At 71.4% G+C, this 56,921-nt stretch carries 49 protein-coding genes and 2 pseudogenes (1 of these 51 running past the window's edge); 30 read left to right on the forward strand and 21 right to left on the reverse strand.

All coding sequences use genetic code 11. The annotated features are described in order from the left end of the window. Positions 1-2,764 (reverse strand): HAMP domain-containing sensor histidine kinase (locus ACWBNA_RS22390; protein ID WP_482706229.1); only part of this gene is annotated, 2,764 nt, incomplete at its 3' end. A 384-nt stretch (positions 2,765-3,148) separates the two neighbouring features. Here ACWBNA_RS22390 and ACWBNA_RS22395 point away from each other — a divergent pair. The 3 genes and pseudogenes from ACWBNA_RS22395 to ACWBNA_RS22405 all read left to right on the forward strand — a co-directional run bounded on the left by ACWBNA_RS22395 (position 3,149) and on the right by ACWBNA_RS22405 (position 6,212). Beyond that, a complete protein-coding gene (locus ACWBNA_RS22395) occupies positions 3,149-4,105 on the forward strand; it encodes an ABC transporter substrate-binding protein (protein ID WP_482706230.1) in 957 nt (318 codons plus the stop codon). A gap of 279 nt (positions 4,106-4,384) precedes the next feature. Beyond that, a pseudogene (locus ACWBNA_RS22400) lies at positions 4,385-4,657 on the forward strand (ROK family transcriptional regulator); the annotation flags it as partial. A 46-nt stretch (positions 4,658-4,703) separates the two neighbouring features. Further along, positions 4,704-6,212 carry a M81 family metallopeptidase gene (locus ACWBNA_RS22405; RefSeq protein ID WP_482706231.1) on the forward strand — a complete coding sequence of 503 codons (1,509 nt, stop codon included), beginning with the start codon at positions 4,704-4,706 and terminating at the stop codon, positions 6,210-6,212. Here the strand turns inward: ACWBNA_RS22405 and ACWBNA_RS22410 are convergent. From ACWBNA_RS22410 to ACWBNA_RS22445, 8 genes are all read right to left on the reverse strand, one after another. Next, a complete protein-coding gene (locus ACWBNA_RS22410) occupies positions 6,193-6,813 on the reverse strand; it encodes a GTP-binding protein (RefSeq protein ID WP_482706232.1) in 621 nt (206 codons plus the stop codon). The genes ACWBNA_RS22405 and ACWBNA_RS22410 overlap by 20 nt on opposite strands. Beyond that, positions 6,800-7,162: a DUF742 domain-containing protein gene (locus ACWBNA_RS22415; RefSeq protein ID WP_482706233.1), complete on the reverse strand. Its 363-nt coding sequence runs from the start codon at positions 7,160-7,162 to the stop codon at positions 6,800-6,802. Before ACWBNA_RS22415 ends, ACWBNA_RS22410 begins: the two co-directional genes overlap by 14 nt. A gap of 1 nt (position 7,163) precedes the next feature. Beyond that, on the reverse strand, positions 7,164-7,595 hold the full coding sequence (locus tag ACWBNA_RS22420; RefSeq protein WP_482706234.1) for a roadblock/LC7 domain-containing protein: 432 nt from the start codon (positions 7,593-7,595) through the stop codon (positions 7,164-7,166). Positions 7,596-7,606: 11 nt separating this feature from the next. Then, positions 7,607-9,979: a sensor histidine kinase gene (locus ACWBNA_RS22425; RefSeq protein ID WP_482706235.1), complete on the reverse strand. Its 2,373-nt coding sequence runs from the start codon at positions 9,977-9,979 to the stop codon at positions 7,607-7,609. A gap of 68 nt (positions 9,980-10,047) precedes the next feature. Continuing rightward, complete coding sequence (locus tag ACWBNA_RS22430; protein ID WP_482706236.1) at positions 10,048-11,061, reverse strand: substrate-binding domain-containing protein; 1,014 nt, start codon at positions 11,059-11,061, stop codon at positions 10,048-10,050. A gap of 245 nt (positions 11,062-11,306) precedes the next feature. Beyond that, positions 11,307-12,134 (reverse strand): SAM-dependent methyltransferase, encoded by an 828-nt coding sequence (locus ACWBNA_RS22435; RefSeq protein ID WP_482706237.1) that lies wholly within the window; start codon positions 12,132-12,134, stop codon positions 11,307-11,309. A 147-nt stretch (positions 12,135-12,281) separates the two neighbouring features. After that, positions 12,282-12,716, reverse strand: a complete 435-nt coding sequence (locus ACWBNA_RS22440) for a DUF6114 domain-containing protein (protein ID WP_482706238.1) — start codon at positions 12,714-12,716, stop codon at positions 12,282-12,284. Continuing rightward, positions 12,716-13,375 carry a DUF6230 family protein gene (locus tag ACWBNA_RS22445; protein ID WP_482706239.1) on the reverse strand — a complete coding sequence of 220 codons (660 nt, stop codon included), beginning with the start codon at positions 13,373-13,375 and terminating at the stop codon, positions 12,716-12,718. The genes ACWBNA_RS22440 and ACWBNA_RS22445 overlap by 1 nt, the downstream gene beginning before the upstream one ends. Positions 13,376-13,891: 516 nt before the next feature. Between ACWBNA_RS22445 and ACWBNA_RS22450 the strand changes: the two genes are divergently transcribed. After that, positions 13,892-14,545, forward strand: a complete 654-nt coding sequence (locus ACWBNA_RS22450; protein WP_482706240.1) for a Tat pathway signal sequence domain protein — start codon at positions 13,892-13,894, stop codon at positions 14,543-14,545. 45 nt (positions 14,546-14,590) lie between these two features. On the opposite strand, the gene ACWBNA_RS22455 is transcribed toward ACWBNA_RS22450, so the two are convergent. Then, a complete protein-coding gene (locus ACWBNA_RS22455; RefSeq protein WP_482706241.1) occupies positions 14,591-15,553 on the reverse strand; it encodes a lytic polysaccharide monooxygenase in 963 nt (320 codons plus the stop codon). Positions 15,554-16,018: 465 nt separating this feature from the next. On the opposite strand from ACWBNA_RS22455, the gene ACWBNA_RS22460 reads away from it, so the two are divergent. After that, positions 16,019-17,818, forward strand: coding sequence for a S8 family peptidase (locus tag ACWBNA_RS22460; RefSeq protein ID WP_482706242.1), 1,800 nt, complete (start codon positions 16,019-16,021; stop codon positions 17,816-17,818). Positions 17,819-17,868: 50 nt separating this feature from the next. Further along, positions 17,869-17,988: pseudogene (locus ACWBNA_RS22465) on the forward strand (proprotein convertase P-domain-containing protein); the annotation flags it as partial. A gap of 89 nt (positions 17,989-18,077) precedes the next feature. Here ACWBNA_RS22465 and fdxA read toward each other — a convergent pair. Genes fdxA through ACWBNA_RS22485 form a run of 4 tightly spaced genes read right to left on the reverse strand, consistent with a single transcriptional unit; the run spans position 18,078 to position 20,788 of the window. Then, on the reverse strand, positions 18,078-18,398 hold the full coding sequence (fdxA, locus tag ACWBNA_RS22470; protein WP_482706243.1) for a ferredoxin: 321 nt from the start codon (positions 18,396-18,398) through the stop codon (positions 18,078-18,080). 22 nt (positions 18,399-18,420) lie between these two features. Further along, positions 18,421-18,810 carry a cupin domain-containing protein gene (locus ACWBNA_RS22475; RefSeq protein WP_482706244.1) on the reverse strand — a complete coding sequence of 130 codons (390 nt, stop codon included), beginning with the start codon at positions 18,808-18,810 and terminating at the stop codon, positions 18,421-18,423. Beyond that, positions 18,807-19,559 (reverse strand): cupin domain-containing protein, encoded by a 753-nt coding sequence (locus ACWBNA_RS22480; RefSeq protein WP_482706245.1) that lies wholly within the window; start codon positions 19,557-19,559, stop codon positions 18,807-18,809. The genes ACWBNA_RS22475 and ACWBNA_RS22480 overlap by 4 nt, the downstream gene beginning before the upstream one ends. Continuing rightward, positions 19,556-20,788 (reverse strand): sedoheptulose 7-phosphate cyclase, encoded by a 1,233-nt coding sequence (locus tag ACWBNA_RS22485; protein ID WP_482706246.1) that lies wholly within the window; start codon positions 20,786-20,788, stop codon positions 19,556-19,558. The genes ACWBNA_RS22480 and ACWBNA_RS22485 overlap by 4 nt, the downstream gene beginning before the upstream one ends. A 220-nt stretch (positions 20,789-21,008) precedes the next feature. On the opposite strand from ACWBNA_RS22485, the gene ACWBNA_RS22490 reads away from it, so the two are divergent. The 5 genes from ACWBNA_RS22490 to ACWBNA_RS22510 all read left to right on the forward strand — a co-directional run bounded on the left by ACWBNA_RS22490 (position 21,009) and on the right by ACWBNA_RS22510 (position 25,759). Beyond that, entirely contained in the window at positions 21,009-22,028 is a 1,020-nt protein-coding gene (locus ACWBNA_RS22490) for a VOC family protein (RefSeq protein WP_482706247.1), read from the forward strand. Between the two features lie 95 nt (positions 22,029-22,123). Then, positions 22,124-23,167, forward strand: coding sequence for a ketoacyl-ACP synthase III family protein (locus tag ACWBNA_RS22495; protein ID WP_482706248.1), 1,044 nt, complete (start codon positions 22,124-22,126; stop codon positions 23,165-23,167). Between the two features lie 67 nt (positions 23,168-23,234). After that, positions 23,235-24,218, forward strand: coding sequence for a 3-oxoacyl-ACP synthase III family protein (locus ACWBNA_RS22500; RefSeq protein WP_482706249.1), 984 nt, complete (start codon positions 23,235-23,237; stop codon positions 24,216-24,218). 15 nt (positions 24,219-24,233) lie between these two features. Further along, positions 24,234-24,974 carry an SDR family NAD(P)-dependent oxidoreductase gene (locus tag ACWBNA_RS22505; RefSeq protein WP_482706250.1) on the forward strand — a complete coding sequence of 247 codons (741 nt, stop codon included), beginning with the start codon at positions 24,234-24,236 and terminating at the stop codon, positions 24,972-24,974. Further along, entirely contained in the window at positions 24,971-25,759 is a 789-nt protein-coding gene (locus ACWBNA_RS22510; protein WP_482706251.1) for an enoyl-CoA hydratase/isomerase family protein, read from the forward strand. Before ACWBNA_RS22505 ends, ACWBNA_RS22510 begins: the two co-directional genes overlap by 4 nt. A gap of 234 nt (positions 25,760-25,993) precedes the next feature. Here the strand turns inward: ACWBNA_RS22510 and ACWBNA_RS22515 are convergent, their stop codons facing one another. Then, positions 25,994-26,902, reverse strand: a complete 909-nt coding sequence (locus ACWBNA_RS22515; RefSeq protein ID WP_482706252.1) for an NADP-dependent oxidoreductase — start codon at positions 26,900-26,902, stop codon at positions 25,994-25,996. A 239-nt stretch (positions 26,903-27,141) separates the two neighbouring features. Here ACWBNA_RS22515 and ACWBNA_RS22520 point away from each other — a divergent pair, with 239 nt between their 5' ends. The 7 genes from ACWBNA_RS22520 (at position 27,142) to ACWBNA_RS22550 (ending at position 36,039) form a co-directional block, all read left to right on the forward strand. Beyond that, on the forward strand, positions 27,142-28,308 hold the full coding sequence (locus ACWBNA_RS22520; protein ID WP_482706253.1) for an acyltransferase family protein: 1,167 nt from the start codon (positions 27,142-27,144) through the stop codon (positions 28,306-28,308). Between the two features lie 190 nt (positions 28,309-28,498). Continuing rightward, positions 28,499-29,731 (forward strand): cytochrome P450 family protein, encoded by a 1,233-nt coding sequence (locus ACWBNA_RS22525; RefSeq protein WP_482706254.1) that lies wholly within the window; start codon positions 28,499-28,501, stop codon positions 29,729-29,731. A 39-nt stretch (positions 29,732-29,770) separates the two neighbouring features. Continuing rightward, the gene (locus tag ACWBNA_RS22530) at positions 29,771-30,988 is read left to right on the forward strand and encodes an MFS transporter (protein WP_482706256.1); all 1,218 of its coding nucleotides are present in this window, start codon (positions 29,771-29,773) and stop codon (positions 30,986-30,988) included. A 131-nt stretch (positions 30,989-31,119) separates the two neighbouring features. Next, entirely contained in the window at positions 31,120-32,763 is a 1,644-nt protein-coding gene (locus ACWBNA_RS22535; RefSeq protein WP_482706258.1) for an FAD-binding oxidoreductase, read from the forward strand. A 118-nt stretch (positions 32,764-32,881) separates the two neighbouring features. Beyond that, a complete protein-coding gene (locus ACWBNA_RS22540; protein ID WP_482706259.1) occupies positions 32,882-33,634 on the forward strand; it encodes an SDR family NAD(P)-dependent oxidoreductase in 753 nt (250 codons plus the stop codon). A 105-nt stretch (positions 33,635-33,739) separates the two neighbouring features. Then, positions 33,740-35,101, forward strand: a complete 1,362-nt coding sequence (gene ccrA / locus ACWBNA_RS22545) for a crotonyl-CoA carboxylase/reductase (RefSeq protein WP_482706260.1) — start codon at positions 33,740-33,742, stop codon at positions 35,099-35,101. Between the two features lie 38 nt (positions 35,102-35,139). Further along, positions 35,140-36,039, forward strand: coding sequence for a 3-hydroxybutyryl-CoA dehydrogenase (locus tag ACWBNA_RS22550; RefSeq protein ID WP_482706489.1), 900 nt, complete (start codon positions 35,140-35,142; stop codon positions 36,037-36,039). Between the two features lie 91 nt (positions 36,040-36,130). Here ACWBNA_RS22550 and ACWBNA_RS22555 read toward each other — a convergent pair whose 3' ends face one another. Together ACWBNA_RS22555 and ACWBNA_RS22560 are read right to left on the reverse strand one after the other, a co-directional pair. After that, positions 36,131-36,589 (reverse strand): MarR family winged helix-turn-helix transcriptional regulator, encoded by a 459-nt coding sequence (locus tag ACWBNA_RS22555; protein ID WP_482706261.1) that lies wholly within the window; start codon positions 36,587-36,589, stop codon positions 36,131-36,133. Positions 36,590-36,711: 122 nt separating this feature from the next. After that, on the reverse strand, positions 36,712-37,953 hold the full coding sequence (locus ACWBNA_RS22560) for a sulfotransferase family protein (protein ID WP_482706262.1): 1,242 nt from the start codon (positions 37,951-37,953) through the stop codon (positions 36,712-36,714). Positions 37,954-38,323: 370 nt separating this feature from the next. On the opposite strand from ACWBNA_RS22560, the gene ACWBNA_RS22565 reads away from it, so the two are divergent. Beyond that, positions 38,324-38,932: a ScbR family autoregulator-binding transcription factor gene (locus ACWBNA_RS22565; protein ID WP_482706263.1), complete on the forward strand. Its 609-nt coding sequence runs from the start codon at positions 38,324-38,326 to the stop codon at positions 38,930-38,932. A 279-nt stretch (positions 38,933-39,211) separates the two neighbouring features. Then, positions 39,212-40,501 (forward strand): cytochrome P450 family protein, encoded by a 1,290-nt coding sequence (locus tag ACWBNA_RS22570; RefSeq protein WP_482706264.1) that lies wholly within the window; start codon positions 39,212-39,214, stop codon positions 40,499-40,501. 73 nt (positions 40,502-40,574) lie between these two features. Here ACWBNA_RS22570 and ACWBNA_RS22575 read toward each other — a convergent pair whose 3' ends face one another. After that, positions 40,575-41,501 (reverse strand): ScbA/BarX family gamma-butyrolactone biosynthesis protein, encoded by a 927-nt coding sequence (locus ACWBNA_RS22575; protein WP_482706265.1) that lies wholly within the window; start codon positions 41,499-41,501, stop codon positions 40,575-40,577. A gap of 206 nt (positions 41,502-41,707) precedes the next feature. Here ACWBNA_RS22575 and ACWBNA_RS22580 point away from each other — a divergent pair, with 206 nt between their 5' ends. The 6 genes from ACWBNA_RS22580 to ACWBNA_RS22605 all read left to right on the forward strand — a co-directional run bounded on the left by ACWBNA_RS22580 (position 41,708) and on the right by ACWBNA_RS22605 (position 47,451). Next, positions 41,708-42,385 carry a ScbR family autoregulator-binding transcription factor gene (locus ACWBNA_RS22580; protein WP_482706266.1) on the forward strand — a complete coding sequence of 226 codons (678 nt, stop codon included), beginning with the start codon at positions 41,708-41,710 and terminating at the stop codon, positions 42,383-42,385. 245 nt (positions 42,386-42,630) lie between these two features. Continuing rightward, on the forward strand, positions 42,631-43,395 hold the full coding sequence (locus tag ACWBNA_RS22585) for an SDR family NAD(P)-dependent oxidoreductase (protein WP_482706267.1): 765 nt from the start codon (positions 42,631-42,633) through the stop codon (positions 43,393-43,395). Between the two features lie 13 nt (positions 43,396-43,408). Then, positions 43,409-44,317 carry a quinone oxidoreductase family protein gene (locus tag ACWBNA_RS22590; RefSeq protein ID WP_482706268.1) on the forward strand — a complete coding sequence of 303 codons (909 nt, stop codon included), beginning with the start codon at positions 43,409-43,411 and terminating at the stop codon, positions 44,315-44,317. Between the two features lie 314 nt (positions 44,318-44,631). After that, on the forward strand, positions 44,632-45,279 hold the full coding sequence (locus ACWBNA_RS22595) for a ScbR family autoregulator-binding transcription factor (protein ID WP_482706269.1): 648 nt from the start codon (positions 44,632-44,634) through the stop codon (positions 45,277-45,279). 173 nt (positions 45,280-45,452) lie between these two features. Further along, positions 45,453-46,625 carry a damage-control phosphatase ARMT1 family protein gene (locus ACWBNA_RS22600; protein WP_482706270.1) on the forward strand — a complete coding sequence of 391 codons (1,173 nt, stop codon included), beginning with the start codon at positions 45,453-45,455 and terminating at the stop codon, positions 46,623-46,625. A 118-nt stretch (positions 46,626-46,743) separates the two neighbouring features. Continuing rightward, positions 46,744-47,451, forward strand: coding sequence for a class I SAM-dependent methyltransferase (locus tag ACWBNA_RS22605; protein WP_482706271.1), 708 nt, complete (start codon positions 46,744-46,746; stop codon positions 47,449-47,451). Here the strand turns inward: ACWBNA_RS22605 and ACWBNA_RS22610 are convergent. Beyond that, entirely contained in the window at positions 47,409-50,738 is a 3,330-nt protein-coding gene (locus tag ACWBNA_RS22610) for a tetratricopeptide repeat protein (protein ID WP_482706272.1), read from the reverse strand. The genes ACWBNA_RS22605 and ACWBNA_RS22610 overlap by 43 nt on opposite strands. Positions 50,739-51,099: 361 nt before the next feature. Here ACWBNA_RS22610 and cyc2 point away from each other — a divergent pair, with 361 nt between their 5' ends. Beyond that, positions 51,100-53,256: a germacradienol/geosmin synthase Cyc2 gene (gene cyc2, locus ACWBNA_RS22615; RefSeq protein ID WP_482706273.1), complete on the forward strand. Its 2,157-nt coding sequence runs from the start codon at positions 51,100-51,102 to the stop codon at positions 53,254-53,256. 10 nt (positions 53,257-53,266) lie between these two features. Here the strand turns inward: cyc2 and ACWBNA_RS22620 are convergent, their stop codons facing one another. Then, positions 53,267-53,989, reverse strand: coding sequence for a CTP synthase C-terminal region-related (seleno)protein (locus tag ACWBNA_RS22620; RefSeq protein ID WP_482706274.1), 723 nt, complete (start codon positions 53,987-53,989; stop codon positions 53,267-53,269). 95 nt (positions 53,990-54,084) lie between these two features. On the opposite strand from ACWBNA_RS22620, the gene ACWBNA_RS22625 reads away from it, so the two are divergent. Next, positions 54,085-54,951 carry a LysR family transcriptional regulator gene (locus ACWBNA_RS22625; protein WP_482706275.1) on the forward strand — a complete coding sequence of 289 codons (867 nt, stop codon included), beginning with the start codon at positions 54,085-54,087 and terminating at the stop codon, positions 54,949-54,951. Between the two features lie 93 nt (positions 54,952-55,044). Further along, positions 55,045-55,689: a PDZ domain-containing protein gene (locus ACWBNA_RS22630; protein ID WP_482706276.1), complete on the forward strand. Its 645-nt coding sequence runs from the start codon at positions 55,045-55,047 to the stop codon at positions 55,687-55,689. Here ACWBNA_RS22630 and ACWBNA_RS22635 read toward each other — a convergent pair. Beyond that, positions 55,682-56,437, reverse strand: a complete 756-nt coding sequence (locus ACWBNA_RS22635; RefSeq protein ID WP_482706277.1) for a phosphodiesterase — start codon at positions 56,435-56,437, stop codon at positions 55,682-55,684. The two genes, ACWBNA_RS22630 and ACWBNA_RS22635, sit on opposite strands and share 8 nt — an antisense overlap. A gap of 192 nt (positions 56,438-56,629) precedes the next feature. On the opposite strand from ACWBNA_RS22635, the gene ACWBNA_RS22640 reads away from it, so the two are divergent. Beyond that, positions 56,630-56,921 carry the beginning of a M24 family metallopeptidase gene (locus ACWBNA_RS22640; RefSeq protein WP_482706278.1) on the forward strand. 836 nt of this gene lie beyond the right edge of the window, so 292 of the gene's 1,128 nt are visible here — the first part of the coding sequence; its start codon is at positions 56,630-56,632; its stop codon lies off the right edge, out of view.

Raw genomic sequence — 56,921 nt, forward strand, 5'->3', positions numbered from 1 at the left:
GGCGGGCGCCGGGGCCGTCGTCGGAGGCGGGGCCGGTGGCGGGCGTCGGTGTCCCGGCCGGGGCGGGGGCGACCGGCGCCGCCCCGCCGGTGCGGGCCCTCGGGATGAAGGGGGCGTCGGCGGGCCGGGAGCCGTCGGGGTCCTCGCCCTTCGGGTCGGGGACGGTCGGCTCGCGGTCCGGAACGGGGAGGACCGGCGCGGCGTCAGGGCCGGGGGCGGCTGACGTGCCGTTCGGCTGTGAGGTCACAGAGGTCACAGAGGTCACAGAGGTCACCGAGGTGTCCGCCGGTGCGGGGTCGCGCCGGGGCACCCTGCGGGGGAGCGGGGCGGGTACGTCGTCGACCGGGTCGGTGCCGCCCGGTGAAGCGGTGCGGGCGGCGCGTACGGGCTGGTCCGCCTCCGTGGAACCGGCGCCCACCCCCGCTTCGGCGGAGCCCACGCGACCGGCCGCGCCGGCAGACGCCGCCCCTGCCGCCGGAATCCGACCGGAACCCGAGCCCGAACCCGACGGCGAGCTGGAGCCGGAGCTCGCGGCAGCACCGGAGCCCGCGGCGCCACTCGTACCCGGGCCTGAGCCCGCGGCCAGACCCGCACCCGACGCCGCACCCGAGCCCGAAGGCACACCCGAACCGGAGCCGGCGGTCACACCCGCACCCGACGCCGCACCCGAGCCCGAAGGCACACCCGAGCCGGAGCCGGCGGTCACACCCGCACCCGACGCCGCCGACTCCGCAGCGGATCCCGAAGCCAACGCCCGCCTCGCGCCCTGCGCCGCACCGCCGGAGGCCCCCGCACCGCCGGACGCCCCCGTGGTCATCGCCAGGGGGCTCATCGTCAGCAGCAGGGACGACGGAATGACCACCTCGGCGGTCACGCCACCGCCCGGAGTGCGGGACAGGGTCACGTTCACGTCCCAGCGGCGCGCCAGCGCGCCCACCACGAACAGGCCGAGCACCTTCGTCGGGACGAGGTCGAGGCGTTCGCGGCGGATCAGGCGGGCGTTCTCCTCGTCGAGCCGCTCGGCGCTCATGCCGAGGCCGTGGTCGCAGACGACGACCAGCGCGCCCTCGGCGCCGTCGCGGACGGTCACCTCGACGGGGCTGCCGACGGGCGAGAACGACACGGCGTTCTCCACGAGTTCGGCCACCATCAGGGTGAGGTCACCGATGATGTCGGGCTCCACCATGACCTCGGTCGCGGCGTGCAGATGCACCCGCCGGAAGCCCTCGATCTGACCGAGCGCGGCCCGTACGACGTTGGTCAGCGCGAGCGGCCCGGAGTCGAGGACGGTCTCGCGGATGCCGGCGAGGAGCATCAGGCTGTCGGCGTTGCGGCGCAGGCGGACGGCGATGTGGTCGATGCTGTAGAGCCGCTCGAGGAGGGCGGGGTCGGTCTCCCCGCGCTCCACCGCGTCGATCAACGCCAGCTGCCGGGTCGTCAGGTTGCTGACGCGGCGGCCGACGTTGCCGAACATCTCGGCGACGTTGCGCCGGCTGAGCACCTGGCGTTCCAGCAGCGCGGACGCGGTGGTCTGCACGTGGTTGAAGGCGTCGGCGAGGTCGCCGATCTCGTCCTTCGCGGTGACCGGGATCTCGCGCAGCCGGATCGGCCCGACGTCCCCGGTGTCCTCGTCGGCGACGCGGGCGAGTTCGCGACCGGCCACGTCGGCGACCTCGCGGGCGGCACCGGTGAGCGCCTGCACCGGCCGTACCACCGAGCGGCGCACCAGCACCGCGAAGGCGATCCACACGGCGAAGAGGAACAGCGCGAGACCCAGCAGCAAGACCGCGCGCCAGGCGGCCTCGCTGGAGGCGGCGTCGGCACGGTCGGCGATCTGGTCGATGAGGGACGCGGTGATCTTCAGCCGGGTCTCGGACTGCAACCGGTAGTCGCGATAGGAGCCGAGCGCCTCGGTGAAGGCCTCGCGGATCTGCGTGGGCGTACCGGCCTGGAGGTTGCCGGGGTCGATCTGCAGCTCGGCGTAGTGCCGGCCGATCGTCGCCTGCGAGGAGTTGTGCTCGATCCCGCCCAGCTCGTTCGCCTGGTCCTCGGTCGCGAACCGGGCGAAGCGGTCGGCCTGGTGGTCGTACTCGTTCTCGAAGCCGACCGCGCCGATGAACTCGATCTGGGCGTTGCTGTCGCCGGTGCGCGCGGAGAAGACGGCCGTCTCGAAGGCGCTGTGGGCGGCGTCGGCGCGCAGCAGGGAGTCCAGCAGGTTGCCGGTGAAGGTTCCGGCGAGGCCTGCGTTGTGGTCCAGGCCGAGGCCGTCGATCAGGCCCGTGGAGGCGTTGGTGTAGGCCGGGTCGATGTTGTCGGCGGGCAGATAACCCTGCTCGATCGTGTCGCGCAGGCTGGTCAGGCCGTTGATCTCGCGCAGCGCCTGGGCCTCGGTGGCCGGGAGTCGGCCGCCGAAGGTGTCGCGCACCTTCTCCACCTGGGAGTCGACCGCGGCCTGCGCCTTGCGGTAGTCGGCGTCGGAGGGGCGGCCCCCCTCGGGCGCTGCCTCGTGCCGCACGGACAGCAGGATGGCCTGCTGGTGCTCCATCTCCACCCGGTCCACCAACTCGGCGACCTGCGTGCTGTTCCGGACCAGTTCGGCCGCGGTGTTCGCGTTCCGTGCCTGGTCCACCTGGTCGGCGATGAGGTAGGCGAGCAGTGCGGCGACCACGGCCAGCGGCACGCCGACGAGGAGGTTGAGCTTGAGGCGGAACGGCCAGCGGTCGGCGAATCCCCGAACGCCACCCCGGGGCTCGTTCGTGGACACCAGGCCTCCTTCGTGACCGATTGTGATCGCTTGCGGACCGGTGCGCCAGAGGTACCGAACGTCGGTGGAAAACGCCCCGGTCAAGGTGCGGAACGACACCGGTGCGGCCCCCGCACGCCACTGTGACCGGCGCCAACTTCCGCGAGACTACAGCCTCTTCGGACACCGGTTCGTGCCACCCTGAGTCAAGAATCCATTACGACCCGCTCCGCTTCGGCGGGTTCGGTGTCGGCCCGTTCATACGCCGTTCACAATGGGCAACGCATCGAAGCCAATTGGTGACCATGCCGCACTTGACTGACCAAGAACCGGCTGGATTGGATCAGCGCAAGGGCTTGCGAGCAACCATCTCCGAGCATCCATCCAGAGTCCGGAACGGGAATCGTGACTTCTTCCACCGCACACAGCAGGTCCCTCAGGACACATCGCGGCGTGGCCGCGGTCGCCCTCGCCGCCGCCACGGTCCTGCTCGCCGGATGCTCCTCCTCCGACGACACGTCGGACCCGCTCGCCGGGGACAAGGCGGACGGCGGCACCGTCGTCGTCGGCTCCAACAACTTCGCCGAGAGCATCCTGCTCGCCGACATCTACGGCGAGGCCCTGAAGGCCAAGGGCGTCAAGGTCACCTACAAGCCCAACATAGGCAGCCGCGAGACCACCTACGGTCTGCTGAAGAACGGCTCCATCACGGTCCTGCCGGAGTACAACGGCTCGCTGTTGGCCTACCTGGACCCGAAGGCGGAGCAGAAGACCGCCGAGGCGGTGAACGCGGCCGCGAAGGCCAAGCTCGACTCGAAGCTGACGCTGCTGGACTCGGCGCCCGCCGAGGACAAGGACTCCGTCAGCATCAACGCGGCGACGGCGAAGAAGTACAGCCTGACCGCCCAGTCCACGCTCGCGGACCTCAAGGACATCGCTCCGGACCTGGTCATCGGCGGCTCGCCCGAGTTCCAGACCCGGCAGCAGGGCCTGCTCGGCCTGAAGTCCGCGTACGGCCTGGAGTTCAAGTCGTTCAAGGCGCTCGACGCGGGCGGCCCGCTGACCCAGGCGGCGCTGACGAAGAACACGGTGCAGGCCGCGGACATCTTCACCACGGACCCGACCATCACCAAGGAGAAGTTCGTCGTCCTGCAGGACCCGAAGAACCTCTTCGGCTTCGCGAACGTGACCCCGCTGGTCTACAAGTCCGGCCTCTCCCAGGAGGGCGTGGCCGCCCTCAACGAGGTCTCGGCCAAGCTGGACACCAAGGCGCTCCTCGACATGGACTCCCAGGTGCAGCTGGAGAACAAGGACCCGCTCGACGTCGCCCAGGCCTGGCTGAAGTCGGTCGGCCTCAGCTGACGCCGCCACCCGGCGTCGCCGGGACGTTCCGTCGAGGACGGCGCGGTGCCCTCCGTGTGGGAGGGCACCGCGCCGGTCTGTCCGACCGGTGACCCGGCGGCGGGGCTGGGCGGGGGTGGGTCGCGCGACCCGGCGCTGACGGGGTGCCGCTGCGCCCACCCGTGCCGCCCCGGCGGCACGACTGCCCGCAGTTACGCGTGGCGGTCGCACGCCGGCCGCCGCAGCGACCAGAGCCCCGCCGAAGAGCGCGGGTTCTCCAGGGTCGCGGCCCGCATGTACGTCAACTTCTTCAACGCCGACGCCGTGTACCTCGGCGGCGTCCTCTCCACGCTGGAACCGTTCGTCGCCGCCGTCCGCAGCCGGCTCTACGAGGACTGCCACCCCCTCGTCACCGAGCACCTGGTCATCGAGCGGGCCGGCCTCGGCGCCGGCCTGGTGGGCGCGGGGCAGTTCGCGCTGCAGCGGGCCCTGGCGTACGCGCTGGAGGCGGTCACCGGCCCGCACCTTTCACCTGCCGGCAATCACTCCTCACCTGTCGGCAACCACACCTGAGCCACGGGCCGTCACGCTGGACCTTTCGCCGACGTATGGAGCCCTCATGCCGCAAGCCCGTCCCGTCATCGCCGTCGCCGGACTCGGCATCGAGTCCTCGACGTTCTCCCCGGCCCGCACCGGCGCCCCCGCCTTCCACCCGCGGCGCGGCGCGGACGTCCTGGCCGCCTACCCCTTCCTCGCCCCCGGGCAGCCCCTGCGCACCGCCGCCCACTGGCGCGGCGCCCTGGTCGGCAAGGCCCTGCCCGGCGGCACGGTGACGTCCACCGCGTACGCGGAACTGGCCGCCGAACTCCTCAACGGCCTGAGCGAGCTGGGGCCGGTCGACGGCCTCTGGTACGACATCCACGGCGCGATGACGGTGGAGGGACTGGACGACGCCGAGGCCCAACTCCTGCACCGCATCCGGGAAGTGGTCGGCCCGCACGTCCTGGTGTCCACCTCCATGGACCTGCACGGCAACGTCTCCCGCGACCTCGTCCACCAGAGCGACCTGATTACCTGCTACCGCATGGCCCCGCACGAGGACGCCATGGACACGAAGGAACGCGCTGCCCAGAACCTCGTGGACCTGCTGGTGAGCGGCGCGCCCCGCCCGGCCAAGGCCTGGATCCCGGTGCCGGTGCTGCTGGCCGGTGAGCAGACCTCTACCCGGACGGAACCCGCGAAGAGCGTGTACGCGGCCGTGGACGAGGTGGAGGCGGCCGACGGCGTGACGGACGCGGCGATCTGGGTCGGCTACGCCTGGGCGGACGAACCGCGCAACCGTGCCGCGGTGGTCGTCACGGGGCCCTCGCCGGGCGCCGTCACCGCCGGCGCGGAGCAGTTGGCCGCCGGTTTCTGGAAGGCCCGCCACTCCTTCGACTTCGTCGCGCCGACGGCCCCACTGGACGAGTGCCTGGACGCCGCCCTCGCCTCCACCGCCCGCCCCTACTTCGTCAGCGACACCGGCGACAACCCGACGGCGGGCGGCGCCGGGGACGTCACGTGGGGACTCCGGCAGGTCCTGGAACGCCCGGAGTTCAAGGACCCGTCGGGCCCCACGGTCATCTACGCCTCGCTGCCGGGCCCCCGCGCCGTCGACACGGCGGTGACGGCCGGCGTCGGCGCGAGGGTCACGGTCACCGCGGGCGCCGAGGTCGACGACCGCCACGCCGGCCCGCTCACCCTCACCGGCGTGGTCCACTCGGTCCGCCACGGCGACCGGGACGCGGACACCGAGGTCGTGCTGCGGGTCGGCGGCGTGCACGTGATCCTGACCCGGCTGCGCAAGCCGTACCACCACGAACACGACTTCACGGACCTGGACCTGGACCCCAGGACGGCCGACGTCGTGATCGTGAAGATCGGCTATCTGGAGCCCGAACTGTTCGCCATGGCCGCCGACTGGAAGATGGCGCTCACGCCGGGCGGCGTCGACCAGGAGTTGACCCGACTCGGCCACCGCCGTCTCCGCCGGCCCCTGTTCCCCTTCGACCCCGAGATGCCCGACCCCGACCTCACGGCCCGGCTGATCGCACCCTCGAACAAGCCTCTCACCGGCCCGGACGAGTGAGCTGAGCGCCGCCGCCCGCCTCGGCGATCAGCCGGTCCAGCAGGGCGATCAGCAGGTCCCGGCTCGACTCGCGCTCACGCGCGTCGCACAGCAGCACCGGGACATGATCCGGCAGCGCCAGGGACTCCCGGATCTCCTCGGGCGGGTACGGATGCTTACCGTGGAAGCCGTTGACACCGACGACGAACGGGATGCCCCGCCGCTCGAAGAAGTCCACGGCGGCGAAGCTCGACTCCGGTCTGCGCACGTCGATCAGGACCACGGCACCCAGCGCGCCGACGGCCAGGTCGTTCCACATGAACCAGAACCGCTGCTGCCCGGGGGTGCCGAAGAGATACAGCACCAGCCGGTCGTTGATGGTGATCCGGCCGAAGTCCAGGGCCACGGTCGTGGCCGCCTTCTCCTCGATGCCGGCGAGGTCGTCGACGCCGAGGCCCGCCACGGTCAGCGGTTCCTCGGTGCGCAGCGGAACGATCTCACTGACCGAACCGACCATCGTGGTCTTGCCGACGCCGAACCCTCCGGCGATCAGTATCTTGACGGTGTCGGGTGCGACGGGCGCCTCGGGTGCCGCCCGGGCGGCGGGATCAGAGCCGGCCAAGGCCGTCCCTCACTTTCTGCAGCAGGTCCAGGTCCAGTTCCGGGGTGCGGGAGACGGGGTGCGGCGGATGGACGGTGATCAGGCCGGCCTCCAGCAGATCGCAGAGCATGATGACGATCACGCTCACCGGAAGGTCCAGGCGAGCGGCGAGCTCCGCCACGGCGAGCGGCCGCTCGCACCGGCGCAGGATCCGCGCCTGCTCGGGCTGCGGCCGGGGGGCCCGCTCCGGTGGCGGGTCCACCGCGGTCACCGTCGTGATGAGGGTGAAGTCGGCGCGGCTGGGCCGGGTCCGGCCGCCGGTCAGGGCGAAGGGCCGTACCAGCCGGCCCGCCGCGTCACTTCCGCTCACCTCACTCGCCGGTGGCGGTCGCTGGGCCCACATGCGCCCGCGGCGCCGCGCTGAGGTGCTCGCCGATCTTCTTCACCAGCATGTTCATCTGGTACGCCACCACACCGACGTCCGCCTTCGGCCCGGTCAGTACGACGAGGTGGGCGCCCGGGCCGGCCGAGGTCAGTATCAGGTAGCTGTTGGCCATCTCGATGAGCGCCTGACGCACCGGGCCGCCCCGGAAGTCCATGCTGACGCCCTTGCTGAGGCTCATCAGACCGGACGCGGTCGCCGCCAGCCGCTCGGCGTCGTCGCGCACGAACCCGGTGGACCTGCTGACGACCAGTCCGTCCTCGGAGAGCACCACGGCGTGGTTCACGTCGGCGACCCGGTCCACGAGTCCGGTGAGCAGCTGGTCCAGCGCGTTGTCGGTCGCGGGGGTGGGGCGTGTCATGGCGGTGTCCTTCATGAGCGGTCGGTGTGCGGAGTCGGGGTGACGGCCGGCGCGTCCGCGCCGTCCGGCGCCTGCTCGTCGTGCGGCGCCTGCTCGTCGCGCGGCTTGGGCTCGTCGTCGTCTCTCGCCTGGAGCGTTCCGCGCTGGAAACAGGCGAGCGAGGAGGCGGCTCGCTCCGCGGTGAAGTCGTCGAGATCGTCCTCGACGGCGGGTGCGGAGTCCTCGCGAAGCTCGTCGGCCAGGTTGGTCTGCGGCACCCGGCGGGGCAGCGGGGTGAGCCCGTCGGGCCTGGAGGCACGAGCGGCCGGCGCCGGGGCGGGGACGGAGGCGGAGGCGGGCGCGGTCCGTGCGGCCAGGAGAGGCCGGGCCGTCCGGGCGGGGGACCCCACCCGCACCAGCTCGGCGTCCGGTGCGGCCACCGCGTCCGCCACGCCGTCCGGGCCCGCGTCGGCGTCCTCGCGCACCACGATGTCGTGCGGGACCAGCACGATCGCCGTGGTCCCGCCGTACGGCGAGGGGCGCAGCGTGACCGTGATGCCGTGCCGGTTGGCGAGCCGGGAGATCACGAACATGCCGAGCCTCAGGTCGTCGGCCAGGGCCACCACGTCGAACTTCGACGGTCCCGCCAACTGGGCGTTGAGCGAGGCGTAGTCGTCCTCGGGCATGCCCAGGCCCCGGTCCTCGACCTCGACGACCAGTCCCTTGGCCACCATCGCGGCCCGCACCCCGACGGGGCTGGGCGCGGGGGAGTACACGGTGGCGTTGTCGATGAGTTCGGCCAGCAGATGGATCACGTCCGCCACCGCGGGCGGAGCCAGGCTCACCTCCTCGTCGGTGTGCACCTCCACCCGCCGGTACTCGGCGACCTCGCCGACCGCGCTGCGCAGGATGTCGACCAGCGCGACCGGTTCCGTCCAGCTGCGACGCGGCTGCTCACCGCTGATGATGACGAGGTTCTCCTCGTAGCGGCGCAACTGGCTCGCCATGGAGTCCAGTTCGTACAGCCCCTTGAGGACGTCCGGGTCCTGGTGCTCGCGTTCCAGCGCGTCCAGCTGGCTGAGCTGGAGGTTGACCAGGTTCTGGCTCTGCCGGGCGATGCCCAGGATCACCTTCTGGAAGCCGCGCCGGGTGTCGGCGAGTTCGACGGCGGTCGTCACCGCGGTGCGCTGCGCGGTGTTGAAGGCCTGGGCCACCTGGCCGAGCTCGTCCGAGCCGTAGTCCAGCGGGGGCGCCGCCAGGTCCACGTCGACCGTCTCGCCCTTCTCCAGCCGGCGGACCACGTCGGGCAGCCGGTCCTCGGCCAGGCCGAGCGTGGCACGCCTGAGGCCGCCCAGCCGCCGGGACAGGGAGCGGGTGATCCGCCACGACATGCCGGCGCACAGCAGCAGCGCGACAAGACCGCCCGCGCTGAGGGAGGCGGCCGTCAGGAGCAGGCCGTCGGCCTTGTCGGAGCTGCGGGCGAGCAGCCCGGACGTCTGCTGCCGGATCAGGACGCCGTACTCGTCGGAGACCTTCTTCAACGCGGTGGTCCACTGCCCCCGCACATCACGGGGCAGGGCGACCCTGCGGGCGTCGCCGGCCGCGCGGGCCGCGAGCACCTTGTCCTCGACGGTCTGCAGGGTCCGCCACTCCGGGCTCCGCAGGATCCGCTCGGTCTGCGTCTTCGCGCTGCCGCGCAACGAGGGGATGATCTGGTCCTGGACGATCCAGCGGCGCGTGCTCACCGCCTCGGCGAACGCCGTCCAGTTCTTCTCCTCGAGGTGGCCGGCCGGCCAGGCCAGGGTGAGCAGCGCGTCCTCCTGGGAGACCAGTTCCGCCGCGTGCTCCAGCGAGACCAGCGGACCGGCCTGCGAGGTGAGGTCGCCGTCGTCGACCTGGGAGAGCTCCTGGAAGGCGTGTATCTGGTCGTCGATGATCGAGGTGTACTGGTCCAGGGCCTGCTCGGCGGTGATGTCACTCGGGTCGTCGATCTGGCTGCGGTAGTACTCCAGGCTGCCCACCGACCCGACGACCGAGTACAGCCGGTCCGCGATACGGCCCGGGGCCCGCTGGATCTGGTCCGAGCGGCCGACGAGCTTCGCGACCGCCTCGTCCGTCTCCTTGCGCGCCCGGTCCAGCTCGGCCCGCGCGCCGGGCTGCGAGGCCAGCCAGGCGGCCGACATGCCGCGTTCCTGTTGCAGCGCGAGCGTGGCGTCGGTGCCCATGGCGCCGGTCGACCTGCTCAGGTCGGTCTGCGCGCGCAGCCGCAGGCCCTCCGAGAACATCTGCGTCGTCGTCAGCGCCCACATGGCGCCGAGGGTGACGCTCGGGACCAGGGCGAGAAGGATGAGGGAGAGACGTATGGAACCGAGGCGGCGGCGTCGGGCACCTGTCCGTCTAGACATGGCCGTCCTTGGGCGATCGGCGGGAGGGGAGAGAGGCTGCGGCCGGCGTCCGCGGTTGCCGGGGCCGGTCAGCGGGTTCCGGCCGCGGCGAACCGCGCGACCGAGGCGACGTTCGACTTGGTGACGAAGGCGGGACCGGTCAGTACGGGAGCCACACCACCGCCACTCAGGTTGCCGTTGGTCTTGTACAGCCACAGGGAGTCCACGGCCAGGTAGCCTTGCAGATACGGCTGCTGGTCCACCGCGAACTGTACGTTCCCGTCCCGCACGGCGTTGACCAGGTCCTTGTCGAGGTCGAAGGTGGCGACCTCGGCCCTGCTGCCCGCCTCCTTCACCGACTTGACCGCGGCCAGCGCGAACTGCGCGCCCATCGTGACGACTTCGTCGATGCTGGGATCCTGGCGCAGCCTGGCCGTGATGACGGCGTCCACCGCGGCCATGTCGGTGCCCTCGACGTAGACCATCTCGGTCTCGCCGTCGAACGCCATCTTCATGCCGGCGCAGCGCGCCTCCAGGGCGACGTTGCCCCGCTCGTGGATGACGCACAGGGCGTGCTGGGCCTTGAGGCCGTCCAGCTTGTTCCCGACGGCCCGGCCCGCGACGCCCTCGTCCTGGCCGAAGTACTCCAGGAGACCGGCCGACCGCCAGGCGTCGATACCGGAGTTGAGACCGACCACGGGAATGCCCGCCGCCTTCGCCTCGGCGACCGGTTTCCTCATCGCCTGCGGCTTGGCCAGGGTCACCGCGATGCCGTCGACCTTGTCGCGGACCGCGTCCCGCACCAGCTGCGCCTGCCCGGCCGGGTCGGAGTCGTTCGCGTACGTCAGCTCGATGCCGTCCTTGGCGGCGGCGGCCCGGGCGCCCTTTCGCACCAGCTCCCAGAAGTCGTCCCCCTTGCCGCCGTGGGTGATCAGGGTGACCTTGAGCCCGCCGGAGCCCGCTTTGCCCGCCGTGTCCGCGCCCGAGTCGAGCGAGGCATCGCCGGAACCGGAACAGCCGGCGAGGAGCAGACAGGCCGCGGCGACCACGGCGGCCCCGCGAACGAATGCGGAGGACGCCTGAGGTGGGGGAGGATTGTTCATGAGGGAGCACCTCGCTGTGCGGCCGAGCAAGTGGAACGCGAAAGTGAGACCGAAACGCAGGTGCGCCGGCCGGTTGAACCTTCACTGGCTCGGAGCCAACCGTGTGTGACCGCCGGTAGTCAAGTGATCGACCGCTCGCAGTGAGTTGTCGGTGCCGCATCGTGATGGTCCCGTCGCTGGCGGGAAGGCCTACGGGGGCGTCGCCGCCCCTGGGCCTCGCACCTGACGGCACCGCCACGCCGGAGTCACGGCTTGCGCGCCACCACCCCGTACATCGCGATGTCCTCGTCCCTGATCACCTCGGTGCCCGTGCCCGTGCCCGTGCCCGTGTCGGCGCCCGTGCCGTCCGGGCGCCACTTGTGGACCTGGACGATCCCCGGTTCGACGAGTTCCAGTCCCGCGAAGAACTCCTCGGCCTCGGCGAAGGTGCGCAGCCGCATCGGCATGCCCCGCGCCGCGTACTCCCGGGCGACCCGGCCCACCTCGTCCGGCGCGAACTCGGCGGTGCCGATGGACATCGCCAGATAACTCCCGGAGGGCAGCGGGTCGAGGAGACGGCGGACGATCCCCACGGCGTCGTCCTCGTCCATCAGGAAGTGGACGATCGCGATGACCGTCAGGGCCACCGGCCGGGTCAGGTCGAGGGTCGCGCGCAGTGCGGGGGCGTCCAGGATGCTCGCCGGTTCCCTCAGGTCCGCCTCGACGTACGCCGTCCTCCCCTCGGGGGTGCCGTTCAACAGGTCCTGGGAGAGCGCGAGGACGAGGGGGTCGTTGTCGACGTAGACGACCCGGGCGGCCGGGGAGACCGACTGGGCGATCTCGTGGATGTTGGGGGAGGTCGGGATGCCGGTGCCGACGTCGAGGAACTGGCGTATCCCCGCCTCCTCGGCCAGCTGCCGCACCGCCCGGTTCATGAAGTCGCGGTTGGCCCGCATGTGGACCGGCAGCGCGGGCCACTCCCGGCACATGGCGTCGCCGGCCTCGCGGTCCGCCGGGTAGTGGTCCTTGCCGCCGATGATGTAGTCGTAGATTCGCGCGGAGTGCGCGCTGTCGGTGTCGATGTCTGGCTCCATGCACCTCCCTTCCCATACTCAACTCGCTTCTAATCGCGTGGAGTTGAGCGGGTGATGAGGTGCCCGGGCAGGGCGCCCGTGATGCGGGCGGTCGCGGGATGCCGGTGGCCGGGCGCGATGCCCCGGCCACCTGGTCCCGTCCGGTGCCTACGCGGCCTGCTGGACCGCCCTCGCCTCGCCCTTCTCGCGGCGCCGCTGCCGCCGGCTGCGGCGCGGCTCCTGGTCGGGAAGCCAGCCGAAGGCCAGGCAGCTGCCCACGACGCCCAGCAGGAGGCCGATGAAGAAGCCGCCCAGGTTCGAGGTGGCCCAGGTGCCCAGGGACAGCAGGACGCCGGTGATCGAGTAGAAGAGCCGCTGCGCGGGGTTGAAGAGGAGCAGCAGTCCGACCACCAGCATCAGGGTCGGCAGGAGATAGCCCGCCAGAGCCTGCGCGCCGGCGTGCAGCATGACCTCCATCGACGCCTTCTCGGTGAGCAGGATCTCCGCGCCGCCCAGGGTGAGCAGCAGCCCGCCCCAGAACGGACGGGCGGCCCGCCAGCGCCGGAAGGCGGGCCGCATGCCCTGACGTGGCCGCTCCGGCATCAGCAGCCCTTGCTGCTGAAGCCGAGCTTCAGGCCCGGCAGCTTGAACACCGCCGCCGTGGTGGCGTAGTTGGTCTGCCGCAGGTTGGCGATCCGCACGGTGTCGGCCTGCTGGCTGAACACACCGATCGGGCCCTTCACCCCGGCCTTGGTGAGAGTGCTGGCGTCGTTGCCGATCTCGATGTTGGTGAAGGCGGCGTCGCCGGACAGCTCGGTCGAGTCGGTGGTCAGGTCGCTCGCCTCGACCTTGTCCTTGCCGCCGCCCGCGGTGATCAGAAGGTTGGTGCCACCGAGGTCGACGCTCTGGCACAGCTTCGTGAGCGTCGCGTTCTTGATCGCGGAGGTGATGACCAGCACCTGACCGCCGGTGTCGCCCTCGTTGGGGCTGCCCGGCGCCATCTGGTCGAGGCCGCCGAACTGCTCGAATCCGGTGCCGTTGAGCTCGGTGGCGGTGACCGTGAAGGGCATGCCGGAGATGGCGAACTGCACACCCAGCGCCCCTTCGGCCGTCAGGATCGCGAGTCCCGCGGCGACCGCGGCGGCCGGCACGGCCATGATCGCGGCCCGCCGTGCCCGAACCCGCCCGCGTCTCGCGGGGACTTCGGAGGCTTCGGGGACCGCTGGTGAGGCGTCGGGGACTGCTGGTGAGGACGAGGCCATGGTTCTGCTCCCGAGGGCATAGTCAATGCGGTTGGGGTTCAGTGGCACACGTTGTCCTGGCGCGGACAGCGGAACTGGGCGCACGTCTCCTCGCAACTCCCGGCGGATGCAAGGGCTTTCTCTCGTTACGCGTCAGTAGCCGTCGAGGAAGTTACCGGGGGTTACATTCGGGGGTCAAGCAAGTTGCGGGAAAAGTGTGGTGATTGTGTGCCGCCTGTGGGCCGCAGTGCCAACTCCCGTACAACACCTTGACGTTGGCAGACCCCCGGGTCTACAACTCTCCCTGGCTTCCCCCAGATCCGTGGCGCCGGATCCAGCCGCTTCCCGGACGTTCTGTCCACCACGGGCATTTCACTGCCCGGGCAACCCGAGTGCACGCCGAGTCCGACCGAGTCCGACTCACGTACGAGCACACCCCCTCAAAGGCACGTCCCCCTCCAAGGCACCCGCACGGCCGCTTCCCCCCGGGCCGTGCCGGTCGCCCTTGCGCCCCACCCCCCAGAAAGAGGCACCCGCATGCGTACGCGATCCCTCCTCACCCTCACCGCCGCCGTCGCCGCCTTCACCCTCCCCGCTCTCTCGCCCGCCTCGGCGGCCGACGGCGCGGTCCTCACCACCGGCGGCCCCGGCGGCACCGCCGTCGCGGTCGGCGACGTCCTCACCGCACCGCTGGCCACCGGCACCACCGCCACGCTCTACTCCAGCGCGACCGGCACCAGCGGTATCTCCTGCACGTCCTCGCAGTTCACCGCCACCGTCACCGACAACCCGGCCGCGCCCGGCACGGCCACCGAGTCGCTCGACGCGCACACCTTCGCCAGCAGCTCCTGCACCGCCAACGTCGTCGGCGTGCTCGGCGTCACCAGCATCACGGTCAACAACCTGCCCTACACCACCTCCGTGACCTCGGACGGAACCGTCACGGTCACCGCCGCGAGCGGCTCCGCCGTCCAGACCACGGTCGTGCTGCGCACCCTGCTGGGCAGCATCAACTGCGTCTACCAGACGCCCGCCCTGGTCGGCACGGCCGACAACGCCGACAACAGCATCGCCTTCGCCAACCAGCAGTTCACGAAGGTGTCCGGCTCCTCGCTCTGCTTCGCCAACGGCTACTTCACCGCGAAGTACGCCCCGGTGACCGACGGGGACGCGCTGGTCTACGTCAACTGACCCTCACCCGCGAGGAGTTCAGTACTGCATGAGTTCACAGGGCACTCAGCGCCGACGCAGGCGCAGTGCCAGGGCGGCGCCTCCGACGAGCACCAGCATCGCGGCGGCGCCGCCCGCCAGTGTGGGCGCGGACGGGCCGGAGCCGGCGCCCCCGGTGGCTGCCACCGGTGTGCTGTCGGGGACGGCGCCGGCCTTCGCGTCGGTGTCGGCGGACCGGCCCGCGGCAGCGGACGGAACGGCCTGCGTGGTGCGCTTCTCGGCGGGCGTCGGGGTGGCCGGGGGACTCGCGCTCGCGGGCTTCTTCTTCTCGCCGCCGTCCGCCGTGGCCGATCCGGCGGATCCGGCTTCGGCCCCTGTGCTCTTCGCCGCCGGGAACACCACGTCCGAGCACGAGTAGTACGTGTCCGGCGTGCTGCTGTTCTGCCAGATCGTGAACAGCACCTGTCGTCCCGTCCGGTCGGCCGGCAACGTCGCCCTGATCCGGTACGCGCCGTCCGTCAGGGCCGGGTCCGTCACTTCCGCGAACGGCCGCTCCGGCAGGTCGGACCAGGTCAGCGGCTTGGCCGGGTCGTAGCCCGGCTTCGTCAGATAGAGCCGGAAGGTGCCGGTGTGCGGGATGGTCGAGACGTACCGCATGGTCAGCGTGGCGCCGGGGGTCATCCGGGTCGAGGGCCAGTCGGAGCGGGCGAGGTCCAGGCCCCGGTAGGCGGGCAGACCGCCGCTGCACAGCTTCCCGTCGGGGATGGTCTGCCGGTCCCGGCCGTTCACGTTCGCGACGCGCAGGTTGTCCCAGGCCGTGAAGGACGTCCCGTTGGCGGCGACGGCCGCCCGGCAGGCCGCCGAACCGGACGGGCTGCCGCCGTCGGGGGAGCAGGCGAAGACCCGGCTGACCGGATCGGTCGGAGCGCCGTGTGCCTGCGCGGGCGCCGCCGCCCACACGCCCAGCAGCAGCGAGCTCGTGAGGGAGGCCGCCAGGGCGGCGGTGTGGTGTGCGGTGGTCCGGGGCATCCGGAACGTCTCCTCGGCCGGAACGGGAACGAACTGCTTCCGTTGCGGTGAACGGTGTGCTCCCGAGGAGTACGGGAAACCGGCCCGGCGCGTTCACGGAGCCGCCAACCGGCGCAAAGCAGACCGTTCCCGGTCAACTGCCCGGCGTCGAGGGTGGGTTTCCGGCCGGATCAAGGGTTTCCCCTGTATCCGCGTGACCGTTCCTTTGCCTATCGTTCGGGCACAGCCGCCCCACAGGTGACCCCGAACGGGCCGGCCCCGCGCCTGGTCGGCCACCGCGCGCCCCTTTTCGCCTCACCCCCACCGTGTCGCCTCCCCCCACAGCGGCGCCCCCACAGCGTCGCCTCCCACAGCGTCACGCCCTTCAGCGTCACCCCACTCGGCTTCACCCCCCGCCGCTTCAGCGACGAAGCGATTCGACCGCCACTCCGCGCTGCCCCGAGTACGGCCACGAAAGGCAAGCCCTTGCGTACCTCTGTCTCCTCCAGACGGAAGCTGATATCCGTCGCCGCGGTCTCCGCCGCCCTCCTGACGGCCGCCACCACCACGGTCGCCGCCGCCCAGGAACCCGCCTCCCAGGAGTCGGCCGTCCCGGCCGCGCTGACCGAGGCCGCGCCCGGCACCCCGGCCGAGCGCCTCATCGTCGGCTACACGTCCGGCGCCGCCGAGGCCACGTCGAACAAGGCCGCCGAGGCCGACGCCGCGGCCAAGGGCAAGGAGGCCGGCGAGGACCTCGACTTCCAGCGCCGCCTCGGCACCGGCGCCGCCCTGGTCGACCTGGGCGCCGACCTCACCGGGGCCGATGTCGCCGACGTCGTCGCCGAGTTCAAGGCGGACCCGCAGGTCGCCTACGTCGTGCCGGACCGCCTGAACACCGCGAAGGCCGACCCGAACGACACCGAGTACGCCAAGCAGTGGGACCTGTTCGAGGCCACGGCCGGCATGAACGTGCCCGGTGCCTGGACCACCTCGACCGGCACCGGAGTCACCGTCGCCGTCATCGACACCGGCTACGTCGCCCACACCGACCTCGCCGCGAACATCGTCGGCGGCTACGACTTCATCGCCGACACCGCCGTCTCCGTGGACGGCGACGGCCGCGACAGCAACCCGGCCGACCCGGGCGACTACTACGCGGCCAACGAGTGCGGCTCCGGCATCCCGGCCAGCAACTCCTCCTGGCACGGCACGCACGTCGCCGGCACCATCGCCGCGGTCACGAACAACAGCAAGGGCGTCGCCGGCATCGCGTACGGCGCGAAGATCTCCCCGGTGCGCGTGCTCGGCAAGTGCGGCGGCTACGACTCGGACATCATCGACGCCATCACCTGGGCGTCCGGCGGCACCGTCTCCGGTGTCCCCGCCAACACCAACGTCGCCAAGGTCATCAACATGAGCCTGGGCGGCGACGGGGCGTGCACCTCCGCGACCCAGACCGCGATCAACGCCGCCGTGGGCCGCGGCACGACCATCGCCGTCGCCGCGGGTAACGACAACGAGAACGTGTCGGCCCACTCGCCGGGCAACTGCAACAACGTGATCTCGGTCGCCGCGACCAACCGCACCGGCGCCAAGGCCTCGTACTCCAACTACGGCACCCTCGTGGACATCTCCGCGCCCGGCGGCCAGACCAGCACCGGCACCGCCAACGGCATCCTGTCCACGCTCAACTCCGGCACCAAGACGGCGTCCACGGAGTCGTACGCCTACTACCAGGGCACCAGCATGGCCACCCCGCACATCGCGGGCCTGATCGCGCTGGTGAAGTCGGCCAACTCGGCGCTGACCCCGGCGCAGATCGAGACGGCCATCAAGAACAACGCCCGTGCCCTGCCGGGCGCCTGCTCGGGTGGCTGCGGCGCCGGTCTGGCGGACGCGGCCAAGACCGTGGCGGCCGTCAGCGGCGGTACGACCACGGGGACGACCTTCTCCAGCACCACCGCGGTCGCCATCCCGGACAACGGCTCGGCGGTCGAGTCCTCCATCGCGGTCAGCGGCCGCAGCGGCAGCGCCCCCTCCAGCCTCCAGGTCGGTGTCGACATCACCCACACCTACCGTGGTGACCTGGTCCTCGACCTGGTCGCCCCGGACGGCACGGCGTACCGCCTGAAGGCCGCGAGCTCCTCGGACTCCGCGGACAACGTGAACACCACCTACACCGTGAACGCCTCCTCGGAGACGGCCAACGGCACCTGGAAGCTGCGCGTCCAGGACACCGCGGCGCAGGACACGGGCACGCTCAACGGCTGGAAGCTCACCTTCTGAGCCGCCGGGTGTGACTGAGGGGCGGGGGGGGGGGGGGGGGGGGGGGGCCNAACACCACCTACACCGTGAACGCCTCCTCGGAGACGGCCAACGGCACCTGGAAGCTGCGCGTCCAGGACACCGCGGCGCAGGACACGGGCACGCTCAACGGCTGGAAGCTCACCTTCTGAGCCGCCGGGTGTGACTGAGGGGCGGGCCGTCCGGTGCGAAGGGGCACCGGACGGCCCGCCGTCGCGTTCGGTCCGTGGCGGTGACGGAGTCAGCCGGTACGGACGGGGAGTTCCGCCACGAACGGATGGTCCCGCACGGGACCGTCCAGACCTGCGGCCCCGCCGAGGGCGCCGAGCGGGACGAAGACCTCGCGGTCGGCCGTCCGGAACGCCGACCACCGGTCCGGCACGTCGTCCTCGTGAAAGATCGCCTCGACCGGGCAGACGGGCTCACAGGCCCCGCAGTCGACGCACTCGTCGGGGTGGATGTAGAGCTTGCGTTCTCCTTCGTAGATGCAGTCGACGGGGCACTCGTCGAGGCACGCCTTGTCGAGTACGTCGACACAGGGATCGGCGATGACGTAGGCCATGGATTCCTCCTTGCGTGACTTCTCAGCCGGTCGTGGGGAGTTCGGGCACGCGGGCGGGCAGTCGTGCCGCCACGTCGGACGGCAGCCCGCGGACCGTGAGCACGGCGGTCGGTCGTTCCCCGGCGACGAGCTCGCCGTCCGTGCCGTGCGGGACGAGGAGGACCTGCCCGGCTCCCGCCACCATCGGCTCCGACCCCTCGCAGTGCAGGGCCAGTTCACCGCGCAGGACGAGAACCGCCTCCTCGACCCCGTGGTCGGAACGCACGGGCAGCCGCGCCGAGGCCGGCAGGTCCCAGAACTCCACGCCCTCGCACTCGCTGTGCAGCATTCCCCGCCTGATCAGGCTCTGCCACTTGGCCTGCTGCGGATCCACGGTGACCTTCACGTCACCCACGGCTTTGGAGACGATCACGGCCGGCCGCCCTCGTTCCCGACGGTGAGGGTCACCACGGTCAGCCGCATCGGTGCCTCGGCCCGGAACGTGGACTTGGAGCCGGCCTCGAGCAGCAGGCAGGTGTCCGCGGCCAGTGTCACCGTCTCGGTCACGCCCGCGGCCTCCACCCGTCCGGCACCCGTGTGCACGAACACGGCGAGTTCGGCGTCGGGGTCGCCCAGTACCTGGTCGTCGCCCTCGGGGATGTCGACGACCTCGATGCGCTTGAGCGGGCCGCTGAAGACGCCCGCGGTGTCGACGGACTTGAGTTCGAACAGGTCGTACAGCACGGCCTTCGTCATGTCTGCCTTTTCGGGGGGCTGGGATCCGGAGAGCACCGCGCGGGTGGCCGGTGCGAGGGTTTCGATGACCCACCAGTCGAGGGGTCCGTCACCGGTGTTGCGCAGGCCGTGGACGTTGCCCACGCTGGTGAGGGCGAGCGCCCCGGCTGTCACCGGGTGCGCCTCGCCGTTCAGCAGGAGTTCGCCCCGGCCGCAGAGGACGAGGTAGATCTCCTCGGTGCGGGTGTGCCGGTGTTCCCCGCTGACCCCGCCCACCGGAAGCGAGGCCCATTCGACCGCCTCACTCGGTGAGCGGAGCTGCCGGCGCGTCGCGAACGCCTTCCAGTACGTCTTTCCCTCGGCGCCGTGCACCCCGTGCACGGACGCCCGCACCGCGGTGGTGGCCACCGCGGCCCAGGGCACCCTGCCCTCGCCGTGCGCACTCACCTGGCGTCTCCCCAGTGGAGGTCGGCCAGCTTCCCGGCTGCGGCGGACAGCTCGTCCTCGGTGAGGTCGTTGACGAACACGGCCGAGCCGATGCCGGCCGGGAGCGGAAGCCGCTGCAGGCCGTCGCGGTGGCGAACGGTGTCCCGCAGGGCCGGTACCAGCATCTTGGGGGTGCACAGCTGGTGCCAGGTCGGCAGACCGAGCGCCGCCATCACCCGCAGGACGCGCTCGCGCTGCCCGGCGTCGACCAGGCCGCGCTGTTCGGCGATGACGGTGGTGAGGGCCATGTCCACGGCCACGGCCTCGCCGTGCAGGAGCTCGGGCAGGGCGTGCATCTCGATGACCGGGCTGAACGAGTGCCCGTAGTCCACGACCCGTTCCAGGACCTTCTCCCAGAGGTTGGGCTGGAGTTCCTCGAGCATGCCGTGGATGGCCCGCTCGATGACCTCGGTCGCCGGGTCGAGACCCCCGATCGGGGCGTGCGTGGAGTGGGCGCCGCCGGGACGCTGGAGGCGGTGGTGGACCAGGGTTGCGGCGTTGGCCTCCAGAAGGTCGAACAGCCGCTCGTCCTTGATCAGGGCGATCTTGAGGATCTCGGCGAGTCCGTTGCTGATGTGGCGGTCGTCCAGGGTGGTGAGGAAGGTCCGGTCCAGCAGGGTCCGTTCAGCGGGGAAGTACGTACCGAGACGGTTCTTGTGACCGGCGTTGTTCACGCCGGTCTTGGCACCCACTCCCGCGTCCACCAGGCCGATGAGCGTGGTGGGGATCCGGATCCACGGGGTCGCCCGCCGGTACATGCTCGCCGCGAAGCCCACGATGTCCATCAGGACGCCACCGCCGATGGCGATGACGGGTTCGCGGCGCCGGTCGATTCCGAACGCGTCGAGACCGTCGACGACCTTGAGGACGAGTTCCATGTTCTTGGCCGGTTCCCCGGTCGGCAGCACCAGCAGCCGGTGATCCACGCCGTGGTGGGCGAAGTAGTTCCTGATACGGGCGCCGTAGAGCTCGTCCACGACCGAGTCGACCACGACGAAGCGGCGGACCCGGCCCCCTTCCACGACGTCCTCCAGGATCGCCCGGTTGTCCAGGCCGAGGACGTTCTCCTCGACACGCACCTCGTAGGCGACCTGCTTGGTGGCTCGGACGGACCAGTGGGTGACCGGGTTACCGACCGTGAACAGCCCGTCGGACGAGGTGTGTTCGGCCGGCCGAAGCTCTGATTGCATACCTGTCTCCTTGATCGGGACGTGGCGGTCATCCGGAGACTATGGCATCAATCAATGCAGCTGCAAGCAAATATCTGAAGTGTGGCGCAGGCCTCTTTCGCTTCATCTTGCCTTCACAAGCTTGGCGTTCTGTGCATTTAATTGCTTTCAGATGCATGTAATGGCTAGAGTTCCTGGCCACAGGTTGCTGCCATGCGGACCCACAGGAGGGAGCGCCAGCGTGCCCCGCTCAGAGGTACAAGCTGACCGGCGAACCGGTATACCGGCCGTCCGCCGAGTCGACCACTTCGCGTTCACGGTGTCCGATCTGCACACGGCCACGGAGTTCTTCGCCGAGCTCTTCGGCGGTGAGCTGTGTTACGTCGAGGGCCCGGTCCGGGACTCGGCGGGGGACTGGATGACCCGCAAACTGGGTGTCCCCGCCTCGGCTTCGGCGCACGTGGCCATGGTGCGCGTCGGGCCCAGCACGAACCTGGAGCTGTTCCAGTACGAGGTGCCGGGGCAGCGCACGGTGCCCCCGCGGCTCGACGACCGGGGAGGCCGTCGGCTGTCGCTGCGTGTCGAGAACATCCACGCCGTGGCCGCCCTGCTCCGCGCCCGGCCGGACACGCGGATCGACCACGACATGCTGGAGCCGGACGCACAAGGCGGCGCGTCCGTACGCCGCATCGGCTGTTCCACGTCCTGGGGCATGGTGCTCCAACTGTGCGGCGCGGCCGGTCCGCCGGACCCGCGGCCCGCGGGTCCGACGGGGCCGGTCCGGGTCCTCGGAGCCGACCACCTGGCGCTGACCGTCGCCGACCTGGGCGCGTCCGTACGGTTCTTCACCGACGTGATCGGCGCCTCGCGGCTGCCCGGGCACCCGGCACGGGAACGGGCCGGCGCCCCGACCCGCGCCTGGCTGCGGCTCGGACCGACGGACCGGCTCGAGTTGCGCCAGTACGAGGGCGACGACCCGGCCCCGGCACCCCGCAACTGCGATGTGGGGGGCTCGCACATCGCCTTCCACACCGACGACGTCGACGCCGCGGCCGCCTATCTGGCCGACCGGCCCGGCGTCCACGTGATGGGCACGCCGGAGACCATCACCGACGGTCCCATCGCCGGCAACCGATGGGTGTACTTCACCACCCCCATCGGCGTGCAGCTGGAAGTCCTGTGCATGCCCGACGGCCGGCTGCCCTACGAGCGCCGGACCCGCTCCCGGCGGGTGTCCTCACGTTTCTTCGACTGGCACTGATCCCTGCCCCCGTCGCGGCGGCGGCCGGTGCCGGCCGCCCGACGCGCTCAGTGCCTCTTCCCCCTCCCAGCCACTTCTTCCCAAGGAGCACCATCATGCGGTGGGACCACCTGTACGTCGCCGGGACCGGCGCCAGTCTGCCCAAGACGATGAGCGTCGAGGAGGCCATCGACGCCGGCGTCTACGACGAGGAGTCCGCCCGGCACAGCGGCCATCTGTCGGTCACCGTCGCCGCTCCCGAGGACAGCATCCCGGAGATGGCGGTCAAGGCCGGGCGCCAGGCCCTGGAACGCTCCGGCTACGGCCCGCAGGACGTGGCCGCCGTCACCTACTCGGTCGTCTTCCACAACGGGATCGACATCTGGAACTCCGGGTCGTACATCCAGAAGGGCATCGCCGCGGCGGGCTGCCTCGCTGCCGAGGTCCGCTCCGGTTCCAACGGCGGACTCATAGCCGCCGAACTCGCCGCCGCCTATCTGCACGCCCACCCCGAGGCGAAGGTCGCCGTCTCCACGGCGGGAGACCTGTGGACCGATCCGTACTTCGACCGGTGGCGCACCGACCGGATCCTGTACGGCGACGGCGCCGCGGCCCTGGCGCTGTCGCGTGAGGGCGGCTTCGCACGGATCGTGTCGATGGCCACCTACACCGACCCGGATCTGGAGGCCATGCACCGGGGGCACGAACCGTTCGGGCCCTTCCAGCACGACGCCGAGCACCCGATCGACCTGAACCGCCGTCACCAGCAGTTCCTGGAGACCTTCGACAAGGACGAGGTCTGGCGCCGGGTCGAGGACGGGTTGCGCAAGGCCACCGGCCAGGCACTCGACGAGGCGGGACGCACCGTCGACGAGATGGACTTCCTGGTCGCCCCGCACTTCGGTGCCGCGCTGACGCTCAGGCAGTGCCTGCGACCCATCGGCGTGGACGACCTGACCCGGACGGCCTGGGACTTCTCCCGACGTACCGGGCACCTCGGCCCCGCCGACCAGTTCGCCGGGCTCAACCACCTCGCGGAGACCGGCGCCCTCACCCCCGGCAAGCGGGTCCTGCTGCTCGGGGTGGGCGGGGGCTTCAGCTGGACCTGCGCCGTCGTCGACGTCGTCGAGGAGCCCGCCTGGCGCGGCGTGCCGGCGTGAGTCCCGCCGCACCGCCCTCCCGAGTCCCGTCGGGAGACCCACCGTCACCACAGCCAAGGAGTCAGCCATGCCCGTCGGCATAGTCGGCCTGGGCGCGTACGCCCCGCCGCAGGTCATCGACAACGCACAGGTCAGTACCTGGACCGGGGCCGCCCCGGACTGGATCACCGAACGCACGGGTGTCCGCCACCGGCACTACGCCGACCCGGGCGTCACCACCTCCGCGATGGCGGCGCACGCGGTCGAGGAACTGTTCGCCGAGTCGCCCTACAGCCGCGAGAGCGTCGCGCTCACCGTCCTCGCCACGTCCACCCCCGACCAGCCGCAGCCGGCCACGGCGGTGCGCATGCAGAGGCTGCTGCGCATGCACAGCACCCCCGCCTTCGACGTGAACGCCGTGTGCTCCGGCTTCGTGTACGGCCTGAGCGTCGCCGAGTCGATGCTGCGCACCTCCCGAGAGAAGGGGACGGCGCTGGTCATCGGCGCCGACATGTACTCCACCATCATGGACCGCAGCGACCGGCGGACCGTGTCGCTCTTCGGTGACGGCGCCGCGGCCGTCCTGCTCGCCGAGGTCCCCGAGGGATACGGCATCCACGCGACCCGGCTGTTCGCCGAGGGCGACGGCGAGGACCTGGTCGAGGTGGTGGCAGGCGGCACCCGGCAACGCGCCGACGACGCCGCCCGAGCGGAGGGCCGGCACTTCTTCCGGATGCAGGGACGGGCCGTGAAGGAGTACGCCCTGCAGGTCATCCCCAAGGTCGTGGACGACGTGCTGGACTCGGCCCACCTGGAGATCGGGGACATCGACCGGGTCCTCATCCACCAGGGCAACACCCGTCTCGTGGAGGCGGTCGCCCGCGAACTGGGCGTGGACATGGCCCGGGTCCCGCTGACCGCGCCCCTCTACGGCAACACCGGCGCCGCGTCCATCCCCTTCACGCTGCGCCACTCGCACCGCGAGCGCCCGCTGCAGCGCGGCGAGCGCGTCCTGCTCGCCGCCGTCGGCGGCGGGATGACCGCCGGCGCCGCCGTCCTCACCTGGTACTGAGGGAAAGGAGACCCGATGCGTCTGAAGGACAAGGTGGCCGTGATCACGGGCGGCACCCGCGGACTGGGCAGGGCGATCGCCGAGCGCTTCCTCGACGAGGGCGCCACCGTGGTGCTCGGTGCCCGGAACCCGTACGACATACAGCAGTTGATCGACCAGTTGCCGGACCGGGTGCTCTATCACGAGACGGACGTCACCAGCCCGGCCGGTGTGGAGGGGCTCATGGAGGCGGCGGTCGCCGCCTACGGCCGGATCGACGTCCTGGTGGCGAACGCCGGGGTGAACCGGGACGGCAAGGTCGACCGGCTCTCCGCCGCGGACTGGCGGTCCATGATGGACACCAACCTCAACGGCGCCTTCTACAGCCTGCAGAGCGCGGCGCGCCGGATGACGGCCCAGGGGGGCGGCCGGATCATCACGGTCTCCTCCAGCATGGCCAGCCGGGTGGCCATCGGCGCGGCGGGCTACTCCGCGACCAAGGCGGCCATCGAGACCCTCACCAAGGTCGCGGCGATCGAGCTGGGGCGCAAGGGAGTCCAGGTCAACTGCCTGGCGCCGGGCGTCCTGGAGGACGGTATGGGCCGCGAGCTCTCCCAGAACAAGAAGGTGTGGGAGGCCTACAGCGGCCGGTTCTCCCTCGGCCGCGCCGGGACGCTCGACGAGGCGGCACTGGGCGCGGTGTTCCTGGCGAGCGACGACAGCTCGTACGTCAACGGCCATGTGCTGGAAGTCAACGGAGGTCTGCTGTGGGCGTGAAGGCCTCGGAATCCAGGGTCCGGCTCGTCGTCGCCGACGGCGTCGGAACCATCGAACTGTCCCGGGAACCGGTCAACGCCCTCGACCACCGGGCCCAGTCCGAGCTGCGCGGGGCCGCGGAGGAGGCGGCGGACCGTACGGACGTGTCGGCGGTCGTCCTCTACGGCGGACCGGACCGGTTCTCCGCCGGGGCGGACATCCGAGAGATGGCCGGCCTGGAACCGGTCGACATGGTCCTGTGGGCGCGCCGGCTCCAGGAGGCGTTCACGGCGGTGGCCGACATCCCCAAGCCGGTGGTGGCCGCGGTCACCGGATTCGCCCTGGGCGGCGGCTGCGAGCTGGCGCTCACGGCCGACCATCGTATCCTCGCGCCCCAGGCACGCATCGGGCTCCCCGAGATCAAGCTGGGCGTGATCCCGGGCGCGGGCGGCACCCAGCGGCTGGCCCGGCTGGTCGGCACGGCCAGGGCCAAGGAGATCATGTTCACCGGGCGTGCGCTGAGCGCCGAGGAGGCACTGCGGATCGGGCTCGCCGACCAGGTGGTCGACCGCGACCAGGTGCTCGGCCAGGCCCTCGCGTGGGCCCGTCAGTTCGTCGGGGGGCCCTCGCTCGCCCTGCGGGCCGTCAAGCAGGCCGTCGACCTGGGGACGGCGACCGACCTGCGGTCCGGTCTCGCGCTCGAACGCACCCTGTTCGAAGGACTGTTCGGCACGCAGGACCAGTTGTCGGGCATGCGCACCTTCGTCGAGAAGGGTCCCGGCAAGGCGGTCTTCGCGGGCCGGTGAACGAGAACACCGGCGCGACGGCCGCGGCCCCCGCGAGCTCTCCGGGGNGACGGGGTGATCACCCTGCGGGTGGCCGAGGTCGGCGACCTGTCCTACGGGCCCGAGGCCCATCGCCGGCTTGGTGCGGGCGGCACCCGCGGCAAGCTCCTGCTCACACCGTGACGCCGAGGGCGTGATCACGGCCGCGGCCCCGGAGAGCTCTCCGGGGCCGCGGCCGTGATCACGCCCTCGGCGTCACGGTGTGAGCAGGAGCTTGCCGCGGGTGCCGCCCGCACCAAGCCGGCGATGGGCCTCGGGCCCGTAGGACAGGTCGCCGACCTCGGCCACCCGCAGGGTGATCACCCCGTCGTCGACCAGGTGGGACAGCACGGCCAGCTGGTCGCCGTCCTGCTCGACGAAGGTCTGCAGCACGGTGATGCCGCGTTCCGCCTTGGGCGGTTCGGGCGCGTAGATGGAGCCGGCCCTTCCGCCGTCCCGTACCGCGCCGATCACCCGCGGCGCGATGCCCGCGGTCTCCAGCAGGGCGTCGGCCACCCCCGCCGGGAGGGGTTCATCGGCCGACAGAACCGTGGCAGCCCCCAACTCCTTCGCCAGGTCGGCGTCCTGGGGACGGGCCAGGGCGATGACCTCGACCCCGCGGGCGGCGGCCAGCTGGACGGCGAACCCGCCGACGGCTCCGACGGCCCCGCTGACCAGTAGTCGCTCGCCCGGTCGCGGAGCAATCTTCTCCAGCGCCTGGTAGGCCGTCAGTCCGCCCAGCGGCAGGGCGGCGGCCTGCACCAGGTCCACGGTGCGCGGCGCCGGGGCCGCGATCGAGGCGTCCAGAGCGACGTACTCGGAGTGGGTGCCTATGCCCGTCGCGTACTGGGCCGACATGGCTACCACCCGGTCACCGGGGGAGAAGCGCTCCACGCCCTCGCCGACCGACTCGACCGTTCCGGCGAGGTCCCAGCCGAGCACGAGGGGGAAGGGGTGGGCGATGGAGTCGGCCATGGCGCCGGAACGCACCAGCAGATCAACGGGGTTGACGGCCGACGCGGCGGTACGGACCAGGATCTGGCCGGGCTTCGGGGTGGGTGTGGGGAGCTCGGAGACGGTCAGCAGCTCGGGGCCGCCGTACTCCGGCAGGATCAGTGCGCGCATGCGGAACTGCCCTTCAGGGTGGTCGAGTTCTTCGCCGAATACTGCGATCTTTCTTGCAGCCGAAAGCATATTACTTGGATGAGGTTTCCGTGAGTCGGCAGCTCAAAGAGGCGCCAAGGCGCGCCGCCGGGTAGGCATCCCCCCTTTAGATGCTTGCGACTGCATTGAATATAGGGCTATGTTGAGTCGCGCGGGCCCCGAGCCCTCCGCCCCTTCTTCGACGCAGGAGGCAGTACGCCATGTCCAGATCGATCGACTCACCCCTCGCGCCGGGCAGTTCACGGCTGCCCACGCTGACCGGGATGCGCTTCATCGCCGCAGCTCTCGTCTTCCTGCACCACGGGATCTGGGTCAACGTCTTCGCCGACCGGGACGTGGTGTCCCTCTACCACGACCTGTTCATCACCGCCGGGCACGTCGGCGTCTCCTTCTTCTTCCTCCTCAGCGGCTTCGTGCTCACCTGGTCGGCCCGGAAGAAGGACACCTTCGGCCGCTACCTGCGCCGCAGGGCGGTCAAGCTCTACCCCAACCACGTGGTCACCTTCGTGGCCGCACTGCTGCTCGTCGCCACGTCCACCCAGCTGCACCAGGCGATCCCCAACCTGCTGATGGTGCAGTCCTGGTTCCCCGTGTACGACGTCCTGTTCAGCGTGAACCCGCCGAGCTGGTCGCTGGCCTGCGAGGCGCTGTTCTACCTCTCGTTCCCGCTGCTGCTGCGCTGGGCCAACAAGATCCCGGTGAAGGCGCTGTGGGGCTGGGCCGTGGGTGTCGTCGCCGCGGTCATCGGAGCCGCCGTGTTCGCGCAGACCGTGCTGACCAGCGGTCCGGCCATGCCCGACGGACAGCCGCTGGGGCTCTACCAGTTCTGGTTCGTGTACGCCCTGCCGCCGGTGCGCGCGCTGGACTTCTTCCTCGGCATCCTGCTGGCGCGGATCGTGATGAACGGCAAATGGATCCGGGTGGGCGTGCTCCCGGCCGCGCTCCTCTTCCTCGCCGGCTACGCCCTCGCGAGCCAACTGCCGTACGTGTACGGGCTGAACGCCGCGACGATCATTCCGATCGCCCTGCTGGTGCCCGCCGCCGCGGTGGCCGATGTCGAGGGCCGGCGCACCGGTCTGCGCGGCCGGTTCGCGATCTGGCTGGGCGAGATCTCGTACGCCTTCTACCTGGTGCACGCCATCGTGCTGATCTGGTGCCGGGCGCAGTTGGGGCACGCGCAGGGCTGGAGCACGCCGGCCGGCCTGCTTCTGATGCTGGCCGGCCTGATGCTGAGCGTGCTGGCCGCCTGGGCCCTGTACGCCTTGGTCGAACGCCCCGCCATGCGGCGCTGGAGCAAGCCCCGAGCGGACCGCGTGGCGCCGGCGACCCCGGAGGTCGCCAGACCGGACCGCGTCCCCGCCGGATAAAGAAACCGTCCTATCGGTTCTGTTTCCCGGGGGCCTCCGAGGGGTTCAGTGCGACAACGGACCGAATAGTGCCGGATTTGAGTGCTATTGCGCCCCAAGAAGGCAGCAACCTCGCTCCTTGTATCCGGATTGACAAACCGCAGAGACTGTTTTTTACTGACGTCATCGAAGTGAGCCAGGGGAGGGCGCGATGACCACCACGGCACAGGCCGCAGGGCCGGAAGCCATCAGTTTCGGAGGCGAGGCGAACCCTTACGCGCTGTACGCGCGACTGCGGCGCCAAGCTCCGGTCAGCCACATGTGCCTGCCGGACGGCGGGGAGTTCTGGCTGGTCACCCGGTACGCCGACGCGAGGAGCGCGCTGGCCGACCCTCGTCTGAGCAAGGACCCCAACCAGGTCGGCGACCGTTGGCGGGCCACCGTGGCCCAGCCGACCGACGGCGAGGACGCCTCCCTCGTACGTCATCTCTTGAACGTCGACCCGCCGGATCACACCCGGCTGCGCCGCCTGGTGCACAAGGGCTTCACCCCACGCCGCATCGAAGCTCTGCGCGGACGCATCCAGGAGATCACCGACGGCCTGCTCGACGAACTCGCGGCAGCCGCGGGCCCGGTGGACCTGCTCGACCGGTTCGCCTTCAAGGTGCCCGTCACGGTGATCTGCGAGCTGCTCGGCGTCCCCCTCGACGACGTGGAGGACATCCACTCCTGGTCGACGGCGCTCTCGACACTGGTCGCCGACGAGGAGGGCCACGCCAAGGTGGCCCTGGCGGCCGGCCAACTCGGCGAGTACCTCGCCAAGTTGGTCGAGTACAAGGCCGGCCACCCGGGCGACGACCTGATCAGCGCCCTGATCGAGGCCAGGGACGAGGGCCAGCGCCTGTCCCACGCGGAACTCACCGCCATGGCCTTCCTCATGCTGATCGGGGGCCACGAGACCACCGTCCACCTCATCGGGAACGGCATGCTCGCCCTGATGCAGCACCCCGCCCAGATGGCGCTGCTGCAGAACGACCCGTCACTCATCACCGGCGCGGTGGAGGAGTTCCTCCGCTACGAAGGGTCGGTGGAGGTCGCCACCTGGCGGTTCGCGGTCGAGGAGCTGGACTTCGACGGCGTACGGGTACCCAAGGGAGCCCCCGTCCTGGTCTCCCTGGGCTCGGCCGGCCGGGACCCGGAGCGGTTCGAGAACCCCGACACCTTCGACATCACGCGCCGTGACGCCGCAGGTCACCTCGTGTTCGGCCACGGCATGCACTACTGCCTCGGCGCCCCCCTGGCCCGGATGGAGGGCCAGATCGCGGTGGGCAGCCTGGTGCGACGCTTCCCCGGCATCCGGCTCGCCGCCCCCGCCGACCAGCTGCGCTGGCGCGAAGGGCTGCTCATCCGCGGCCTGTACGAACTTCCCGTCCACCTGAGCTGACCGCGGCCCGGCCGCAGCCGCCCCTCCGGAGTCGATGCCATGCAGGCACCCCTTTTCGCCCTGATCCTGAGCGTGTTCAGTCTGGGCACGGCCGAGTCCGTCATCGCCGGGCTGCTCCCGCAGCTCGGCCGGGACCTGGACGTGTCGCTGTCCCAGGCCGGGCTGCTGGTCTCCGCGTACGCGCTGACCATCGTCGTCGGCGGTCCGTTCGTCACCCTGGCGACCAGCAGGCTGCCCCGCAAGCCCCTGCTCGTGGGCCTGCTCGCCCTGTTCGTGGCGGGGAACCTCGCGGCCGCACTGGCTCCCGGATACGGCGTCCTGATGACCGCCCGGGTGGTGTCCGCGCTCGGCCACTGCACGCTGTTCGCCCTCGCCCTGATCACCGCGGCCGAGATCGCCGGGCCGGAGAAGTCCGGCTCCGCGGTGGCCCGCATCATCATCGGCGTCAACCTCGCGACCATAGCCGGCGTGCCGCTGGGACTCGTCCTGGCGCAGCAGTGGGGCTGGCGGGCGACGTTCTGGGGCGTGACGCTCCTGAGCCTGACAGCCCTGGCGGCCTCGGTCGTGCTGGTCCCCGCCACCGCGGCAGGCGGCGGGGGCGGGGGAGCTGCGGCCGAACTCACGGTGCTGCGGGACCGGAGGGTCCAGGTGGCGCTCCTGCTGACGGTCGTGGGCATGGCCGGCGGATTCACCGCCTTCACGTTCCTGACCCCGCTCCTGGAGGACGTCGGCGGATTCACCCCACAGCAGGTGACCGTGCTGCTGTTCGTCTTCGGGCTCGGTTCGCTCGCGGGCGGTGTCCTGGGCGGCAGACTGGCCGACCGGGCGCTGATGGGATCACTGACCGCACTGCTCGGAGTTCTCACGGTGGTACTGGTGGCCTTCGCCGGTGCCGCCGCGCACCAGGCGGCCGCCGTGGTCGCGGTGATCGCCTTCAGTACCGCGTTCTTCGCACTCAACCCGGGCCTCGGGGCCCGCGTCCTCAACTCCGTCTCCGGCCGTGCCCCCACGCTCGCCGTCTCGATGAGCATCGCCTCGGTGCAGACCGCCATCGCCTTCGGGGCCTGGTTCGGCGGCCGGGTGATCGACAGCGGGTTCGGGCTGCGGAGCGTGCTGCTGGCCGGTGCGGTGCTCACCGCGCTCGGCTGCGCCATCGCCTGGGCCGAATGGCGTGCCGAACGCCGGTCGGCCGCGGCGCCGAAGGCGGCCCCCGTAGCAGTGACCGTCCGGGCGACCGAGCCCGAACGTCTCGCCTGACCCCAGATCTTGAGGTCTTCCGCCTGTCGTCACGACATGGCGTGCGGCCTTCCAAGCCCCCCACGCCCCCCACTTCCGTACATCCATCGGTGGAACACCGTCGTGACCGCCAGAAGACGTAAGGATCAGAAGTGACCAGCACGGTGACACGCAGAAGGTTCATCTCCCGCTCGGCGGCAGGAGCCGGCATCGCAGCGGTGGGCGGCGGCGTCGGTATCAATCTGCTCGACCCCTCGACGGCCGCGGCGGCCGCGGCGGATGGAGCGGACGCGGTCGGCACGTTCGGCCCGGCCACGGTGAGCCCCACCGACAGCCGTTACGCGGACCTCAGCCGAGGCACGAACCAGCGCTTCACAGGCAGCCCGGACACCATCACCGTGGTCGGTTCGACCAGCCAGGTGGTCGCCGCGGTGCAGGCGGCGGTGACCGCCGGCAAGCGGATCGCGGTGCGCAGCGGCGGCCACTGCTACGAGGACTTCGTGGCCAATCCCGCCGTCAAGTCCGTCATCGACATCTCCCCGATGAACCAGGTCGGGTACGACAGCACCCGCAAGGCCTTCGTCATCGAGGCCGGCGCCAAGCTGGGCCAGGTCTACGAGCGGCTCTTCAAGGGCTGGGGCGTCACGGTCCCGGGCGGCGCCTGCCCCACGGTCGGCGTCGGCGGCCACATACCCGGCGGCGGGTACGGCGCCCTGTCCCGCAAGCACGGCCTGATCAGCGACCACCTGTACGCGGTGGAGGTCGTCGTGGTGGACAAGGCCGGCACCGCCAAGGCGGTGGTCGCGACCCGCGAGGCCGGCGACGCCAACCGCGATCTGTGGTGGGCGCACACCGGCGGCGGGGGCGGCAACTTCGGCGTGGTGACGCGGTACTGGATGCGCTCGCCGGACGCCACCGGTTCGGACCCCGCGCAGCTGCTGCCGAAGGCTCCCTCCGAGGTGTGGATCGCCACCGTCAACTGGCCCTGGACCGGGCTCACCAAGGCCGGTTTCAGCCGCCTGATGAAGAACTACGCCCAGTGGCACCTGGACCACAGTGCGCCGGGCGTGCCCGAACTGGCCCTGTTCAGCGAGCTCAAGCCCAGCCACCGGGCGGCCGGCACGATCTCGCTGACCGCGCAGGTGGAGGCGTCCGCGCCCAACGCCGAGCAGATGCTCGACGCCTTCGTCGCCTACGTCGGCGAGGGCACCGGTGTCACCGCCCAGGTGGCCGACCGCCGCAAGGTGCCCTGGCTGCACGCCACCCAGTGGTCCGGATTCACCGGCCCCGACCCGCTCTTCCGGTTCAAGGGCAAGCCCGCCTACCAGCGCAAGAACTTCACCGACGCGCAGATCGACGCGATGTACAAGCACCTGACGCGCACCGACTACGAGTACCCGGCCGCCCTGATGCTGATCTCCGCCTACGGCGGCCGCGTCAACCAGGTGGCGGCGGCGGCGACCGCCGTGCCGCAGCGTGACTCGATCCTGAAGGTGCAGACCGCCGTGCTGTGGACCGACCCCGCGGACGACTCCAAGCACCTGACCTGGGTGCGTGAGTTCTTCCGCGACCTCTACAGCGAGACCGGCGGGGTGCCCGGCCTGAACGGCGTGACCGACGGGATGTTCATCAACTACGCCGACGTCGACGTCAAGGACCCGGCCTGGAACCCGTCGGGGACACCGTGGCAGCAGCTCTACTTCAAGGGCAACTACCCCGCCCTGCAGCAGGCCAAGGCCAGGTGGGACCCGAAGAACGTCTTCCGGCACGCCCTCTCGATCGAGCTGCCGGCCTAGGGCCGGCCGTCGCCGGCCCCACCCCCACAAGGTTGCCTGCGCTCGTGGCGGACGCCGAGGCGTTCCCGGCGCAGGACAGCAAGTAACCCCCTGTGAAACAACCGAAAGGTAAATCCTCATGACCACCCAGAACGTCAAGCGTCTGCAGGGCAAGAAGGCCCTGGTCACCGCGTCGTCCCGGGGCATCGGCCGTGCGGTCGCCCTGCGCCTGGCGGCGGACGGCGCCGATGTGGCCGTCACCTACCAGAGCAACGCCGCCGCCGCGCAGGAGGTCGTCGACGCGATCGTCGCCGGGGGCGGCAAGGCCGTCGCCGTGCAGGCCGACTTCGGCAGCAAGACGGACATCGAGAACCTCTACAAGGAGGTTCTGAACGCCTTCGGTTCGCTGGACATCGTCGTGAACAACGCCGGCATCGCCGGCAACGGCAACATCGCCGACGTGGACGACGAGACCTTCGAGCGCGCCGTGGACGTCAACCTCAAGGGCACGTTCTACTCGCTGCGCCAGGCCGCGGCCAAGGTCAGCGACGGCGGCCGGATCGTCAACATCTCGACCGGCTACACCCACATGACGTTCCCGGGCACCGGCGTCTACACGGCGACCAAGGCCGCTGTCGAGCAGCTCGGTCTGGCCCTCGCCCGTGAGGTCGGCGGTCGCGGCATCACCGTCAACTCCGTCCTGCCGGGCCTGATCCGGACCGACCAGACGGCCCCGATCGCGGACCAGTTCGACGCCTTCGCCCAGATGATGCCGCTCGGCCGCATCGGCGAGCCGGAGGACATCGCCGACATCGTCGCCTTCCTCGCGAGCGACGACGCCCGCTACGTCTCGGGCCAGTACATCGCGGCCGCCGGCGGCCTGGTCTCCTGACCGCACGCTGCGCCACCGCAGCAACCCCCCTCGCCTCGCGGGCGGCAGGTGAATCCCCCGGCCTGCCGCCCGCGCGGCTTTCCGCGTCGATGTTGAAGGATTGACATGGATTCTCTGGCGGACGCCGTCCTGAACGGTGCCTTGCCCGCACAGTTGGAGCGTGAGCGGCTGCCGAGCGACTATCTGGCGGTCCACACCCGTGCCGAGGACGTGGGCATGTTCCGGGACGTCGCCGACAAGGACGTCCGCAAGTCGCTGCATGTGGACCGGGTCCCGCTGCCGGACATCGCGCCGGACGAGGTACTGGTCGCCGTGATGGCGAGCTCCATCAACTACAACACCGTCTGGTCCGCGACCTTCGAACCGGTGCCCACCTTCTCCTTCCTCAACCGCCTGGCGCGGCAAGGAGGCTGGGACGCGCGGCACGACCAGCCCCATCACGTCCTCGGCTCCGACGCGGCCGGCGTCGTGGTCCGGGTCGGAGGCGCCGTCCGCCGCTGGAAGACCGGCGACCGGGTCGTCGTCAGCTGCGTCCAGGTCGACGACCAGGAGCCGGCGACACACGCCGACGGCATGATGGGCAGCGAGCAGCGGATCTGGGGATACGAGACCAACTTCGGGGGTCTGGCGCACTACACCGTCGTGCGCGCCAGCCAGCTGCTGCCCAAGCCGGCGCATCTGACGTGGGAGGAGTCGGCGAGCCTCATGCTCACCGCGGCCACCTCCTACCGGATGCTGGTCAGCGACCGCGGTGCCCGCATCAAGCAGGGCGACATCGTGCTGATCTGGGGTGCGACGGGGGGACTCGGCGGCTTCGCCGTCCAGTTGGTGAAGAACGCCGGAGGCATTCCCGTCGGCGTCGTCAGCTCGCCGGCCAAGGCCGAGCTCCTGAGGCGGCTGGGATGCGACATCGTCATCGACCGCACGGAGATCGGCTTGGACGGTGACGCGGCGCCGAGCCCCGAGCGCACCATCGAGCTCGGCAGACGACTGGGCCGAGCCATCCGGGAACGGCTTGGCGAAGACCCGCACGTCGTCTTCGACTTCATCGGCCGGGCCACGTTCGGCATCTCCGTCTTCGTGGTGCGCCGCGGCGGAACGGTGGTCACCTGCGGTTCGAGCACTGGGTACGACCACCACTTCGACAACCGCTACCTGTGGATGAACCTCAAGCGCATCATCGGCAGTCACGCGGCCAACCTGCAGGAGCAGTGGGAGTGCAACCGGCTCTTCCGGCTGGGCATGCTCTCGCCCATCCTCTCCGCCGTGCACCCGCTCGCCGAGACCGCCGAAGCCGCCCGACAGGTGCAGACCAACCGGCACACCGGCAAGGTCGGCGTGCTGTGCCTGGCTCCCGAGCCGGGGCTCGGCATTTCGGACCCGGAGCTGCGCGCCCGCATCGGCGAGCGCCGGCTCAGCCCGCTGGCCGACCACGACCAGGCGCCCGTCGTGGCGCCGGTCGGTTGAACCGGATACGAGAAAGAGGGGGAACCGACGTGGTGGAACTGGTGTCCGCTGTCGACGCGAGCCATGGGCCGTACGATCCGGGCTGGATCGACAGGGTGGGAGTGGTCGGCTGCGGGACGATGGGAGCCGGCATCGTCGAACTGTGTGCCAGGGCGGGACGCGAGACCACGGTGCTGGTCGGTTCGGACGACTCCCGCCGCAGGGGCGAGGCGAGGATCCGGGCGTCCCTGGACCGCGGGGTCGCCAGGGGCCGGCTCACCGAGGAGGAGCGGGCCGCGGCCTCGGCACTGATCTCCTTCACCACCGACGTCGGTGAACTCGCGCCCTGCCGACTGGTGATCGAGTCGATACGGGAGGACGAACCGGCCAAACTGGAGGTGTTCGGCGCCCTCGACAAGGTCCTGACCTCGCCGGACGCGATCATCGCGACCAACACCTCGTCCCTGTCGGTGGCGCGGCTCGCGCGGGCGACCGAACGGCCGGGCAAGGTCGTCGGACTCCACTTCTTCAATCCCGTCCCGGTGCTGCCGCTGGTCGAACTCGTCGAGTCGGTACTGACCGAGCCCGAAACCAGCGCCCGGGCCGCGAACTTCGTCGAGGGCGCCCTGGGCAAGACGGTGATCAGCGCTCCCGACCGCGCCGGTTTCCTGGTGAACGCCCTGCTGTTCCCCTACCTGATCTCCGCGATCCGCATGGTCGACAGCGGCCTCGCCACCCCTGAGGTCATCGACCGCGGAATGCAATTGGGATGTGCCCACCCCATGGGGCCGCTCAAGCTCGCCGACCTCATCGGTCTGGACACCACGGCCTCCATCGCCCAGGCGATGTACGAGGAGACCAAGGAGTCCCTGTACGCCCCGCCGCCGCTGTTGCTGCGCATGGTGGAGTGCGGGCTGTTCGGCAAGAAGTCGGGCCAGGGCTTCTACACGTACTCCTGAGGCGCGGCCCGGACCGGGGGAACGGAAACGACGCGACGGCCGTGCGCGCGGTGCGCACGGCCGTCGCGTTCTGCCCGCTCCGGGACGGCGGTCAGCCGCCGACCGTCGTGGGATCGTGGCGCAGTCGCGCCACGAGCGGCGCCGTCTGCTCGTCGAACGAGGCCACGTCGAGCGCGGTGGTGAGCTCCTTCTGGAAGGTCGCGGCGGCTTCGGCGATCACGGTGCGGCCCTGGTCGCTGATGTGCGCGTACATCACGCGCCTGTCCTCCTCGCCGATGACCCGGTGGGCGAGTTCCGCGCTCTCCAGCCGTGCGACGAGCCGGCTCACCGTGGACTGGCTCAGACCGACCGAGTCCGCCAGGTCCTGCATGCGCACACCACCGGTCTTCTCGTGGTCGCGCATGACGGTCAGGGCGGTGTACTCGGCGACGCTGACGCCATGACCGCGCTGGAGCCGCTTGTCCAGTGTGTTACTGACCCGGCTGGTGAGCACGACCATCTGGCGCCAGAGCTCGACCTCGTTGTCCCGTCGCCCGCGAGCGGTAGCCATACCGATCTCCACACCTGTCGTCCTGGCCCCCGTGCACCTCCAATGTTAATGCTCCTGCAAGCATTGACAAGCAGCACAGCATGACGCGTTGGGGAGACGGCGGGATCGCGACCAGTCGGTGATCACCTGGCGTACCAGTCGCTGTACGCGGCGAAGCGGTCGCGCAACGCGGGGACCGAGAGCCCGAGGTCGGCCGGCCGGAATGGACGGATGCCCGCTTGCGCGGCGGCGCCGGCCCGGGCCAGTAGGTCGATGTGCTCCATGACCGAGGGTGCCGGTTCCACGCCGATGAACCGGAGTGCTCGTCGGGCCACCGCGGCGGGATCCGACACCAGTTCGGCATGCCGGATGTCGAGCAGGCGGTCCGGTGCGAGCGACCCGACGGCTTCCCCGGCCCGCGCCAGGTGCTGTTCGATGTGGTCGGCCCATTCGCCCCCCACTTCCCCCGGGTTCACCCGGTAGGACGTGTGGCGCCGCAGTTCGGCGGCGAGCCCGGCGGTGACCGTCACCACGGCCGCCGGATCGCGGTGCACGCGGATCACGCGCGCGTCGGGGTAGACGCGGAGCAGGTCGTCCACGTAGGCGGCGTGGAAGGGGTCTCTGAGGACGAGCGACGCGACCGGTATGCGCAAGGTGATCGCCTGCAACTGCTGCCGGTGGAAGGCGTACGCGGCCGTGAGGTCCCGAGTCTGCAGCCACCTCCCGTATGCCGGGATCCGCAGATGCATCCCGATCACCGGGCTCTGGAACGCGTTGCTCAGGAGCCGGTGGCAGCCGCCCGGGCGGGTCGCCTCGCGGAACAGGCCCAGGGGCCGGTTCCCCGCCCCGGCCGTGGCCGCCCGCACGTGCTCCCGGGCCTGCCCGATCAGGGCCCTGCGGTCGCGGGGGCCCTCGGCCGGAGTCGAGGGGTCCAGCAGCTCCCACAGGGCGGGTGAGTCCACGTCCGGATGCTCCACGAGCAGGTTCTGGAGCAGCGAGGCACCACTGCCGGGCAGGCCCGCCATGAAGACGGGGGCGGGCACGGCGGCGGTCGCCACCTCGGGAACGTCACGGACCAGTGCCCTGAGACGGAACTGCACGGAGAGGGCCGTGACGATCCGGTCGCGGACCAGGGCCGCGCCCTTCGGGGTCAACCGGGCCTCGGTGTTCACCGCTTCGGCCAAGCGGTCGAGCTCGGGCAGGAATCCGGGCGCCGGAAGGTTCTGGGCGCGGGCCTGCTCGGTCGAGGAACGCAGGAGGTCCTGCGGATCGATGGCGGTGGAGGCGTCGGTGAGGAAGGTGTGGACGTGCGCACTTCCCCCTCGGGAGGGGACCGCCTGCCGTGCACCGGGCGCGGCCGCGGAGATGTTGGAAGGACGCTGCATTACTCGCCACCCCTGGTGTTCAGCGCTGCTTGAGACGTTCACGACTAGTTGACACCTTCGAGTACCGCGAGAATAAAAACCGTGTGTGCGGTTTGTCAAGCGGGGGAGAATCTGATGAGATCGACAGGAGAGAACAGCCCAAAACTGCACAAGTCCGGCCCAATGTACGGGAGTACAGAAGGACCGGTTGGTTTTTTTATTGAGGGCCCATACACTGCCCGCGTCCGTAGCCGTCGGACCCGTCAGGGATGCCTTCAGGCAATCCTGGAGTAACTAAGACATTCGGCTCAGACAACACCGCTCGGTCGGTTTTTCTCCGGGCTTCGAGTGGGTTGTGATGGGCAGGGAGAGTTCAGCAGGGAGCCGTCCGTTGACGAAACAGGAGAGGGCGTTCCAGACCCGCCGCGATCTCATCCGCTCGGCCGCCGTCGCGTTCGAGCGCCGTGGTTACGCCCAGGCGACACTGAGCGAGATCAGCAGGCAGGCCGGCGTGAGCAGCGGGGCGCTGCACTTCCACTTCGACAACAAGGCCGCGCTGGCAGCGGCGGTGGAGGAGGCCGCGGGAGAGGCTCTGCGAGACGCGGTGCGAGAGGCGTACCGCGGTCCGAAGCCGGCGCTCGAGGTGCTGACCGAGGTCTCGCACGGGGTGTCGCGCCTGTTGCGCGGGAGCATCGTGTTCCGGGCCGGCTTCCAGCTGAGCTGCGACTTCGCCTGGACCTCGCCGCTCGGTGTCAGACGCGAGTGGCAGGAGTGCGTGCAGCGCTGTATCGACGAAGCGGTGAAGGACGGGTCGTTGGATCCGGGGATCGTCCCGCGTGACGCCGTGACCACCATCGTGGCGGCGACGACCGGCTTCGGCCTGCTGGGCAGGGAGGACCGGGAGTGGCTCTCCCAGTCGACCTTCGCAGGTCTCTGGGTCCTGCTGGGGCCCCGGCTGGCCGCCCCGGAGCCGCTCGGCGCCGACCTGCACACCGAGTAGGGCGGCGCGGAACGTCCGGGTGCCGGTGGTGACGAGAGTTCATCACAGTGTCACGGAAAACGTGATCGCCTTCGGTCCCGCGGATGGCACACTGTCCGGGCCGAACCGGTGTCGTCCCGGCCCGGCGTGCCCCTTCGGCCAGGTACCGCCGACGTTCGAGCGCCCCCCGCTCCTTCGGCGAAGACCTCCGCCTGACCGGTTCAGAGCGGCACCGCATCTTGCAGGCATTGTTCACGGGAGAGGCGAGACATGTCGAACAGCCAGAAATGCCCTCTGAGAATGGATCCCGGCGGCAGCGACCTCCACGGCGAGGCCGCGCGCATCAGGGCGGGTGGTCCGGCGGTCCGGATCGAACTGCCCGGCGGGGTCCCGGCCTGGGCCGTCGCCGACCCGGAGGTGATCACGCGGCTGCTCGCCGCGCCGTACGTGTCCAAGGACGCCGTCCGGCACTGGCCCGCCTGGACCAACGGGCAGGTCCCGGCGGACTGGTCGCTCGCCATGTGGGTGTCGATCCGCAGCATGTTCACCGCGTACGGCGCCGAACACACCAGGCTGCGCAAGCAGGTGTCGCGGGCGTTCACCGCACACCGCACCAAGGCGCTCGACCCGGTGGTGCGGCGCATCACGGCGGAACTGCTCGACGCCGTCGAGGAGTTGCCGGACGATGTCCCCGTCGACCTGCGCGCCCGGTTCGCGGTCCCGCTGCCCGCGCGGGTCATCTGCGAACTGTTCGGGGTACCCAGAGAGCGTCACGACGAGCTGTGCACCATCTTCGACTGTCTCTTCGACACGTCCGCCGAGAGCGCCGAGATACGCCGATGGGCGGCCGAGTTGTACCGCATCCTTCAGGAACTCGTCGTCGCCAAGCGCGAACAGCCGGGGGACGACCTCACCAGCGGTCTCGTCCGGGCCCAGCTCGAGAGCCGGGCCCGGGGTGACGCCTCGGCCCTCGACGACCAGGAACTGCTGGACACGCTGGTCCACCTGCTCTCGGCGGGCTACGAGACGACGGTCAACCTGATCGACCACGCCGTGCACGCCCTGCTCACCCACCCCGACCAGCTGGAACTCGTCCGGGCCGGCGAGGCGAGCTGGGAGGACGTGGTCGAGGAAACCCTGCGCTGGGAGCCGGCCGCGGCCAATCTGCTGCTGCGTTACGCGGTCGAGGACATCGACCTGGGGGACGTCGTCATCGCCCGGGGCGAGGCGATCGTGCTGTCGGTCGCCGGGGCGGGGCGTGACCCGGGGGCGCACGGAGCGGACGCCGACCGGTTCGACATCACCCGGCCGACCAGGCGCTCGCACCTGGCCTTCGGGCACGGGGTCCACCACTGCCTGGGGGCCCCGCTCGCCCGGATGGAAGCCGTGGTGGCGCTGTCCGCCCTGTTCGAGCGTTTCCCCGGGCTGGCTCTCGCCGTACCGTCCGGCGAACTGCGGCCGGTGGCGTCGCTGGTCTCCAACGGCCACCGGGAACTCCCGGTGCTGACCGGCGCGTCGGCCGAGCGGGCACGCACGCGGGGCATGGAAAGCCAGGACACCCGGCGGACCGCGTCGGTCGTCCCGGCCTGAGACACGCCGAACCGGCCGGTCCGCTCGGGACCGGCCGGTTCGGCGCGTGCGTGCCGGGCAGGCGCCGCGCGGTTCAGTCCCGCAGGGCGAACCCCTGGAGCAGGCAGCGGAAGGCGACCTCGTCCCGCTGGGTGCCGGTGACCTCGACACCGAGGGCTCCCGCGGAGGACGCGGGGACCGCACGTGCCTCGATCCGGCACGGGGCGTCGAACTCCACGTACCGCTGGGCGTACATCGCGGTGGCGACGGGATTGAAGCCCCGGCCGCCGGTGAAGGCGTAGGCGGCCTGCTGCGCCGCTTCCAGAAGGACGAGTCCTGGCACGTGGTCCACCGGGTGGTCGATCAGGGCCGGGTGGCCGGTGTCGCTGATGAGTTCCCAGCAGTCCGGCCGGCCGGTGGACGCGAGGGTCACCTCGCGGGCGTCGGCGCGGCCGACGACGGCGGGCTCGACGGGGGCGGCCATCTCGCCCGGACCGGCCGTCAGCCGGTCTCCGCGCAGCCGGCGGTACACCGGGTCCGGTACCCAGGTGAAGCTCGAACTGCTGGTGACGAAGACCGTCCCGCGCTGTTGGAGGCTGATGCGTACCTGGAGACCGCGGCGGCCCGTCCAGGTGTAGTAGGCCTCGCCCCGCACCGGCGAGGTGGTGTCGGTGCGGTGACGCGGGTCCGCCGAGTAGGTCAGGTCGTTCATCAGGAAGTGGTTCGACCGGGACACCGCGAGCGCGGCGTGGGCGAGGCCGAGGCCCACCTGGCGCAGGGTCTGCGCGATCAGCATGTGGTGGTGCGCGCTTCCGTCGGCGGGAGCGAAGAAGCGGTGCCGTCCCGACCAGTCGATGTCGAGGTGGAAGGCGGTCTCGCCGCGGCGCTTCCAGTCCGTGACGAGAACGTCCTCGGTGGTGGCGCGATGGGCGAACGACGGTGATATCGCCGCCGACTGCGACTGGGCGGCCGGAACTCTTTCCGGGCGCGCGGCCAGGGCGTTGCTCGCTGTGTCGATCATGTCCCCCCCAGGGATCAAGAACAGTGCGGAGCTGTGGCGATTAACATACGGGGCGCGCGGTTCTTTTTTCAATGAGAACCCGAGAAACAGAGGGTTTTCCCGTGGATCCCTGGCTGGTGACGGCCGCCAAGCGTGCCGTATGATACGGCCCAACCGGTTTTAAACAAGGCTTGCCAGGCATCATGGCAATCGGCGGGAGACCACGCATGGCACGACAGGAACGCGCGATCCGGACTCGCAACGCGGTGCTCGAGGCCGCTGCGGAGGTCTTCGCCGAGCGGGGTTACGAATCGGCCACCATCGTGGAGATCCTCGAGCGTGCCGAGGTCACCAAGGGAGCGCTGTACTTTCACTTCCCGTCCAAGGAGGATCTGGCGCACGGCGTGCTCGAACACGCCGTGACCGCGCCGCCCACGGAACAGCCGATCAGGATCCAGTCGTTCGTCGACATGGGTCTCATCCTGGCCTACCGGCTGCCGCGGGAGCCACTGCTTCGCGGTGCCGCCCGGCTCGCGGCCGACCAGGGCGCGCAGCGCTTCTTCGGCCGGCCCTGGCAGGAGTGGGCGGCGTTGACGGCCGACCGACTGGCCGTCGCCAAGGAGAAGGGCGAGGTGCTGCCGCACGTGGATCCGGTGCGGACCGCCGAGACGATGGTCGCCGCGTTCACCGGCATCCAGTTGATGTCCCAGGCCACGACGGAGATGGCGGACTTCGCGGAGCGGGTTTCGCTGCTGTACGACCTCGTGCTGCCGAGCATCGCCGTGCCCGGCCTGCTGGGGCAGGTGGACACCTCGCCGGGACGCGGCGAGCGCGCCTTCGCCGACGCCCAGGCCGCCACCGAGGCGGCCCGGGAAGTCGCCGCGGAGGCCGCCTCCCAGCGGTAGAGCCGAGCGACGGGGCAGGGGGGCCTCCATCGCGCCGGGCATCACACGGAGGTACGGACGTACGCGAGTACCGAAGTGCCGAAGTGCCGAAGTAACGAAGTGCCGACAGGGCCTTCACCCCACCGCGGGTGAGGGCCCTTGCCAATGAGTGCGTCGTCCGCCCCCCTGACGCGCACAGCCGGATGCCGGGCGCTCCCGCTCACCGTCGCGAGGGGCGTCCTGCCACAGGGAGGGAACGATGAGTCATGGGTGAGTTGAAGAACCGGACCGCACTGGTCACAGGGGCGAGCCGGGGCATCGGGCGGGGCACCGCCCTGCGGCTGGCCGGCGCGGGTGCGATCGTCGCGGTGCACTACGGCGCCGACGAGGCGGCGGCACGGGAGACCGTGGAGCTGATACGCCAGGACGGCGGAGTCGCCTTCCCCGTCCGGGCGGACCTGCGCGACCAGGACGCCGCCCGCACGCTGTACGAGGAGTTCGACGCCGGCCTCGACCGGCTCGGGGTGGGCCCGGGCCTCGACGTCCTCGTCAACAACGCCGCGATCGGCCCGGTCGCGGACATCGAGGCGGCGAGCGAGGACCATTTCGACGAGGTCTTCGCGATCAACACCAGGGCCCCGTTCTTCGTCACCAAGTACGGCCTGGAACGGATGCGTGACGGCGGCCGGATCATCAACATCTCGTCGGCCGCGAGCCGCACCGCCTTCCCCGAGTCCATCGCGTACTGCATGTCGAAGGGGGCCGTCGACGTCCTCACCCTCGCGCTCGCCAAGCACGTCGGCGATCGTCACATCACGGTCAACACCGTGGCCCCCGGCTTCGTCGAGACCGACATGAACGCCATGCTGCGCCAGAACCCGGAGGCGGCGGCCGCGCTGGCGGCCGCCTCGGTCTTCAACCGCATGGGGCGCCCCGCCGACATCGCCGACATCGTGGCCTTCCTCGCGTCCGACGAGGCGCGCTGGATCACCGGTCAGTGGATCAGCGCCAGCGGCGGATCGGGCCTGTGAGATGGCTGCCGACATGTATGCGATACGGTTCGCCCGCTTCGGCGGGCCGGAGGTACTGGAACACGTCCGGGTACCGGTACCGCGTCCCGCCCCGGGCCGGCTGCTCATCGAGGTGGAGGCGGCGGGCGTCAACTTCGCGGACACCCACCAGGTGGACGGCTCGTACCTGACCGCCGACCACCTGCCCTTCGTCCCGGGCAGCGAGGTGGTCGGCCGGGCCGAGGACGGGCGGCGCGTGCTGGCGCGGGTCAAGGGCGGCTACGCGCAACAGGTCGTCGCGGACTGCGACGCCGTGCTGGAGATCCCCGAGGAACTGCCGGCCGCGAACGCCCTCGCGCTGCCGGTGCAGGGGCTGACCGCATGGCACCTTCTGAGGTCCGCCGCCCGGCTCGCCCCCGGTGAGACGGTCGTGGTGCACGCCGCCGCGGGAGGCGTGGGCAGCCTCGCCGTGCAGCTCGCCGGGCACTTCGGCGCCGGCCGGGTGCTGGCGCAGGCATCGGACCTCGCCAAGCGGGACCTCGCCCTCGGCCTGGGCGCCGACGGCATCGCCGAGTACCCCCTGCCGGAGCGCGCCGACGTCATCCTCGACGCGACCGGCGGCCCGCTCTTCGACCAGGCCCTCGGCTCGCTCGCCGACTTCGGCCGGCTCGTCTCGTACGGCAACGCCTCCCGCACCGCGTTCACCCCGGTCGATCCCGCGCGGCTCGGCCGGCTGAACGCCTCGGTCGTCGGCTTCTGGCTGCGTCCCACACTGGCCCGCCCCGGGGCGGTCTCGGGTCCCCTCAAGGAACTGCTCGACCTCACCCTGCAGGGGCGGTTGCGGCCGGTCACCGGCGCCGAGTACCCGCTGGACCAGGCGCGCCGGGCCCACGAGGACCTGCTGGCCCGCCGCACCACCGGGAAAGTGATCCTCCGCTGCTGAACCGGCCCGGCAGGACGCGACCCCGGCGGGGTGTTGCCCACTTCGGGTGGACAGCCGTCCCGCCGGGGCCGCCGCCCTTCGCTCACACGAAGGTCACCGCATCGCCACACCGGGGAGGAATGGGCCGACTCCTCCTCTTCCGCGGGGGGTTGGCCCGACGAAGGCGGAGGTAGAGGCCGTAGAAGGGCGAGGGAAAGGAGGCGCGTCCCTCGATCGGAAAACCGGTCGGGGCAGTCCGGCGCGGTGAGTTATTGTGTGGCGGGGGAAGAAACAAACGGCACAGCCCGTTCTTTTCCACCAGGAGTGTGCAGTCGATGCCGAGGCAGTTACGCGCCGAGCAGACCCGCGCGACGATCATCACGGCCGCAGCCGACCTGTTCGACCGGCACGGCTACGAATCGACCAGCCTGAGCGACATCGTCGAGCACGCCCAAGTCACCAAAGGCGCCCTCTACTTCCACTTCGCGGCGAAGGAGGACCTGGCGCACGCGATCATGGAGCTGCAGTCCCATGCCTCGCGCGGGCTGGCGAACGAGATGGACGCCCGCAGCTCCTCCTCGCTCGAAGCCCTGATGCGCCTCACGTTCGGCATCGCGCACCTGTCCGTCGAGGACCCGATCCCCCGGGCCGGCCTCCGGCTCGCCACCGGGGGAGTGGAGGTGCGCGCCCCGCTGCGGCACCCCTTCGCCGAGTGGCTGGACATCGCCTCCCGCAAACTCCTCAGCGCGGTCAGGGAGTCCGACCTCCACCCGGACACCGACGTCGACGCCGCCGCCCACTCCCTCGTCTGCTCCTTCGTCGGCACCCGCGTGGTCAGCCGTCACCTCGAACCCGTGACCCGCCAGCCGCGCAGACTCGCCGAGATGTGGCACCTCCTGATCCGGGGCCTGGTCCCGGTACCCCGCCGCGCCCGCTACCTGACGCTGGTCACGCAGCTGGAGCGGGAGGTCAGGGCGGTCTGACGGGAGGGGAAGGCGGGGCTTCGTCCTGCGCGCCGCAGGCGTGGGGCGCGGGTGTGCGGCCGCTGTGCGGTCATCAGGCGTGCGGCCGCTTGAGGTATCAGGCGTGCGGTGGCTGCGGGCCACCCCGCGCGCGGGCCGCAGGGCCGTTCCGGGTGCGCGGTAGCGTGAGGCGTATGCCCGATCTCCAGCCGTCGCCCGTGATCCTCGGCAACGACCCCGGTTCCTTCCCGCGCAGTGTGCTCGCCGAGCGGCATCCGGCCATCGTCCGTCAGGTGCGTGAGGCGTTCCCGTACGGTCCCGAGCAGCACCGTGCCCTCGACGAACTGCTCGCGAGCTGCGCCGAGGGTGTCGTCGAAACGCTCACCGCCGACGCGCACGACCGGGACCGCTGGAAGACCTGGGGCATCGACGGGTACGCCGGCCGTTCCTGGTTCGACGTGCCCTGGCTGTGGTCCGAGAGCTACTTCTACCGCCGACTCCTCGACGCCGTCGGCTACTTCGGCCCCGGCCCCTGGCAGGGCATCGACCCCTTCCGCCCCTCCAAGCTCGCCGAACTCCACTCCGCGGAGACCGACGAGGAACTGGCGGCCCTCGACGACCTCACCGGCCGGCCGGAGGACGAACAGGCCACGGCCCTGCTGCACGGCTCGCTGTGGGGCAACCGCGCCGACCTCGGCTTCCGCCTCTCCGACGCCTCGGCCCAGGCCCGGGCCGCCGCCCCGGGCCTGGTCGCCGACGACAGCGAGACCCTCTGGTCGTTCCTCACGGGCCAGGGCACGCTGTGTCTGATCGCCGACAACGCGGGCCGCGAACTGATCCCCGACCTGCTGCTCATCGCCCACCTGCTGGCCCACGGCCGCGTCGAGCGGGCCGTCCTGCACGTCAAGCCGTACCCCTACTACGTCTCCGACGCCACGACCGCCGACGTGGTGGACGCCCTGCGCCGGCTCACCGCCGCACCGGGGCAGGCCGCCGTGCACGGACGCCTGCTGTGGTCCGCCATGGCCGACGGCCGCCTCACGGTCCGCGCCCACCCCTTCTCCTGCGCCCCGCTGCCGTACGCGGACATGCCCGGTGACCTCCGCGCCGAGCTCACCGGGGCCGCGCTGACCGTCGTGAAGGGCGACCTCAACTACCGCCGCCTGGTGGGAGACCGGACGTGGCCCCCGACCACCCCCTTCGCCGACGTCACGGCCCACTTCCCCGGCCCCGTCGCCGCCCTGCGCACCCTGAAGTCCGACGTGATCACCGGCCTCGACGCGGACACCGAGGCCGCGCTGGTCGCCGCCGAGGGGCAGCGCTGGCGGACCGGCGGGACCCATGCGCTGATCCAGGTCAGGCCATGAGGAGCGTTATGCTGCCGAGTTGTACGGGTGGGCTGCCATACATCCCGCCGACGGGCGGCGAAAGAGGACGGCCTTGACCCCGCGGTACCTGAGAAATCCAGGGGAGCCCGTCTACGACGTGGACGCACGGCGGTACGTCGACATCACGGACGCCCGTGACGACGCCGACCTGCACGACGTGTTCACGGACATCTACCGCACCAACCGCTGGGGTTCCGACGAGACCCGCTCGGGGCCCGGCTCCGAACTGCAGCGCATGAAACGGGTCATGGGCCAGATCAGCGAGCTGGTCCGGGAGCTGGGCGTGCGCTCGGTGCTGGACGCGCCGTGCGGCGACTTCAACTGGATGCGGCACGTCGACCTGCACGGCGCCGACTACCTCGGCGGGGACGTCGTCGCGGAACTCGTCGAGAGCAACCGCGCCCGCTTCCGCGCGCCCGGCCGGGACTTCCAGCTGCTCGACTTCACCGCCCAGCCGGTGCCGCGTGTCGACCTCATCCTGTGCCGGGACGCCCTCGTGCACTTCTCCTACCAGCACGTGGTGGAGGCGCTCACCCGCTTCCGGGAGAGCGGCTCGCGCTACCTGCTCACCACGACCTTCTCCCGCACCCCGGCCAACACGGACATCCTCACCGGCTGGTGGCGGCCGATCAACCTGCGGCTCGCCCCCTTCTCACTGCCCGAACCGCTCCGGACGATCGGCGACGACGAGTCCGACGACTTCTACGACGACAAGACGCTCTCGCTGTGGGACCTCGGGCAGATCCCGGCCCGCTTCCCCGGCTACGAACCGGCGGCGGCCGAGTCGGGGTCGCTGGGCGCGTGAGCCCCGGGGGCGGCCGGCAGGCCGTCGTCCGTCGTTCCCCGGTCCCCGGCCCGCAGTCCGGCCACCACACCCAGCGCCTCCCGCGCCGCCAGGGTCCGCGGGTGCCGCAGGCCCAGCACCTCCTCGCACGCCTCCCGTACCTCGCTGAACTCCGCTTCCGCGGCGGTCAGTTCGCCCTTCAGGCACAGCAGGTCGGCCAGGTTGTGCCGGACCGCCAGCGTCCCCGGATGGCGCCGCCCCAGCGTCTCCACGCAGTCCGCCAGCACCGTCCGGTACTCCGCCTCCGCCTGCTCGACGCGCCCGCGCAGGTGCAGGACGTGGGCGGCGCCGTGCCGTACGGACAACGTGAGCAGGTGTTGCTCGCCGAGAACCGTCCGCCGGGCCTCGTACACCTCCCGGAACTCCGTCTCGGCCGCCTCCAGTCGGCCCCGGTCCGTCAGCAGGTCGGCCAGGTTGTGGCGGACGGCGAGCGTGCCGGGGTGGCGGGGGCCGAGGGTGTCGATGCAGTCGGCGAGGACGGTGCGGTACTCGGTCTCGGCACGGTCGGTGCGCCCGCGCAGGTGCAGGACGTGGGCGGCGCCGTGCCGTACGGACAGGGTGAGCAGGTGCTGTTCGCCGAGCACTTCGCGCCGGGCCTCGTAGACCTCCCGGAACTCCGTTTCCGCCGCCTCCAGTTGGCCGCGCTCCATCAGCAGGTCGGCCAGGTTGTGGCGGACCACCAGGGTGTGCGGGTGCATGTCGCCGAGGAGCCTGCGGCGGACCTCGAAGACCTCCCGGAACTCGGTCTCCGCGTCGCCCGGCCAGCCCCGGTCGCGCAGCACGGTGGCCAGGCCGTGCCGGGAGGCGACCGTGTCCGGGTGGTCCTCGCCGTAGGAGTCGCCGCGCAGTTCCAGCACCGTACGGAACTGGCGCTCCGCCTCGGTCAGCAGACCGCGGTCGCGCAGCACGTCGGCGAGGTCGTGGCGGACGGCGAGGGTGCCGGGGTTGCGCTCACCGAGGACCTCCGCGCACACCTCCAGCGTCTCGCGCAGCTCCTGTTCGGCCTGCCGGAACATGCCCCGCTCGTGCAGCACCTGCGCCACGTCGTGCCGGGTGGCCAGGGTGTCGGGATGGCGGTCGCCCAGCGCCTCGCGATAGGCGTCGAGGACCAGGCGGTACTCCTCCTCCGCCTCCGCGAGCAGCCCGCGCTGCTGCGCCATGCGGGCCACGCCCTTGCGGGCCGCGAGGGTCTGCGGGTCGCGCTCGCCGAGCAGGGTCCGCCGGGTCGTGTACACCGTGCGGTACTCGGCCTCCGCCTCGGCGGGCCGGCCGCGGTCGGCGAGCAGTTCGGCGAGCGCGTATCGGGAGTCGGCGGTCTCGGCGGCCGTGGCGCCGAAGAGGGCGCGGGTGTCCTCCAGGACCGTACGGACCAGGGACTCGGCGGCGGACAGCCGACCGCGTAACTGCAGCAGGTGGGCGGCGGCGGAGCGTACTTCGAGCGCGTCCGGGTCGCGGGGCCCGCAGGCGAGGACGATCGGCTCGCAGGCGTCGAGAACCGCCTCGGCCCGGTCCAGCCAGCCCCGCCGGAACAGATGCCGCGCCCCGGCCGCCGCCGCGCGCAGCGCCTTGGAGACCAGCTCGTCCCCGGCCTCGTACGGATCGCCGATCAGCGCGAGCGGCGCGTCGCAGTGCGGGAGCAGCAGCCGCCAGCGCGGCCAGTCCCGTGGGTCGTCCTCGCTGAGGTCGGTGGTGGCCGCGACGACCAGGTCGGCGACGACCGCGCCGTACTCCTGGAGGTGTTCGGCGAGGTCCCGCTGGCGGCGGCCGGCGTCCCGGACCAGCGGGTGCAGCAGCAGGCTGCGCGTGTGCTCGTCGCCGCCGCGCGGGGTGTGCAGCTCGATCAGGCCGAAGTCGGCGAGTGAGGTGAGCGCGGTGTACAGCTCCTGCGGGGTGACGCCGGGCAGCAGCGCCGACTGGGCGAGCCGGTCCGGGCGCAGCAGCCCGACCAGGGGCACGGGCGCGTCGCCCAGACAGCACAGCAGGCGCATCAGCGGGCGGGCCTGGGAGATGCCGCGCCGCTCCAGCAGGTCCAGGGAGAGTTCCCACGTACGGCTGACCGGCACGGTGTTGGTGCCACCGGGCTGGCCGGGCGGGTCCTCGTCGAGGAGTTCGGTGAAGCGCTCGTCGAGGGCGGCGTGGTAGTCGGTGTACGTCCGCACGGCGCTGGTGCCCGGCCAGGCCGGGAACGCGGACGCCGCCGCGAGGTACGAACCGGCGATGCGCAGCGCCAGCGGCAGCCCGCCGAGGCGCCGCGCCAGCAGTCCGGCGTCCTCGCGCGACCCGGCCCGCTCCCCGGCGAGGTCGCACAGCACGTCAGTGGCGTCGGTGCCGTCCAGCGCGTCCACCGGGTGCAGGGTCGCCCACGGACCCCAGGTGGCCGGGCTGCCGTCCCGGCTGGTGATCAGCACCAGGCCGGGCAGCTCGGCGGCCGGCCGGATCCAGCCGGTGCCCTCCGCCAACCGCCCCTGTGGTGCGAGGTGTTCGGGCTCGTCGGCGTTGTCCACGACCAGCAGCCAGGGGTCGGCCCGGTCGCACAGCCGCCGCCACAGCAGGTCCGTGGCGCTGGAACGCCCCGACCAGGCCCGGTCGATGAGATCGGCGGGCGTGCCGAGCGCGGCCACCACCTCGCGCATCCCGGCGCTCAGCGCGGCCGGGTTGGACGCGGTCACCCACCACACGTCCACGCCCAGCGCGGAGGCGTACGCGGCGATCTCCAGCGCGACCGTCGTCTTGCCGCCACCGCCCATGCCGTGCAGCACCCGCACACCCGAAGTCGGCTTGCCCACCAGCTGTTTGAGCGCGTCGAGCAGTGGCTCACGCCCGCGCACGCGGCGGTCCAGCCGGCCGAGCGGCGGGGCCACGGTCAGCGCGCCGGGGGTGGCCGACTCGGGTGCCGCCGCAGGGAGTCCGAACTGGGCGTGCGGGGCATGGATGACGATCGGCCGGCCCACGCCGGAGAACTCCTCCACGAACGCGGTCAGCCGGCCGGACAGTTCCGGATCCCGGGTCAGCAGTGTGCGCAGCGTGGCGTCCCACCGCTCCCGCTGCTCGCGCAGGATGATCTCCTGCCGGCCCGGCGGCGCGGCATCGAGCGCCGCCCGCGCCCGGTCCAGCTCCGCCACGGACTCGCGCCCCAGGATCCGCGCGATCCTCTGCCGGGCCGCCTGCCACGCGTCCGTGGTCATCAGCCCGACCATCGTGCCCGCGGCGGCGGCAGCGGTCTGGGTGAACAATTCTGCCCCGAACATCGAGGACCCCCTGTCGGCACACACCTCGACGGCTACGTCCGAACCCCTCTCGCGACTTCAGGGTCTCATGTCCCGTGCGCGGGAGGGGATTTGGAAACGGTGGCGAACAGACGAACTGACCAACCGGCGAACTGACGAACCGGCGAACCGCGAAGGCGCGGGATGAACGGGATGAGCGGGATGAACAGGATGAACGGGATGAGGGGACGCGGTCGCGTTGTCGTCCGCGGTGACACCGGGCGAGGGAGCCGTGGCGTGCGCCTCGGAGCGTTTTCCAAGGAGTGACGGCCAGATTCACACGATGGTGTGATCATCCCCGGGCCCCCGGATGCCCCCGCAGGGCCCTGGGTAGGGCCCGGCCATGACGCAGCAGCCTTTCGAACTCCCGCACTTCTACATGCCGTATCCCGCGCGGCTGAACCCGCATGTCGACGAGGCCCGCGCCCATTCGACCCGGTGGGCGCGGGACATGGGCATGCTGGAGGGGTCCGGAGTCTGGGAACAGGCCGACCTCGACGCGCACGACTACGGCCTGCTCTGCGCCTACACCCACCCCGACTGCGACGGCCCCGCCCTCTCGCTGATCACCGACTGGTACGTGTGGGTCTTCTTCTTCGACGACCACTTCCTGGAGATCTTCAAACGCACCCAGGACCGCGCCGGCGGCAAGGCCTACCTGGACCGGCTGCCGCTGTTCATGCCGATGGACCTGTCCACGCCGATGCCCGAGCCGCAGAACCCGGTAGAGGCGGGCCTGGCCGACCTGTGGGCGCGTACGGTGCCGTCGATGTCCGCCGACTGGCGCCGCCGTTTCGCCGTGGCCACCGAGCATCTGCTCAATGAGTCCCTGTGGGAGCTGTCCAACATCAACGAGGGGCGGATCGCCAACCCCGTCGAGTACATCGAGATGCGCCGCAAGGTCGGCGGCGCCCCCTGGTCGGCCGGACTCGTGGAGTACGCGACCGCCGAAGTGCCCCCGCCCGTCGCGGAGTCGAGGCCCCTGAGGGTGCTGATGGAGACCTTCTCCGACGGCGTCCACCTGCGCAACGACCTGTTCTCCTACCAGCGGGAGGTCGAGGACGAGGGCGAGCTCAGCAACGGCGTGTTGGTCCTGGAGACCTTCTTCGGCTGCACCACCCAGGAGGCCGCCGACACCGTCAATGACATCCTCACCTCGCGTCTCCACCAGTTCGAGCACACCGCCGTCACCGAAGTGCCCGCACTGGCCCTGGAGAAGGGCCTCACCCCGGCCGAGGTCGCCGCCGTCGCCAAGTACACGCAGGGTCTGCAGGACTGGCAGTCCGGCGGCCACGAATGGCACATGCGCTCCAGCCGGTACATGAACGCGCGGGCGCGGTCCACCGCCCCCTGGCAGGGCCTGACCGGCCCCGGCACCTCCGCCGCCGACGTCCGCGCCCTGCTCGCGTCGGCGGGCGCGGAACGTCTGCGCGCCTACACGCACGTGCCGTTCCAGAAGGTCGGCCCCTCCCTGCTGCCCGACTTCTCCATGCCCTTCCCGCTCGAACTCAGCCCTCATCTGGCGGGCGCCCGCAACCGCCTCACCGACTGGGTGAACGCCATGGGCATCCTCCAGGAGGGCGTCTGGGACGAGGACAAGCTGGCCGCGTACGACCTTCCGCTGTGCGCGGCGGGCCTCGATCCGGACGCGACGCCCGAGGTCCTCGACCTCAGCTCGCAGTGGCTCGCCTGGGGGACGTACGGCGACGACTACTACCCGCTCGTCTTCGGCCACCGACGGGACCTGGCCACCGCCCGGGTGACCACCCAGCGCCTGTCGGACTGCATGTCCGTCGACGGCGAGGAGGTCCCCGTCCCGCTCAACGCCATGGAGCGCGCACTGGTCGACCTGTGGGCACGGACGACGGCGGAGATGACCCCCGGCCAACGGCGGGGCCTCAAGGACGCGGTGAACGTGATGACCGAGAGCTGGGTCTGGGAGGTGTCCAACCAGATCCAGAACCGCGTCCCCGACCCCGTCGACTACCTGGAGATGCGCCGCGCCACCTTCGGCGCGGACCTCACCATGAGCCTGTGCCGGATGGGCCACGGCCCAGCCGTCCCGCCGGAGGTGTACCGCACCGGCCCCGTCCGCTCCCTGGAGAACGCCGCCGTCGACTACGCGTGCCTCCTGAACGACGTCTTCTCGTACCAGAAGGAGATCGAGTACGAGGGCGAGATCCACAACGCGATCCTCGTCGTGCAGAACTTCTTCGGCTGCGACTACCCGGCCGCGCTCGCCGTCGTGCACGACCTGATGACCCAGCGCATGCAGCAGTTCGAGCACGTCGCCGCGCACGAACTGCCCGTCGTGTACGACGACTTCGCGCTCTCGGCAGAGGCCCGCGAGGTCATGCGGGGCTATGTGCTCGACCTGCAGAACTGGATGGCGGGCATCCTCAACTGGCATCGCGAGGTCGACCGCTACAAGGCCGACTGGCTGGCCGGCCGTGCCCACGGGTTCCTGCCGGACCGGGCCCCCGCCGTACGGGTCGCCTGAGGTCCGGGCGTCAGACGGGCTGTCCCGCGGCCCGCGCCGCGTGCTCCACCGCCGCTCGCGCCAGCGCCCGGACGATCGGGTGCGGGCGCGAGCCGTCGCCGGACAGCTCCGGCTGGAAGAGGGAGGCCAGGAAGAAGGGGTGGCCGGGGAGTTCGGCGATCCGGACCTGGCCGTCCTCGTCGCACCCGGAGAAGCGCAGGCCGTGCGCGCGCAGCGTGTCGAGGTGGCGCGTGGGGCCGTACGCGCAGAAGTAGCGCTCGACCGTGCGCTCCGAGCCGATCACAGTCTGGGCGAGCGAACCCGGTTCGACGCTCACGACGGCCTGGTGGCCGACGAGCGAACAGGCCAGCGGCTCGATGAGGAAGTCGTCGGCGCCGGGGTCGTTCTCGGCGTGCGCCACCCGGGTCAGCCCGCACACGTCACGGGCGTACTCCAGCAGTGCGTGCTGGAATCCGCCGCAGGTGCCCAGGAACGGAATGCCCGCCACGCGCGCGGTACGGATCGCGGCGAGCACGCCCGCCTCGCTGCGGTACGGGCTGCCGGGTACGACCCACACCGCGTCGAACCCACGTACGGCGTCCGCTTCCGCCGCGTCCTCGGACGGGATCCAGTAGGCGTCCAGGACGAGCCGGTCGCGCTCGGCGAGAGCGTCGAGGAGGAGCGGGATCCTGGTGTGCGACACGACGTTGGGGGAGCGGTCGCCGACGAGGGCGAGCCGGGCTGTGGTGGTCATGGACGCCATCCTGCGCGGGGCGCGGAGTTCACGTCCAACGATGATTTCTGCACCCGCGATAAGCAGAGCTGATGGGGTGCGGGATCCTGGCGGACATGGACCCGCACCTCCTGCGTACGTACGTCACCGTCGCCCGGCTCGCCTCCTTCTCGGAGGCCGCCCGCACGCTGGGCTACACCCAGTCGGCGGTGTCCCAGCACATCGCGGCGCTCGAACAGGACCTGGGCGCACCGCTGCTCACCCGCCGCCCGGTCGCCCCCACGGCGGCCGGAGAACGGCTCCTCGAACACGCGGGCCCGCTGCTGTTGCGTCTGGACGCGGCCCGCGCGGACGTCGTACGGATGGCCGGCGCGCCCGAGCCCGGGCTGACGCTCGCCGTCGCACCGACCGCCCTCGGCCCGCGAGCCGTCGCCGCGCTGCCCGCGGCCGGCGTCACGGTACGGGTGCTGGCCCGCGACGGGATTGCGGCGGCCGTCGCCACCGGCACGGCCGACCTGGGCCTGTTCGACGGTCTGGCCGCGCCCAGCGACCCCCTGCGGCTGCCCGACGTGGCCCCGCTGACCACGCACGCCGTCGGCGAGGAGCCCGTGTGCGTCCTGCTCCCCGACACCCACCCCCTGGCCCGGCGCACCGGGCTGCGCCTGGCGGACCTCGCCGACGCGCGCTGGCTGGACGCACCCGACGCGGGCCTGCCCCTCGCCCAGCTCCGTGCGGCAGCCGGTGGCCACGGCTTCCGGCCCGCCCTGCGCTACGAGGGCACCGACGTGCGGGCCCTGACCGCCCTGTCCGCCGCGGGCCACGGCCTGACCCTGCTGCCCCGGTCGGCGGTCACCGGGGTACCGGGCGCGGTCGCCGTCCCGGTCACCGAGCCACGGGTCGTGCACCGGACGGAACTGGTGCACGCGGGGGCGCCGCGGGGAGCGGCGGCTCGGCTGGTGGAGGTGTTGTCGGGGCGGGCGTGAGTACCTTCCCGCTCCTGACCGAGGGTCAGTCTCACTCGTTCGTGGCTCGTCGGGCGCCGGTGCGCCGGGTAGATCAACATCCGGAGGCGATCGATGGAACAGACTGCGTTGCGACCCAAGCCGATGCCCGGCCAGAAGCCCGCCGACGGCACCAGGTCCGGCCCGGCCCGGCGCCCTCACGCCGCGCGCCGGCGTGGCCGGCGGCTGCGGACCCTGCTGTTCGGCGTGTTCGCCGGCACGGTCCTGGTGCTGTCCGGAATCGGCCTCGGAACGGTCGGCGCCACGGTGATCGGCATGAGCAGGCTCGCCGAACTCCAGCGGCAGCCCGGACAGGAGGGGCAGGCGGGGCAGCAAGGGCCGGCGGGGCGGCAAGGACAGGCGGGGCCCGGAGCGCCGGGCGTCCGGGGAAGCATGTCCGCCTCCGCGCACTCCGGCTCCTCCCCGCCTGCCCCGCCTGCCTCTCCAGTGCCTCTCCGCGCGACCCTCGGCCTGGAGGCCGTGGACGCCGAGAAGGCGGGCGCCCTGGTCGTCGGCGTCCATGTCCCCGGCCCGGCGTACACGGCGGGCCTGGTCCGCGGCGACCTGCTCCTCGTGTTCGGCCGGACCCGGATCGACTCGGCGGCCGACCTCGCCCGAGCGGTCGCCCACGCCCGTCCCGGCAAGGAGATCACGCTGACGGTGCGGCACCGCAGCGGCGGCTACCAGCAGTTGACGGTCCGGCCCGGCGTGGTCACGTGACCACCCGGAAGTGACTCGTCAGCCGCCGTTCGTCGTCCAGCACGTGAAAGGCGAGCCCGACCGGAGCGTCCCGGTCCGCGACCTGCTCGCCCTCCCAGGGCAGCCGCAGCGTCCACGTCACCCCCGGCCCGACGACCAGCGGCCGCCCGGCGAACGCGGTGGCGGAGGGTGTGTGCGCGTGACCGGTGATCAGTCCGGCGATCTCGGGCCGACGCTCCAGCAGCGCCGCCAGCCGGTCGGGCCGGCCCAGCCGATACGCGTCGGGCAGGGGGTGGTGCAGCGCGAGTGGCGGGTGGTGGAAGGCCAGCAGAACCGGAAGGCTCCCGTCGAGCTCGTCGAGGGTCGCCTCCATCCAGGTGTACGTCTCCTCGTCCAGGGCGCCTTCGTCGCTGCCCGGGATGCTGGAGTCGCACATCAGTACGGCGCCGTCGTCGAAGACGTGCACGCTGTTCTCGGGACCGTCGGCCGCGGGCCGGCCCAGCAGGGCCTTGCGGTAGGGCGCCCGGCTGTCGTGGTTGCCCGGGCAGGTCAGTACCGGGAAAGGTGCGTCGCCGTCGCGCAGCCCCAGGATGCGGGCGGCCTCCTCGTACTCGGCCTCCGTGCCGTGGTCCGCGATGTCCCCGGTCACCAGCAGTGCGTCCACCGGTCCCGGCAGTCGCCACAGCCGGTCGCGTACGCGCTCGGCGCGCTCGGTCGCCCGGGTGCTTCCGTCCAGATGCAGATCACTGATGTGGGCGAGTACGAGCACGACGGCTGCCTCCCGGTGAGTACGTCTAATGGGGTGATGGAATCCAAGCATTAGACTAATGGTTGAGCAACGCCCAGCCGTTAGCTGAGGGATGCGACGCCATGCCGAAAGACCTGGCAACCGGCTCGCGCTGCCCTCGCCGTCCGGGCAGGATGCTGCCCGTAGTCCCTTCACCCGCCCCGGGAGGCCCGGATGACCGGCAGCACGGCAGCGCCCTTCACCGCCGACGACTACAGGGCCCGCATGGAGCGGGCGGCGAGGGCTGCCGCCGACGCCGGACTGGCCGGGCTGCTGGTCGCACCGGGACCGGACCTGGTGTGGCTCACCGGCTACGCGCCCCCCGCGAACACCGAACGGCTCACCCTGCTGGTCCTCGTCCCGGGACAGGACCCCGTCCTCGTCGTCCCCACCCTGGAGGCCCCGGACGCGGCGAAGGCGGCCGGCGCGGCCGCCACGACCCTGCGGGACTGGACCGACGGCAAGG

Source organism: Streptomyces sp. Q2, assembly GCF_056820935.1.

Excerpts from the sequence above, each read along its gene's own strand:
- ACWBNA_RS22405 (WP_482706231.1), top strand. The coding sequence starts at position 4,704 with ATGCCGCAAGCCCGTCCCGTCATCGCCGTCGCCGGACTCGGCATCGAG.
- ACWBNA_RS22420 (WP_482706234.1), bottom strand. The coding sequence starts at position 7,595 with ATGACACGCCCCACCCCCGCGACCGACAACGCGCTGGACCAGCTGCTC.
- ACWBNA_RS22425 (WP_482706235.1), bottom strand. The coding sequence starts at position 9,979 with ATGTCTAGACGGACAGGTGCCCGACGCCGCCGCCTCGGTTCCATACGT.
- ACWBNA_RS22430 (WP_482706236.1), bottom strand. The coding sequence starts at position 11,061 with ATGAACAATCCTCCCCCACCTCAGGCGTCCTCCGCATTCGTTCGCGGG.
- ACWBNA_RS22435 (WP_482706237.1), bottom strand. The coding sequence starts at position 12,134 with ATGGAGCCAGACATCGACACCGACAGCGCGCACTCCGCGCGAATCTAC.
- ACWBNA_RS22440 (WP_482706238.1), bottom strand. The coding sequence starts at position 12,716 with ATGCCGGAGCGGCCACGTCAGGGCATGCGGCCCGCCTTCCGGCGCTGG.
- ACWBNA_RS22445 (WP_482706239.1), bottom strand. The coding sequence starts at position 13,375 with ATGGCCTCGTCCTCACCAGCAGTCCCCGACGCCTCACCAGCGGTCCCC.
- ACWBNA_RS22450 (WP_482706240.1), top strand. The coding sequence starts at position 13,892 with ATGCGTACGCGATCCCTCCTCACCCTCACCGCCGCCGTCGCCGCCTTC.
- ACWBNA_RS22455 (WP_482706241.1), bottom strand. The coding sequence starts at position 15,553 with ATGCCCCGGACCACCGCACACCACACCGCCGCCCTGGCGGCCTCCCTC.
- fdxA (WP_482706243.1), bottom strand. The coding sequence starts at position 18,398 with ATGGCCTACGTCATCGCCGATCCCTGTGTCGACGTACTCGACAAGGCG.
- ACWBNA_RS22485 (WP_482706246.1), bottom strand. The coding sequence starts at position 20,788 with ATGCAATCAGAGCTTCGGCCGGCCGAACACACCTCGTCCGACGGGCTG.
- ACWBNA_RS22495 (WP_482706248.1), top strand. The coding sequence starts at position 22,124 with ATGCGGTGGGACCACCTGTACGTCGCCGGGACCGGCGCCAGTCTGCCC.
- ACWBNA_RS22500 (WP_482706249.1), top strand. The coding sequence starts at position 23,235 with ATGCCCGTCGGCATAGTCGGCCTGGGCGCGTACGCCCCGCCGCAGGTC.
- ACWBNA_RS22505 (WP_482706250.1), top strand. The coding sequence starts at position 24,234 with ATGCGTCTGAAGGACAAGGTGGCCGTGATCACGGGCGGCACCCGCGGA.
- ACWBNA_RS22515 (WP_482706252.1), bottom strand. The coding sequence starts at position 26,902 with ATGCGCGCACTGATCCTGCCGGAGTACGGCGGCCCCGAGCTGCTGACC.
- ACWBNA_RS22520 (WP_482706253.1), top strand. The coding sequence starts at position 27,142 with ATGTCCAGATCGATCGACTCACCCCTCGCGCCGGGCAGTTCACGGCTG.
- ACWBNA_RS22525 (WP_482706254.1), top strand. The coding sequence starts at position 28,499 with ATGACCACCACGGCACAGGCCGCAGGGCCGGAAGCCATCAGTTTCGGA.
- ACWBNA_RS22530 (WP_482706256.1), top strand. The coding sequence starts at position 29,771 with ATGCAGGCACCCCTTTTCGCCCTGATCCTGAGCGTGTTCAGTCTGGGC.
- ACWBNA_RS22540 (WP_482706259.1), top strand. The coding sequence starts at position 32,882 with ATGACCACCCAGAACGTCAAGCGTCTGCAGGGCAAGAAGGCCCTGGTC.
- ccrA (WP_482706260.1), top strand. The coding sequence starts at position 33,740 with ATGGATTCTCTGGCGGACGCCGTCCTGAACGGTGCCTTGCCCGCACAG.
- ACWBNA_RS22555 (WP_482706261.1), bottom strand. The coding sequence starts at position 36,589 with ATGGCTACCGCTCGCGGGCGACGGGACAACGAGGTCGAGCTCTGGCGC.
- ACWBNA_RS22560 (WP_482706262.1), bottom strand. The coding sequence starts at position 37,953 with ATGCAGCGTCCTTCCAACATCTCCGCGGCCGCGCCCGGTGCACGGCAG.
- ACWBNA_RS22570 (WP_482706264.1), top strand. The coding sequence starts at position 39,212 with ATGGATCCCGGCGGCAGCGACCTCCACGGCGAGGCCGCGCGCATCAGG.
- ACWBNA_RS22575 (WP_482706265.1), bottom strand. The coding sequence starts at position 41,501 with ATGATCGACACAGCGAGCAACGCCCTGGCCGCGCGCCCGGAAAGAGTT.
- ACWBNA_RS22580 (WP_482706266.1), top strand. The coding sequence starts at position 41,708 with ATGGCACGACAGGAACGCGCGATCCGGACTCGCAACGCGGTGCTCGAG.
- ACWBNA_RS22585 (WP_482706267.1), top strand. The coding sequence starts at position 42,631 with ATGGGTGAGTTGAAGAACCGGACCGCACTGGTCACAGGGGCGAGCCGG.
- ACWBNA_RS22590 (WP_482706268.1), top strand. The coding sequence starts at position 43,409 with ATGTATGCGATACGGTTCGCCCGCTTCGGCGGGCCGGAGGTACTGGAA.
- ACWBNA_RS22595 (WP_482706269.1), top strand. The coding sequence starts at position 44,632 with ATGCCGAGGCAGTTACGCGCCGAGCAGACCCGCGCGACGATCATCACG.
- ACWBNA_RS22600 (WP_482706270.1), top strand. The coding sequence starts at position 45,453 with ATGCCCGATCTCCAGCCGTCGCCCGTGATCCTCGGCAACGACCCCGGT.
- ACWBNA_RS22610 (WP_482706272.1), bottom strand. The coding sequence starts at position 50,738 with ATGTTCGGGGCAGAATTGTTCACCCAGACCGCTGCCGCCGCCGCGGGC.
- cyc2 (WP_482706273.1), top strand. The coding sequence starts at position 51,100 with ATGACGCAGCAGCCTTTCGAACTCCCGCACTTCTACATGCCGTATCCC.
- ACWBNA_RS22620 (WP_482706274.1), bottom strand. The coding sequence starts at position 53,989 with ATGACCACCACAGCCCGGCTCGCCCTCGTCGGCGACCGCTCCCCCAAC.
- ACWBNA_RS22625 (WP_482706275.1), top strand. The coding sequence starts at position 54,085 with ATGGACCCGCACCTCCTGCGTACGTACGTCACCGTCGCCCGGCTCGCC.
- ACWBNA_RS22630 (WP_482706276.1), top strand. The coding sequence starts at position 55,045 with ATGGAACAGACTGCGTTGCGACCCAAGCCGATGCCCGGCCAGAAGCCC.